Below are 57,671 nucleotides of genomic sequence, written 5' to 3' on the forward strand. Positions count from 1 at the left end.
CGTAGGTCGAGTCATGCACACCGACCTTCACCACACGAGTGCTGAGTGGTGCGTATTAGTCGGAGATGTGGTTATAGAACAGCCGTCCCGGTTCGTTGCCTCACTTAGTGTTAATGTGCCTGTGCTCTGGCCCCGACCTTCTGCACGGAAGCGCCGGCCATCGGAGGATGAGGTGCTACCGTCTCCCCAGTTTGCGGCAAAGGCACAGTTGAACTGACTGTTACCCGCTGCAGGGCCGGTGAAACAATGCCTGACGCAGCGGGTGAACTCGCAGGAGAATAGGCTGCACCTATTCGACCTCCCGCAAGAAATTACCATTGATGTCAAAGTCCGCTACCCGGGTATTTTTAACAGTACCTCCAAAGGCGTTTTTACCTCTAAACGTGCAGTAGACCCGGATAAATTTTCCTTTATCTACGTAGCGGGTATCCACGTGGTCATAGCTGTCGGGATCGTTCATAGCCTGTTTGATCAGCCTCTCAAATGTTCGGTGCGAACCATCCCATTGGCTGAACTGGCTTTCGATCTGTTTGGTGCGTGAAGAACGTGCCGCTGCGGCCTGTTGGTCCGCGTCGATTTTCGCCTGACGTGACGCTTCAGCTTTCTTGAAGCGTTCAAGATTTTGCTGGTAGGCCTTATTGGCTGGTTCAAGCTGAAGAAGTGAGGTGTAAAGTGAAATCGCTTTGGTGTAATCGGCGGCGTCCAAAGTTTTGAGATCTTTAAGCAGCCCCGCAATAGTGTCCTTACGCTCTTGCTCACGCTTAGCCAGAGCTATCTCATCAACGAGCGTCGCCAGCTTCTGCTGCAGTGCCAGGTACTCTGGATCCGTGATAACCGAGGCATATCTGGCGTTGATGGTGGTAGCTTTATTAACGTCTCTCGAGTTCAGCGCAGTAGCAATTTCTTGCAATATCGAAGATTTGTTGGTTACGTAGAACTGCCGGGTGCTCTCGATCTTTGCTTGAGCAGCTGCTGCGCTGGCTTCACGTTCAAGTTGATCCGTACGATCCTGTTCTGCTTTGGCTGCAGCGACGCGCTGATCCTCTGTATGCGAGGTGTGAATGTTCAGCACATACGTAGACGCAGTCAGCCCTATCAGGACGATCAGTACCCGTAAGTGGAGCGGATCCCCGACTTTGAGGGCGACCAGCAAGCGGTCGTAGGCTGGGGGGCTGATCAAAATGGCAAGACATATCAGCATCAAACCGGAGATCCAGCTTGCCGCAAAAACGTTCACTCCTAACGCAGTTACTACGGCTGTAACAATCCACCACCGTGGGCTTATTCCGTGCGGGAGCCCGCTGAACATAATAGATAACACCACTTACTCCTTATTATTCTGCGTAGCAATACCGCAGTTAAGCTCGTAGCCTTTCCCTGTTCCCCATAAGGTTCTATCTAGGTAAACTCTATAGCCGTGAAAAGGCTGCCTGAAAGGCTTGCCCTGAGCAATTTTCTGTTCAAGACCGGAAGCCGGATTCCCCGTGACGTTGGTAATCATCTGCGTGCAGAGGCTCGCCAAAAGCTTGGCGTCTTGGGCTCCATGTGAGGACGCATTGACGTTAAGCATCAATTTTACACGGGTGACTTCTCTTGCATTCCCTCTGCCATACAGAGCAATGTTGTTAGGCAGTGCCTGGTTTCCCAGTTCCTTGTAAGGTGTAGCGCAAGAGAAAATGCCGTCGTAAAGCTCAACATAGCCGCTTTTGTTTGGCTGAAAACCGTCGATATCGGCAAGCGCGCTGCAGGCCGATAGAGGAGAAAAGGCTTCTCCGCTGGCTGCATTAGAAGGTGAGGTCCCTCCCATAAGTCCGACTGCTAATACAGCAACCGCCAAGCGGGTCAATACCTCTTTCTGCGGCTTGCATTTTGGAGTTCCGGATAAAAATGCAAACGGGTCCTCGGGCTCCTCAATCGAGGCGATAGCTTCGGTGAGGTTATAGGTAGCAGGCATGCTCTGATGCGCGACCAATGTGAGCACTAAGTTGACGGTCAACGTAGAGAAATCCTTGCTGGCACTCGGTGAAGCCTTCAAAGACCCTCTGATTCTGGGGCTCAGCTCAGAAACGACTCGATGCGAGATGAAAGTATGAAGCGCCTCTTGCCAAGCTTCGTCATTTTTAACCCCAAAGCCTTTGTCGATAACGAGGCTTGAGCTTTTTGATTTCAACTCGGGGAAATGCGCTTGCACTGCAGTGAACGTGGCACGTGCAAACTCGGCATACGCGGCATGACGAACATGCCTGTGATAGAGCCCTCGGTAAAACAGAAAGGAAAACCCAGCCCACGTAATACAGATGGCTACCATTAAAGCATTCATCAAACTTCCTCAATCCTTAGAAAAGCCTGACGGCTTATTGGCGGCAAGATGCCGTTATTCCACAAAAATCAATCAGGAGAGCCCGCAGAATTCGTAGAAAATCGTACGGTAAGCACTACTGACGGAAGACAGACTCCCGTGCCGCGTGGGCGGCGGGAATGCCGAGATAAGGCAAAAATTAGGACATTTTCTCTTTAAATCCATGCTTTAAAAATATTAAATCAACGCTAATTTGCGGGTCATGCGATGCTTGACTAGCCATGTATGTTGAAGCTTTGCCTTGCTTGAAGATGTGTTCAATGGCCTCGGTAGAAAGAATACCCTACCCGATATTGCCCTGTCAGTTGCCAACCAAAGAGCTTTATCGAAGCTACTCTCTGCCTGTGAAGCTATCCGGAGCGCCGCTAGTGGGCAAAGATAACTCACATTGCACATGAAGCACTTGGTTAAGGTATGAAAAACCGCTCAAGATAGCGGTTTTTTGTCATTCTGTATTGTCGGGGCAGTGATTTACCCGGATCGTCTGGGGATGGCCAATGAAAAAATCGTAAAGACATTGGGCGTTACCGACGATGCACGTACGGCGCAGTTGATAGCCGACTTCGTCAAGCGGGGCCTGCGTGCACAGCCTCGCAGCGAGAGTCTGCTGACCGGACAACTGTATATTTCGCTGGGTTTTATCGCCAACGCTACGCCGGTACCGTTCGATGTCAGTGCGCAGCCGCTGATAATCCCGACCGTGCCGGGGGAGCTTGAAAAGATGCAGGAGCAGGTACAGCAGATCATCGACAAGGTCGGCAAAGTGCCGGTGCAGGAGATCGCCGGCAACCTGAATGGCAGCCTTGGCGAGGCGCAGAAGACTTTCAGGCTTTTCGACGCACAAGTGATCCCTGAACTGCACGGCGTTCTGCTGCAATCCCGAAGCACGATGGACATTGCCGGCGCAGCGCTCGCCGAGGACTCGCCTGTGCGTCAACAGATCGACCGGACAATGGATGAGGTTCAGCGCATGGCCCGCTCGGTAAGGGTCCTCACCGATTACTTGGGCAGCAACCCCGAAGCCTTGGTCCGTGGCCGCACCCGGCAGGATCCACCGGGTGTCTACCAGAAGACCGCGCCTGCTCAGCAGGCCTATTAAGCCGGGCCGGACGGCTTCAGTACCTCGGTTTGACCGCCTTCCAGTCCGGCTTGTACTTTTGCATCTGCTTCACGTCATCGCGCTGCCGGATTCCACAGCTGTGGTACTGGTCGTTGAGCTTGCCGAGCTGGTCATGGTCCAGTTCCAGCCCAAGACCGGGTGCGCGGGTGATGCTGACACAGCCGTCGACAATCGGCAGTTTGCCGCCCTTGATGACTTCCTCGTCCGGCTCCTGCCACGGGTAGTGCGTGTCGCAGGCGTAGTCCAGATTGGGCACCGACGCTGCGACGTGGGCCATGGCCATGAGGCTGATACCCAGATGCGAGTTGGAGTGCATCGACACGCCCAGGCCAAAGGTGTCGCACATCTTCGCCAGCGCCTGAGTGTCGCGCAGGCCGCCCCAGTAATGGTGGTCGGCGAGCACGATCTGCACGCTGTCGAGGGCCACGCTGCGGCGGAACTCGTCGAAATCGGTCACCACCATGTTGGTCGCCAGCGGCAGGCCGGTGCGTTTGTGCAATTCGGACATGCCGTCGAGGCCCGGCGTCGGGTCTTCGTAATATTGCAGGTCATCGCCCAGCAGTTCGGCCATGCGAATCGAGGTCTCCAGCGACCAGTTGCCGTTGGGATCGATGCGCAGCGGATAACCGGGGAAGGCTTTTTTCAGCGCCTTGATGCACGACACCTCGTGTTCCGGCTGCAGCGCACCGGCCTTGAGCTTGATGCTTTTGAAGCCATAGGCTTCGATCATGCGCCGAGCCTGGGCGACGATCTGCTCTTCGCTGAGCGCTTCACCCCAGCTGTCGGGCGCGTAAGGGGCATCGGCATGCTGCGCGTATTTGAAGAACAGGTAAGCGCTGAAGGGTATCTGGTCACGAATGGCACCGCCGAGCAGGTCCACCAGTGGCAGGTTCATGGAACGTGCCTGCAGGTCCAGAAACGCCACTTCGAACGCAGAATAAGCATTGCTGACCGCCTTGCTGGCGTGTGAGCCCGGCGCCAGTTCGGCACCGGCCAGGCTGGCAGGCTTATGCGCCGCCACGGTCGCCTGCACGATGCTGCGCAGCTGATTGAGGTTGAACGGGTCGAGCCCGATCAGTTGGTTCTGCACCTGTTGCTGAATCGCCAGTGCGGGGGCATCACCATAGCTTTCACCGAGGCCGATGTAGCCGTTGTCGCTTTCCACCTCGATGATCGAGCGCAGGGCAAAGGGTTCGTGAATACCACTGGCGTTGAGCAGCGGCGGGTCGCGAAAGGCGATAGGGGTCACGGTTACACGGATGATTTTCAAAGGGCGGTCTCCCGGAAGTCAGGGTTTGAGGCTGGAAGGGGTGCCGGTGACGGCAGGGCTGAGCGCTGCGGGCCGCTCAGCCCTGGACGGGCGGCCGCGGTCACCTCGTGGCGTAGTGCGGGCGAAGAAGATCACCACCGCAGCCAGCAGCGATGTCGCTGCCAGTCCATACAGACCGCCTTGAATCGAACCGGTGGTCTGTTCCAGAAAGCCGAACGTGGTGGGCGCGACGAAGCCGCCCAGGTTGCCGATGGAGTTGATCAGCGCAATGACCGCAGCGGCAATGCGTGCATCCAGATAGCCCTGAGGGATTGGCCAGAACAGCGCAGAGGCGGCCTTGAAACCGATTGCCGCGAAGCAGATGGCGACAAAGGCGAACACCGGACCGCCCACGGTGGACATGAACATGCCGGCTGCGGCGATGACCAGCGTGACCGCCACCCAGGCCTGTTGGTGCTTGAAGCGTGCCGCCAGTGCTGCAAAGCCGTACATGGCCACGATGGAGATGATCCACGGGATCGAATTGAACAACCCGACCTCGAGATCGCTGAAGCTGCCCATCTTGCGGATCATGCTCGGCAGCCAGAAGGTGGCGCCGTAGATGGTCAGTGCCACGGAAAAGTAGATGAAGCAGAACAGCAGGATCTGCCGGTCCGCCAACAGTCGGAAGACCGAGGGTCTGACGGTTTGTGAAGCTTCGCGCAGCCGTTGCTCTTCGGCGATGGCGGTGCTGAGCGCGGTTTTTTCTTCGTCACTGAGCCAGCGGGCTTCATGAGGATGTGATTGCAGCCAGAACCAGACGAAACCGCAGAGCACGATCGACGCGAAGCCTTCGATCAGAAACATCCATTGCCAGCCATGCAGGTTCAGGCCCTCGATGCCGAGCAGGGCGCCGGACACCGGTCCGGAAATAACCGACGCTATCGCCGAACCGCTGAGAAACAGCGCCATGGCCTTGCCGCGATCACTGGAGGGTAGCCACTGGGTGAAGTAATAGATGATGCCGGGGAAGAAACCGGCTTCGGCAGCGCCCAGAATGAAGCGCAGCACGTAGAAACTTGTTTCGCCTTGCACGAACGCCATGGCCATCGCGGCCGCGCCCCAGGTGAACATGATGCGGGTCAGCCAGGCGCGGGCGCCGTAGCGCTGCAAGAGCATGTTGGAGGGGACTTCGAACAGTGCGTAACCGACAAAGAACAATCCGGCACCCAGCCCGTAAGCTGCTGCGCCGATGCCCAGATCGGTTTCCAGATGGCTGCGTACAAAACCGATATTGACCCGGTCGATGTAATTGACGATGAACATCACCACGAACAGCGGCAGCACGTGGCGTTTCACCTTGGCGGCCGCACGGGCAAGCACCGTGACGTCCGTAGTACCAGGGACGGTATTCAAGAGGCGACTCCCATTCATTGTTTTTTTGGGGATGAGTCGATCATGAGTGGGTGTATTATTCCTGTCCAATCCAGTTTGTGACTTGATTGATACCGGGAGTGGATCAATGTTCGAGCTTTCCCAACTGCGTTGCTTCACCACGGTGGCCACGGAGCTGAATTTCCGCCGTGCCGCCGAACGGCTCAACATGACGCAGCCGCCGTTGAGTCGGCAGATTCAGATACTGGAGCACAATCTGGGCGTCGAGCTATTCACCCGCAGTACCCGCAGTGTGGCCCTGACTGCCGCGGGCAGGGCTTTTTTCATCGAGGCGCAGACCCTGCTGGAGCGCGCGCAGCAGGCGGCGATTTCCGCGCGGCGCTTTGCCGAGGGTGACATTGGCTCGGTGACCATCAGTTTTGTCGGCAGCGCGGTGTATGAGTTTCTGCCCAGGGTGATCGCCGAGGCGCGCCTCAAGCAGCCGCAGGTGAAGATTTCCCTGACTGAAATGAACACCTATCAGCAGCACGAAGCACTCAGGGCGCGGCGCATTGACCTCGGTATCGTGCGAGCGCCACTGTTTCAGCCGGGTTACGAGAGCGAATGCCTGGTTCGCGAGCCTTTTGTGCTGGCCGTCCCGAGCAATCATCGGTTGGCGCATGCCGATTCGGTGGCGGTTGCCGATCTGGATGGCGCGCCGTTCCTGATGTATTCGCATTCGGCGTATCCACCGTTCAACGAACTGCTGACCGGTATGTTTCGTTCCGCACAAGTTGCACCGGAGTATGTCCAATGGCTTGGATCGTCACTGACTATTCTGGCGCTGGTCAACGCCGGCATGGGGCTGGCATTGGTACCGCGTTGCGCAACCAATGTGGTGTTCAAGGACGTCGTGTTTCGTGACATTGACCTGGGCGAGGGCGTGCAGAGCGAGTTGCACTTGGTCTGGCGCACCGACAATGACAACCCGGCGTGCCGGATGCTGCTCAAAGCCATTCGTGCGGCCGTCAGGGCGGATGAAAATTGAAGCGAAAAACCTTGCAACGCAGTGACATCAACTATCATTCATTCAGTCGATAGTCATCATCAAGCAAGGCAAGTTCTGTTTTTCCGGCAAAGGAGGAGGATGGCGCCATAGCCACCTGCTCCAAAGGGAGACGACGCGATGAGAATGTTCAATCTGTTGACGTTTGCTGCCGTGTTCAGCACCAGCATTGTGTTCACTGCCCCCGTCAATGCTGCCGTCTCCCCGGTCTCCGAACAGTCCTGCCATTTCATGCCCGTCGTCGACAGCGCCGCGAGCCTGCAACACACTCAGTCGGTGGGCGTGCTGTACAGCGAAAATACTCTCAGCAACCTTCAGTATTTGAACAACTACCATTCGGTTGCACTCAGGAGCGGCAGCAATGGCGCACTCGATGCGCGTATCCGCAATGCATTCATCAACAGCTCGGACCCTCAACTTGCGACCGACTGGCTGGTGGGTTCATCAAAGAAAGAGTTCGCCTCGGTAACCGTTTACGACAATCTCGATGCGCTGATGCAGGCGCGGCCGGACGTGGTGGTCATGCTCGACACTTACAATCGTCTGGTGAGCAAGCGCAACAGTCAGGTCGAAGCGCGGTTCATGGCACGCTTCTATGACAACGACCTGCAATACATCGGCAAGGCTGAAGGTGAGGTGGTTCGGGAAATGACCTCGGTCTGGGTGCAAGGCAAGGCCGCTCCGGAGATCGCTGCACAAATCGATCAGCAGCGTGATTTGCAGGTGAATGCCTTGAAACAGTTCGACGCTTCGCTAAAAGCATTGGTCATGCAGGCCGACCGGGCGCAGGTGGCGGCGAACTGATGGAGTGACTGCGTCAAGCCTGAGAGGCTGCTGGCCGACAGAAACTGCTCATCGACTTTCGCTGCTTCAATACCGCCAGCCATCAGCATGGTCGCCTGCAAATGGAAGATCGGCACGTTAATGCCCTTTATCCGTAGCGGACGCTTGAAAGGTGTACAAGCGTCATTAATCCAGGCGCGCGCAGGGGGAAAGTGACCGGCGGATTTTTTCAATTAAACCGATGCACGGCTCGGTTTTACCGTAAAGAATTAATCACATCCGCCGAGAGCCTGACAAGCGAACCGACAATTAGCTGTCCGGTTCGCATGATGAGCAGCAAGCCACGTGTGCTTTGACTGTGGTAACAGAGAAGCCTTGCGATGCTGAAAAAACTACCGGGTGCCTTGCGTGCCCTGATGTCTGTGCCCGCTGATAACCCCAGGTTGTTGCAGGCCCAATACGTTGCGTTGTCCCGACAACTGCCGTTGATGTACTTCGTGCTGCTGGTCAATACCTGGGCGTTGGCGTTCACCCATTGGCGAACAGCCCCGATGTGGTTGACGCTGCTGGTTCCGTCGCTGCTCACGATTATCTGTGCTGTCCGTGCACGCAAATGGTTGCGCACGGTAAACCGGCCGCCACCCGCTCCGGCGATCATTCTGGCCACGCTGCGTGGAACCCATGGCCTGGCGGGCGTGATAGCGGCCGGGTTTGCCGCCTGGTCCCTGTCGCTTTACCCCTATGGCGATGCCTATTCCCAGGCACATGTCGCGTTTTTTATGGGCATTACGGTAATTGTCTGCATCTTCTGCATGATGCACTTGCGGCCCGCAGCGCTGACCACCGCGCTGGTCGTCAACACCGCCTTCGTCATCTTCTTCGCCTCGACCTACAACATTACCTTTATCGCCACAGCGGTGAATATCGTGCTGGTGTCGATCGGCATGCTGATCATTCTTCATTACCAGTACCGCGATTTCACCAGCCTGGTGAATGTGCAGGTAAAGACCGAGCAACTGAGTAACGAGAACCTGCTGCTGGCCAATCAGGACAGCCTGACGGGCCTGCCCAATCGTCGGCAGTTCTTTCAGACCCTGGATGCTGCGATGACCGAGGCAATGGCGCAGCGTAGCGGGCTGGCAGTGGGCGTGTTGGACCTGGACGGGTTCAAGCCGGTCAATGACCTGTATGGTCATCGAATCGGCGACCGTCTGTTGATGCTGGTTGCTGAACGCCTGACCAGCGCCTCTAGTGACAAGGTGCATGTATCGCGACTGGGCGGTGACGAGTTTGCGCTGGTGATCAAGGGTGACATGGACAGCGCCGCGTTGCTGGCGTTTGGCAAGCAACTGTGTGACCTCATGCACGAGAGTTTCGAGCTGTCGGACATGCCGATCCAGATTGGCGCGACACTGGGCCTGGCGACGTACCCGGCCACGGCGGATAACGCGACCCAGCTGTTCGAGTTTGCCGACTACGCGCTGTATCAGGGCAAGAACCATAACCCCGGCACCACCTGCCTGTTCTCCGCCAGCCATCGTGAGCAATTGCATGCCGACGGCGTTACCGAACAGGCCTTGCGGCGCGCCAATCTGGAAACCGAGTTTCACGTATTGTTTCAGCCGATCATTGAAAGCTGCACGCGCGAAACGGTGGCTTTCGAGGCACTGGCGCGCTGGAACAGCCCTGAACTGGGGGCAGTATCGCCGGCGCATTTCATCCCGATCGCCGAGCGCATCGGCATGATCAACAAGCTGACTGCGCCCTTGCTGACCCGCTCGCTGCACATGGCCCTGTCCTGGCCTGCGCCCGTCAGGCTGTCGTTCAATCTGTCCGCGCACGACTGTGCGTCTCTGGAAAGTGTCAGCCGAATTGTCGAGATCATCAAAAACAGCGGCTTCGATGCGTCGCGGCTCGATCTGGAGATCACCGAAACGGCGGTGATGCAGGATATTGCTCAGGTGCAGCAGGCCATTACCCAGTTCCGCAAGCTGGGTTGCGGTATCTCGCTGGATGACTTTGGGACCGGTTTCTCCAGCCTCAGTCAGTTGCACGCGCTGGCGCTGACCAAGCTGAAGATCGACCGCAGCTTTGTCACCGGGGTGCACAACAACCCGGCCAGCTACAAGATCGTCAAATCACTGGTTGCCTTGAGTCTGGACATGTCCCTGGGCTGCGTGATCGAAGGCGTAGAAACGCAGGATGAGTTGAATGCTTTGACCACCCTGGGTTGTACGATGGTGCAGGGCTACTTTTACAGCCCGCCGATCAGTTTTGCAGAGACGCTGGCGTGGATTGAAATACCCGATGAAGAGCGCACCTTCGGTTACGCCATCTCGTGCCCCCTCTGATCGATTGCATGTGGGCAATTCACTCGGGCGCGCGTGGGGTAAGATGCCTTCTTTGATCCCCACGGAAGCCTTTTGATGAGCAAACCCGGGCAGACCGTCCTTGTTGCGTTGCGCAAGATGATTGCATCTGGCGAGCTGGCTGCCGGCGAGCGCCTGATGGAGGTGCCGACCGCCGAGCTGTTCGGTGTTTCGCGCATGCCGGTGCGCATGGCGTTCCGCACGCTGGAGCAGGAGGGGCTGCTGGTGCCGTTTGGCGGGCGTGGATTTCAGGTGCGCTCGATCAGCCCGATGGAAATCGCCGGCGCGGTGGATGTACGCGGCGTCCTTGAGGGGCTTGCGGCGCGGCAAATGGCTGAGCGCGGCGTGACCCAAGAGGCGCGCGACGAGCTTGAGGCCTGTCTGGTGCAGGGTGATGCGCTGTTCGAAAAAGGCCATGTCACTGAAGATGACCTGGAGGTCTATCACGACATGAACATGCGTCTGCATCGCGTGATCGTCGAGGGCAGCGGCAATCGCGCCATTGCCGATGCGCTGTCACGCAACGACCATCTGCCTTTTGCCTCGGTAACCGCGCTGGCCGTGGATCGCGACAACCTGATTCGCGAATACCGGCGGTTCAATTTCGCCCATATGCAGCATCACGCCGTGGTGGATGCGCTGGTCAACGGGCAGGGCGCTCGCGCCGAGGCGATCATGCGCGAGCATGCCAATGCCACCTTGCGTTATGCGGAAATCTTCGGCGCCGGGCAGAACGAACGCATGAAGGTCATTCAGCGCCCGGACTGATCAGATGTCGAGCACCAGCACGGGCGTCTTCGAACGTGAGCAGCAGGGCGTGAACTGATCGTTGAGCGCCTGCTCGTCTTCGGTCAGAAACAGATCGCGATGATCCGGAATGCCTTTCAACACCCGCGTCAGGCAGGTGCCACAGACACCTTGCTCGCACGACAGCGGAATATCGATACCGTGGCTTTCGAGTACCTGAGCGACCGTCTTGTTGGCCGGAATGGCGATGACCTGGCCGGTGCTGGCGATCTCGATTGAAAAACTGCCGTCGTTGCTGGTGTCTACCGGCTCTGCGGAAAAGTACTCGCGGTGCAGAGTGTCCTCGGACCAGCCAGCGGCCCGCGCGCTGTCGAGGATGTATTGCATGAAACCGCCTGGCCCGCACACGTACAGATGGGTATCGGGCTGTGGGTTGGCGAGCACTTTGGCAGCCTCCAGCGCGGTGTCCGGCTGCTCATCGAAGTGCAGTGTGATGCGCTCTGCAAATGCGGAATGCTTCAGGCGCTCGATAAAGGCGCCGCGCTCGGCGGAACGCACGCAGTAATGCAGCTCGAAATCGGCAGCCTCCAGCGTAAGCTGTTCGGCCATGCACAGGATCGGCGTGATGCCGATACCGCCGGCGAACAGCAGCGTGCGCCGGCTGTTTTCAGCCAGCGGGAACAGGTTGCGCGGTTCGCTGATGCGCAACGGTGCGCCAGTCTGAATCTGTTGATGCAGGCTGCGCGAGCCACCACGCGAAGCCGGGTCGTTGAGGACGCCGATCAGGTAGCGGTGACGCTCGTTCGGGGCATTGCACAGCGAGTACTGGCGGATCAGCCCGTCCGGCAGGTGCACGTCAATGTGCGCGCCTGCGGTAAACGGCGGCAACAGCGCTCCGTCCGCTCGCACCAGTTCAAAGCTGCAGATATCCAGTGCTTCATCGTTACGTGATAACACCGTCACGTCGATCATGGTAGGTCCTCGGGTGACCGCGGCATGGGTCACTTCTGATTGTTGTCTTGGTGTTTCGACGGGCAATGGCCGGTCATTTTGTTGCCATCACGGGAATCTGCTCGCCGGGACCGGCCTGCTCGGCAGCGATCAGCCGCTCCAGAATCTTGCGTGACTGCACGCCACCGGCGTCGATATTGAGCTTGAGCAGGTTGCGATGCGGGTGTTTGAGCAGGTTCTGTTGCTGGCGCTCAAGCATTTCCAGGTCTTCGGTGAAGATCTTGCCCTGGCCTTCACGGATGCTGGCGGTCAGCGCTTCGTCGGCCGGATTGAAGTTGCGCGCCATGCCCCAGAAGTACCAGATGGACGTGTCGGTCTCGGGGGTGATGAAGTCGACGACGATGCTCGACGCCTTGAACTCTTTGGGCGCGTCATAGCCGCCTTTGCCCGCATGGGCGACGCCGACTTCGATCAGCACATGGCTGGGCGGCGTGAAGCGGCAGATCTGCCAGCGATCGACCGGCACGTCATCGGCCAGGTTGTTGCCACGCAGTGCCATCTGCCAGAACGGCGGCGGCATGATGTTTTCCATGTGCCGGGCGGTGACCACTTCTTCGCCTTCGACCGTCGTGACAGGCGCGGCCTCGTCGATTTCCTTCTGGCCGATGCTGGAAGCATGCACGTAGGTTTCGTGGGTGAGGTCCATCAGGTTGTCGATCATCAGGCGGTAGTCGCACTGGATATGAAACAGCCCGCCGCCGTAGGCCCATTCGTCGCTTACGGCCCACTCCAGATGATGAATGAGCGCCGGGTCGGCTTTTTCCCGGTCACCTGGCCAGACCCAGATGAAGCCGTAGCGCTCGACCGCCGCGAAGGTCTTGTTGCAAGGGAAGCCTCGAACACGCTGGCCGGGCATCGAAACAGTCTTGCCGTCGCCGCCCATGACCAGCCCGTGGTAACCACACACCAGCTGGCCGTTCTCGACATAGCCCAGCGAGAGCGGGGCGCCGCGATGCGGGCAGAAGTCTTCGACGGCAACGACCTGCTGGTTCTGGTCGCGATAGAACACCATCTTTTCGTTGCAGATCTGCCGGCCCAGAGGCTTGTCGGCGACTTCATCCGCTGTGCAAGCGACGTACCACGCATTTTTCGGGTGCATGATGGTTCTCCACGGTTCGATTATTGGTCTTATGGATCCACAGAATGAATCAAGTTGTTTCCTCACGATTATTAATGCCACAGGATCGCGATTAATCCAATGATTAATTTAGTTAACTATTATTTAATGGATCCACAGAGGCCGATCAGCCGGGGCTGGATACCTGCAACGCTGCGCGCAGGCGCGGCGCGAGTGCTTCCAGCAGGGTCTGCACGGAACGCAATGCGCGACAGTCGGGGCGGGTCAGCAGCCACAGGTCGGTGCGGCATCCTTCCAGCGGGCCACTCAGGCGTTCGACCGCTCCAAGGCCCTCAACCGTGAAGCCGGTCAGCGCCGCCACGCCCAGGCCGGCAGCGACCAACTGCGAGACAGCCGACATGTTGCTGCAGCGGTAGCTCGGTAATACCCCTGGAAACGCCTGTTTGCGCCAGATCACCGAGGTATGGTCGGGCATCGAGTCGTCGGGGCTGATCCAGGGGATCGAGGCCGGGTTTTGCGTCAAGGCCTCGCGGTATTCGGGGCGGCCGCAGACAAAGTAGTCGGCACTGCCCAGGCAGCGCCCGATCAGGTGCTCGGGTGGCGTATTGGTCAGGCGCAGGGCGATGTCGGCATCGCGACGGCTGAGGTTGGCAAAAGCATTGGAGGTGGCCAGCTCCAGCGTAAGGGCCGGGTACTGCGGCATGAAGTCCGCCAGCGCTGGCAGCAGCAGACTGTGCAGTACCGCATCGGTACAGGTCAGGCGTACCGTACCGCTGACCACTTGTTCGCCCTGTTGCAAAGCGATGCGCGCAGCGGCAAGTGCCTGTTCGGCGCGCTCGGCCTGCTCGGCCATGGCCTGCGCGGTATCGGTCGGTATGTACCCGCGCCGGTTCTTTTCAAACAGCGCTGCACCAAGGGCTGTTTCCAGGCGACGGATCGAGCGGAATACGGTCGATACATCAACCTGCAACAGATCGGCGGCACGGGCCAATGTGCGGCCGCGAACCAGGGCGAGCACCAGTGACAGGTCGGCGTGGCTGATTTCATATTGCATCGGTGCATTGTTCCTTTGCCGGAATGCCTATGTTTGTTGCGCAGATGACTATCCTAGACTGGTTTCATTCTCGCTGGATAGCGCCCGATCGGCGCTGGCCACTCAGATTTCAAACAGGATTCAACCTATGTCGCGACATCCCTTGATTGGTGTCACCGCCTGCCGTCAGCAACTTGGCAAGTATTCTTCTCACACCGCAGGCGACAAGTACGTCGAGGCTGCAGCCTTCGCGGGCATGCCGGTGATTCTGCCTGCACTCGAGGTGCCCACCGAGCCTGCGCAATTGCTCGCGTCGCTGGATGGCCTGCTGTTTACCGGCTCGCCGTCCAACGTCGAGCCACGTCACTACAATGGGCCGGCGAGCGTGGAGGGCACCGCTCATGATGTATTCCGGGATCGCACCACACTGCCGCTGCTCAGGGCTGCCATCGCCCAGGGCGTGCCGGTGTTGTGCATTTGCCGCGGTTTTCAGGAGCTGAATGTCGCGCTGGGCGGCAGCCTGCATCAGCGGGTCCAGGAGTTGCCTGGCTATCTGGATCACCGTGAGCCGCAGAGCGAGGTGCTGGCGGTGCAGTACGCGCCAAAGCATCCCGTGCAGGTGCAGATGGGCGGTTTGCTCGACTCGCTCGGGCTGGCGCCGGGGTTCGAGGTCAACAGCCTGCACAGCCAGGGTATCGATCGCCTGGCGTCGGACCTGCGCGCAGAAGCATTGGCGCCCGATGGCCTTGTGGAAGCGGTTTCCATGCCCGGCGCGCCAGGCTTTGTGCTGGGCGTGCAGTGGCACCCGGAATGGGAGTTCATGGACAACCCTGTGTCGCTCAGCCTGTTCAAGGCCTTTCGTGAGGCCTGCCAGAGCTATGCGCGCAGCAGCCGCTAGAGCGATGAGCTGCTGAGTGTTGTGGGCAAACGTGATTTAATATCCGGCTTGACGGGCTTCGGGTAATGGACGATCCATTGCGCCGGGGCGCTGCCTCATTCACCGGATATCTTTCACATAAGGCCACTATGGATACGGGAGCACGACTCAAACTGGTGCGTGAAAGCTACAAGCTGTCACAGCGTGAGCTCGCCAGACGCAGTGGTGTGACCAATGCCACGATTTCCCTCATCGAACAAAATCGTGTCAGTCCTTCCATCAGCTCGCTGAAAAAGCTGCTTGAAGGGATTCCCATGACACTGGCGGATTTCTTCACGTTCGATCAGCCTCCTGGGCAGGATCAGTACGTGTTTCGAGCCGGTGATCAACCCGACCTGGGGCGCAACGGTGCTCGCCTGCTGCTGGTCGGGGCGACCCTGCCGAGCCGGCAGATGCGTTTTCTGCGTGAGCAGTACGCGCCGGGCGCCGACTCGGGCGATGAGCCGATCGTTCACAGCGAAGGCGAGGAGTGCGGTCTGGTGACGCGCGGCACCGTGGAGCTGACCATCGATGGGCAGGTCAACATCCTCGGTCCGGGGGACGGCTATTACTTCCCGACCACCTTGCCGCATCGTTTCCGCAATATCGGCCAGGACGAAGCCGAGATCATCAGCGCCAACACGCCGGCCAACTTCTAGGCGCTGACAGCCAACAATGCCTTGCGCCTAACGAAGGCTCCAGGAAATGCCCGCATAAATCCCCATCCCGTCGCCGGGTGTCGAGCGCGCTATGTCTTTGCCGTTGTCGTCATAACCGGGTGTCACGGTGCTGGCGTAACGCTGGTTAGTCAGGTTGCGCAGGTCCAGCCAGGTCTGCCAGTCCTCGCCGGGTGACGCGTAGCCCAGTGTGGCGCCCAGCAACGTGTACTGATCGGCGTAAAACGAGTTGGCGTAATCGACCGCGATCCTCGACGCGTGCTCGGTATTCAGCGCCACATAAACACCGACAGGATGGCTGTAGCGCAGCTCGGCCTGATAGTAATGCCGGGGGATGCCCGGCAGCGTGTTGTCGCCGAAGCGGTCGTCGTTACGGTAGTGGAAGTCGCTGAACGTGTAGGCCTGGCGCAAATCGACCTTGCCCGCAGTGCCTCCCTGCCACAGCGGGCTGTCCAGGCTGAGTTCGATACCGGTGTGGATGGTCGGGCTGGCGTTGGACTCGGCAATGACTTGCGAGCCTGTCGCGCTGGCTGTCTGGGTTTCGACACTGAGCAGTTCATGCCTGACCTGCGAGTAATACCACCCTGCGGTCCAGTCGCCTGCTGCGCTGTTACCCTTGCCGCCGAGCTCCAGCGTAGTCGCGGTCTGATTTTCAAGTTTGACGCCGACACTCTGCAGACCGGTGGCCGCACCGCTGCCTGCAGGGAAGAAACGGTTGGAGCCCCAGATCATTGACCACGCGTGGGGCGGCTCGACCGAACGACTCAGATTGCCGTAAAGCTGCAACTGCGGTGTGAAGTCGTAGCGCAGGCCCAGCCGGGTGGCATAGTCCCAGGCATGAGTGCTGACGGCTTGTTGGGTGGCGGGGTAGGTGACCTCGGTTTCGCGACGGGTATAGAGGGCGGCAACACCCGTTGTCAGCCACAGGTCCGGTAACAGCTCCAGATCATTGCTCAGGTGCAGCACGCTGTCCGAGCCCAGATAGCTGTAATCCCGGGTTCTGGTCCCCGGCGCATAGCCTGCGGTGTTGCCGGCAGGCACGCGGACGAATTCCGATGCGCCGTTGTTGGGCAGCCCCTTGGTGGTTCGCAGTCCCAGCGTGGTAATGCTCTGACGGCCGAATACGGTGTCCTGACGTATGTAATTGAGCGTGCCGCTGATATCGGTGTAAGCGACTTTCAGGCGATTGGTGCCCTCGCGCAGGTCCATGGGGTAATCGTGATAGACCAGCCCCGTTTCCAGGCGTGAGCTGTCATCCAGGTAGACAGTGGTCTTGTTGCCGAGCCAGGTGCTGCCGGGTTGCAGTCGTTTTGAGTCGCGCGCACGGTTGAGCGCATTGGCCGCCTGCGGATCATGGCGGATCTGCTCGCGGGTCAGCCTGCCCGGCGAGTCGTTGTCGGTTTCCCGGTAACGAAAGAAGAAGCGGGTTTCCAGGTTCGGGTTGAAACGGTAACCGACGTTGGCTGCGATGCCCTGGCTGCCGCCTGCACTCTGGTCCTGGAAGCCGTTGTAGCCTGAATCGGTCAGACTGACGTAATAGTCCAGATCGCCCAGTACCTGGCCCGAGCTGATCTGCCGTTTTGAGTAGCCGTGGCTTCCTGCTTCATAGCGCAACTGCAGCCTGGGTGCGTCATAACCGGAGTGGGTGACATAGTTGACCGCGCCACCCAGCGCCAGCGAACCCAGCTCAAAGCCATTGGCACCGCGTCGCACTTCCACATGGCTCAGCCATAACGGTTCCTTGAGCTCGTAGGGCGTGCCGCCGGGGCCGGTCAGCGGCAAGCCATCGAGCATTTCGAACAGCCCGGAGGCGTGCGCGCCGGGCGCCCGATTCAGGCCCGAGCCGCGAATCGAGATTTTTGCCCCCTCACTGTTGGCGGCCTTGGCGTATATACCGGGCTGGTACTTGAATACGTCTTCATTATTGGCGACCCGTCCTTGCTCGACGGTGCTCATATCGACGACGTTGGTGCCGCCCGGAACTTCCCGTAACGCGTCGCGAGCGATTTGCGCCGGGCTGTCGGTACTCGAGCCGTCAACTTCGATGTTGGACAGACTGACAACATCAGCCTCGGCGACGCAGGCAAAAGCAAGAGCTGTACTGAAACCGAACAGTTGCAGCGTCAGCGTCAGGGGGGAAAGCAGAAACGGTGGGTGGTACTGCAAGTGCATACGCCTTGTGGTTCACGGCCGGCGTCAACAGCCGGCCCTGCGTGCTCTGAAAAAAGGGACAGGTGTTCGATGCCTGATGTGTGACAGGCGTCACTAATCGGGTGAGTGAACAGGCGACGCCGGGGGATAATTCGAGCCTGTTCAATGCCCTAAGTGAATATAATTTGATTTTCGTCTGCTCAGTGAGAACCCTTTGAGGCTTCACCAGTCCTAGCCATTAGAGAGCAGGCGCAATAGCCCAATAAACAGTCGTGGAGTTTCTGGAGTGTCGGAAAATAAAGCCCGGGTCGACAATGCGGCGACGGGAGATATCAAGCATCAGGGGAAAGATATCTTTTTCGCGGCCGTAGAAACGACTCGGATGCCGATGATCGTGACGGACCCCAATCGCCCGGACAACCCCATCATTTTTGCCAACCAGGCATTTCTGGAAATGACCGGCTATTCGTCTGATGAAATCATCGGTAGCAACTGCCGGTTTCTTCAAGGGCCGGACACTGACCGGGCGGCGGTGCAGTCGATTCGCGATGCAATCGAAGAGCGCGTCGATATCTCCACTGAAATTCTCAACTATCGCAAGGACGGTTCATCGTTCTGGAATGCGCTGTTTATTTCCCCGGTCTATAACGACGCGGGCGACCTGATTTATTTTTTTGCCTCGCAACTGGACATCAGTCGCCGTCGAGATGCCGAAGAAGCATTGCGTCAGGCTCAAAAGATGGAGGCCTTGGGTCAGCTTACCGGTGGCATCGCGCACGACTTCAATAACCTGCTGCAAGTGATGGGCGGTTATATCGATCTGATCGGCAGTGCGGCAGAGAAACCCACCATTGATGTACAGCGTGTCCAGCGCAGTGTTCATCATGCCAAGTCTGCCGTTGAACGCGCCAGCACACTGACCAAGCAACTGCTGGCGTTTGCCCGCAAACAGAAACTGCAGGGGCGAGTGCTCAATCTCAATGGCTTGGTTTCCACGACAGAACCGCTGATCGAGCGTACGTTCGGTCCGGAAGTGGTTATCGAAACCGATCTGGATCCGGCACTGAAGAACTGCCGTATCGATCCGACCCAGGCAGAAGTTGCCCTTCTTAATATTTTCATCAATTCGCGCGATGCACTGATTGGCAGGCCCGACCCGAAGATATTCATTGAAACCCGCAATCTGGTCGTCGACGAGTTGGCCAATATGTCTTACGACGGCCTGTTACCCGGCCGTTATGTCTCTATTGCAGTCACGGACAACGGCATTGGCATGCCTGCGAGTATCCGTGATCGGGTAATGGACCCGTTCTTTACTACCAAGGAAGAAGGCAAGGGCTCCGGGCTCGGTCTCTCCATGGTCTATGGCTTTGCCAAACAGTCGGGTGGTGCTGCGCGTATTTATACCGAAGAAGGTGTCGGCACCACGCTGCGCCTGTATTTTCCTGTAGACGAAGCGGTGCTGAGCAAAAACGATCCGCCGAAAGCCTCGGAAAAGCGCGTTGGCAGCTCCGAGCGGATTCTGATCGTGGAAGACCGTCCTGACGTGGCCGAGCTGGCGAAGATGGTGCTGGATGATTACGGCTATGTGTCGGAAATCGTCCTCAATGCCCGTGAGGCACTCAAGCGCTTCGAGGCTGGCAGCATGTATGATTTGCTGTTCACTGATCTGATCATGCCGGGCGGCATGAATGGCGTGATGCTCGCGCGTGAAGTGAGGCGCAGGTACCCGAAGGTCAAGGTGCTGTTGACCACCGGCTACGCTGAGAGCTCCATCGAGCGAACCGACATTGGCGGCTCCGAGTTTGAAGTGGTGTCCAAGCCCTGTATGCCGCAGGACCTCGCCCGGAAGGTCAGGCAGGTCCTCGACGGGCCGAACGGTATCGCCTGACGATACTGACAATGAACACATGAAGGCCTGCCTGTTCTCAGTCGGGCCTTCATGCTGTTTGGTGCTGTCTTTATTACGATACCTGCGCACCCCCTTGTAAGGTTGGGTATATCCAGTGAGTGTCGGTATTCAAAAAAGCGGACAGCCGGTTAATGCCCGTCTGTTATTAACGGACACCAGACAACTCCTAATAGTTAGAGCAAACAACCTAATAAAACGAAACGTTTGTAACTCGCTTGGAGCATGGCGCGCAGGTAACGTTCCTTTGATGTGCGTCACTATCAATACAGTTCTATTGTGCTTTTCAAGCCTGAAAAAAAGTCTATAAAAATTTTAAACTTCTTGAACGTCGCTCGGGTCATTGATGGGTACGCCACACATGTGTGCGTTTACTGCCAATGACTCAAAGGACTATGACTATGATTCGCGACGACCGTATCGCCCCAGGTGCCCCCGTGTACCACGAAACTCATGCTGCGGCTCCGCTGCTTAAACGAATCTCCTGGAGTGCGATTCTGGCCGGTGTTGTTCTGGCCATGGTTGTTTCGCTGTTGCTGAACCTGTTGGGTACGGCAATCGGAAGTGCCAGTATCGATCCCATGCAGGAAGCCAATCCGTTGTCCGGCATTGGTACGGGTGCAGGTATCTGGGTGGTGATCAGCTCGGTGATTTCCCTATTCGTCGGAGGCTGGGCCGCTGGACGTCTGGCGCAGCGTGAAGGTGCATTTCATGGCTTGCTGGTATGGGCGAGCGTCTCGCTGATCACGGTTTATCTGGTCTCCAGCGCAGTGACTGGCGTGGTGCGCGGCGGCCTTAACCTGGCGGGCAGCGGCATGTCGGCACTGGGCAGCGGTATCGCACAGGTGGCTCCGGCCGTTGGCAGCAAGATTCAGGATCAATTGCGCGCCCAAGGCATTGATTTCAATCTGGACGATATTCAGGGCGAGATCGAAACAGCCATGCGTCAGACCGGCAAGCCCGAACTGAACCCGGATAACGTCAAGCAGGAAGCTCAGGCGACTCAGCAAGACGCGCAGAACACTGCCAAGCAGAGCGCACAGAATCCTCAGCAAGCCGACCAGCAATTGAGCGGCCTGATGGATCGCATCAAAGCCAAAGGCGACCAGGCATGGGATGCGGCTGACCGTCAGGCGCTGGTCAATCTGATCAAGGCGCGTGGCAACAAGACTGATGCCGAAGCCAACCAGATCGTCGATCAGGCTCAGGCCAGCTATCGTCAGGCTTATGCCAAGTATCAGGAACTGAAAGCTCAGGCCGAACAGAAAGCCCGCGAAGCGGCTGAAGTGACCGCCAAGCGTGTTTCGCAAGGTGCCTGGATTCTGCTGATCACGCTGGTGATCTCGGGTCTGGTAGCTGCGGGTGCAGGTGTACTTGGTCGTCGTACTCAGCCGCCAGCCAAGGTTGTTGCTGCGGTCTGATTCACTTCAATAAGACTTGAACTGAAGCACCAGACGGGGAGCGTTGATCGCTCCCCGTTTTTATTCATGATGCAGGTGATTGATGGCGTGCAGTTGATACTGATGCAGTCGACATTTTTTGATTGAGGTTACCTTTCGGCACATTCTCAATCTTCCACCACCTCATCATCCTGTCCCGCAGTCTGCTCAATAAAAGAGCGTTCAAAGAGCAAGCGTTCTGCCAAAGAGCTACCAGGAATATCGTTGATTTCAACGGTAGCCCCTGTGTCATCGGCATGGGTCACTCTGATTCGCTTCCCGGATAACACATCGTCTGCCGACCCACCTTGCCGCAACGGAGCGTCATTCATGCCATGTATGCCTGATGGCGTTGTGTCTACGAGCGTGTTGGAGACGGAGTTGCCATTAAAACGAGCGATTCTCACAATCACACCATTGACAAACGGATCGTCAGTTGGCCAGTTTTCAAAGCCGGGTGAAGGCTTGCGGAATTCCAGCGTGAGATAACTGCCATCGCTACGAAACAGGCGTAAGCCTTTGACCACTTCGGGATCTGCCGCTCTGAACAAGGGTGCAATGTTATAGGTGCCATTTTTCATCACTTCAGGAAATTGGTCATCAGTGAGCCATCCCGTGTAGTACAAATAAGGAATGGGGTAAAGACGTGACCCTCCACCATTCAGGGTATCCGAAGGGTCAGCGCTATTAGTGACTGCGCACCCACTGCCGCCGATTTGCACAACTTCCCGATTATTGTAAGGGCAGCGCTCCAGCGAGGTCGCATGAGGTCCGCCGAAGCTATGACCGAATTCGTGTTGCCACATCCATGGCTTGTGGCCCGAATTATTTCCCATGGCCCACCAGCCCGGCATTTCAGCAAGCCCACCCCAGGAGCACGAAGTAGAAGGAATCTCAACGGCGACATAATCGTAATTATCCCTGTCAGTTCCCTTGTCGCGTGCGAGTTCTATCGCTTTGTTCCTCAGTTCAGTGGACGGGCAACCTGAAGGTCTTGGGCCCAGGTCTAGACCGGTCACCGCATCCCCGATGAACTTCAGATGATCGCCGGAGGAAAAAGAGACCGCGTTGACAAATGATTCGTTATCACCAGGCGCTCCGAAGAAGGCCTTCCTGGTGGCCTCGAAGTCGGTTTCTGGCTTGTCACTGTATCGGGTGTGCAGCAGGAGAACTTTTCTATCGCCTACGATGGGGCGTCTGGGGATTTTAGGTACTGCCAATTCAAAGTTCCATGTCACTGCCTTCGACCGTGATTCCGGCACCATCTGGATGGTGTGACCTGCAAAGCCCAGAACTTCGTTGGGACCGACAAGATCGTTGCGATATTTATTGGCCAATACAAACCCTTCTATGAGGGGGATGAAGTTCCTGTTGTAACTCCAGGAACGCTCCGAGGTATACCCGGTACCCTGGCAGTTGATCATTTTGCTATTTGACCCAAAGCACTTTTCCGTGTCCCTGTCCAGCAGCGCGCGATTGGTCAATTTGTCATACCCCGGTGCGATGACGGACATTCGCCAGTCTTGTCCGGGCACACTTTTACAGGGAGAAAACTCGACGCTGACTTCATCTGCAGACAAAGCGAGGCACGTTTCCTGCCCTTTTTCAACGTTCCTGATGTAACCGTAACGCTTGGCGATACTCCAGCTCGCCGAGCCTTGTTCTTTGCCACCAAATATCAACTGTTCGCTGGCATTGATTTGTAGGTAGTTAGCCATTCCCAGGTCACTGATATATTTGTTTGACAGCTGACTGGGGGTGTTGCCGTCCCGGTTCCACAGTCGCTTGGACTGATAGTCATGACTGCCGGCGCTGGCACACGCGGCCATTCTTACGCTGTTTGCATTTGCCGCAAACAAACACATTTCTTGCGCTGATGTGGACAGCAGTTTGTTTTTTACATAAAGCCTTTTTTCCTTGGGCGTAAAAGTCCATTGCTGACTGTCCCTCCCCAGGCACTTTTGCAGTACCACACTGGTCATGTCACCCGCCAGCGTTAAACAGGCGTCCGAGCCATTCACTGTACTGATGATTTCTTCGTAAAGAGGTTGGGTGATTGTCCATTGTGATGAAGCTCCCTCTGCAGGGCCAAATACCAGCTGCTCGTTTCCATTACTAAGCAGGTAGTTATCAAACCCTAAATCCTTGATGTATTTATTTGATAACACGCTGGTGTGGTCACCGTCTCTGCTCCAGAGTCGCAAGGATTGATAATCGTTGCTGTCGGCGCTGGCACAGGTTTTCATGCTGGCGTGACTTGGATTCGACGCCGACAAACACATTGCCTGCGTTGATCCGCCTAACGCCTTGTTTTTTAGGTACAGCATGGGCCCTGATGACACAAAGATCCATTGTTGATAATCGGTGTTGACACACTTCTGCAGTGAGACAGAACTTAAATCACTGTCGAGGGTTAAACAGACCTGCTCACCTTGCGCAATGCTGATGATCTGCTCATAAGGATTCATCTCTGTAGAGAAGGCGTTTGAATGGAAAAAACCCAGGAAAAACACGTACGTGAAAGCCGGCATTGTTTTCATAACTCTCCCTGTTGCTTGTGTCGGCGCATCCCTTGCGCCGTCTGTATTTTGCTTGCCCGATAACTATTTCTGAACTAAGTGTTCGCGGTTAACAGAGGATTGACCAACACGGCCAGGTCACGCTTAGGCATGACCTGCATCAGGCTGGCTTATCTGTAAGATTAGTAGACCTGCGAAGAGATTTATTGGGCCCGATCACCGGTCGCATCCTGCATGTCGAATGCGTTCTGGGCCACGGGGGATCTGCGCCAGGTCAGGCGTTCACGGCCGACTTTTTGCCGAGCTTTTGAACAAGCGTTGAGTGGCTGCCTGGTGTGCCGCCGGTTAACAATTCTTCAACAATTGGCGACTTATACTTCGCCAGACCGATTCGCTTGTTTGCTTGCCCCCCGTCAACCCGGTACCTACCTTGATGACTTCTCGTGTGCTTTCACCGTTGCTGTTGTTGCTGGGTGCAATGCTGTTTTTCCTCGCGTTGGGCAATCACCAATTACAAAACTCGACAGAACCCCGCGTGGCCGGCATCGCCATGGAAATGCACCTGAGCGGCAACTGGGTTACCCCGAAACTGAACGATCAACCGTTTCTGGAAAAGCCGCCGATGAGTGTCTGGCTCGACGCCGCGTCCATCGGGGTGTTCGGCGCGACTCCCTGGGCGGTAAGGCTCGCATCCGCCTGTGCAGGGTTGTTCAGCGTGTTGCTGCTTTACAGCATGCTGCGGCGTTTCGGGCGACCTGCCTCCGTAGCGTGGGTGGCTGCATTCATGCTGGCGACCCAGGCCAGTTTCTGGAGCAATTCGCGACAGGTGGGCGAGGACGCGTTGCTGGCGCTGGGTGTGAGCATGGCGCTACTGGGGTTCTTTCACGCCAGTCAGCGTCTGCGCAGCGACGGATCTTCTGCAGGGGCCTGGTTGCTCTTCGTATTGGGGATTGCGCTGGCAACCCTGAGCAAGGGCGTGCTGGGCCTCGCGATGCCGGGTGTGGTCATTTTCGCCTGGCTGGTGTGCGAGTCGGTGCAGAGCAAACGCATTGTTCTCTCCCACTGGCTACGCCCGGCGATGTTCACCGTCCTGGCTTTGGTGCCTTTATTGGTATGGCTGTGCTTTCTATACGGGCAGGGCGGTACGCAGTCGTTGAAGGACGTGCTCTGGACCAACAGTGTCGGACGCTTCAGTGGTTCGTTCGAAGAGGCGGGGCATTACGAGCCCGTGCATTACTATCTGACCAAACTGCCTGAAGCGTTTTTGCCGTGGAATGTGCTCGTCTATCTGGGGCTGTGGCATTTCCGCAAACAGCTGCTGGCCAACCGTTACCTGCTGTTTTTCAGTTTGTGGCTGATCGCGCAGTTCCTGCTGTTGTCGCTGGCCTCGAGTAAACGCATGGTTTATCTGATGTCACTGGCCCCTGCGGCTGCGGTCATTGCGGCGGAATATACCTTTGTGTTGGGCGAGCGACTCAAGGCGCGCTCGCAGCGCTCTCCGTATGCGGCGTTGGTTGTACGAAACGCTAGGGCGATGACGGTTGCCGGTGCCGTTTTGATCGTGACGGGGTATCTCGGCGCAGCCCTATGGCTGGAACCGCGAGCGGACCGGCAGTTGTCGTTCCTGCCGCTGACCGACAAGGTTCATGCTCTGCAGGTCCAGGGACGGCATGTTGTCTTGTTTCAGCCCAGTGAACGGCTGGCAGGCGCCAGCGTGTTCTACAGCCAGAGCTTGCTGGACACGTTCACGTCCAGTGCTGAATTGAGCACCTTTTTGACCCGTGCCGACGGCAATGTGGCGATCATGGAAAGCCTGCAGCCTCCCGAACCACCCCTGCGAGTGATCGACAGCGTCAAGGTCGGCGAGCGTATCTACTATTTCGTCAGCCAGGCTCCGGCGACTGTCGACAACTGACGGTCACCGGAGCAGGGCCGTTACACAGCCTGGCTGCTGACAAGCGGGTTACAGGCCGTCCACTGTTTTTGCGGGATTGGCAGGTCGCACGATTCGCCACGTCCGATGGGGAAGTAGTGGAAGCCGCGTTTTGCCAGTCGTTCAGTGTCGTACAGATTGCGCCCGTCGAAGATGACCGGGGCGTTCAGTCTCTGCTGGATCAACTCGAAATCCGGAGCTTTGAACTGTTGCCATTCGGTGCAGACGATCAATGCATCGGCCTCGTTGAGCGCGGACTCCGGCGTACCCATGAGAATCAGGTCCTTGCGATGGCCATAGAGGCGCTGGGTTTCCTGCATGGCCTCGGGGTCGAACGCACGCACGCTGGCGCCAGCCTCCCATAACGCTTCCATGAGTACGCGGCTGGGGGCATCGCGCATGTCGTCGGTGTTGGGCTTGAACGCCAGGCCCCACAGGGCAAAGGTCTTGCCACGCAAGTCGCCCTGGTAGAACGCGTTGACCCGCTCGAACAGTTTGTTCTTCTGCCGTTCGTTGATCGCCTCGACCACCGACAGCAGATCGTTGGAGCAATTGGCCTCCCGGGCGCTGTGAATCAACGCGCGGATGTCCTTGCCGAAGCATGAACCACCGTAACCGCAACCGGGGTAAATGAAGTCGTAACCGATCCGTGAGTCGGCACCGATGCCCAGACGCACCGACTCGACATCCGCGCCCAGGTGCTCGGCCAGTTCGGCGATCTGGTTGATGAAGCTGATCTTGGTCGCCAGCATGCAGTTGGCGGCGTACTTGGTCAGTTCGGCGCTGCGCAGGTCCATGAACATGATCCGCTCATGATTGCGGTTGAACGGCGCATACAGCTCGCGCATGACGTTGCGCACGGCTTCATTTTCGCAGCCGATGACAATACGGTCCGGGCGCCGGCAATCGTTGACCGCCGAGCCCTCCTTGAGAAATTCCGGATTGGAGACGATATCGAACTGCAACAGCCGGCCCGCCTGACGCAGCGCCTTGTCGATGTGTCTGCGCAAGGCGTCGCCACTGCCGACCGGCACGGTGGATTTCTCGACGATGATCAGCGGTTCGCGTCGATGCCGGGCGATGGCTTCGCCCACTGCGAAAAAGCCGCTCAGGTCGGCCGAGCCATCGGCACGAGAGGGCGTGCCGACCGCGATGAACAGGACCTCGGCATGTTCCACTGCCATCTGCTCGTCGGTGGTGAAGCACAGACGCTGCTGGTCCAGGTTTTCACGCACCAGGTTGGCCAGGCCAGGCTCGTAGATATGCACCTGGCCCTGACGCAATTGGTCTATCTTGGCCTGATCAATGTCCATGCAGACCACATCGTGGCCGACTTCGGCAAGCACTGTCGCTTGCACCAGGCCGACATACCCGCTACCGAAAACGCTGATTTTCATGGGAAAGATCCTGAAGTGATGGCCGGGGGATGCGCCGGAGATTGATGGTCAAGACACCTGCCACGATCAGGGTGACACCCACAGTTTTCGATACCGTGAACGTCTCGTGGAAAAACGGCAGCGCTGCGGCGAGCGTATAAACCAGCGCGTAGCTGATACTGAGCAGCGAATAGGCACGGCTCAGGGGCAAGACCCGAAGAGCCAGCAACCAGAAAAGCATGGAGAGCGCATAAGCGGTGATCGAGGCGCAGACGACCATCAGGGCACTGAGATCGAGCTGCGTCGGATTGTGCAGTTCGAGCCATTGTGCGGGCGAGGGCAGGCGGCTCATGCTCCAGCGCATGCCCAGCTGTGCCGCGCTGACCAGCGCCACACTGGCCATGGCACACAGGGTTGCCCGGCAGCGGGTCACGCCTGACGCCCCAACTGAAATACCCCGACAAGAATCAGCGCGATACCCAGCCAGTGCTGTGCGTCAACCGGCTCGTTGAACAGATAGCGACCTGCCAGCGTGATCAGTACGAAGTTAACACCCAGCATCGGATAGGCGATGCCGACGTCCAGGCGTTGCAACACCAGCAGCCAGACCAGCAGGCCCGACCCAAGGCAGGCCAGCGCCAGCCACAGCCATATCGAGCTCAGCGCTGCAAACGCGCCGGGAAATGCTCCGCGCCAGTCTTGTACCGCGTACTTCTGTGCGATCTGGCCCAGGCAGGTCAGCAGGCATGCGCTTGCCAGCATCAGCCAGGTCACGATTCGGATTTCTCGTAAACGAGGATGGCCAGGTTGCCTTCGTCATAGCGCTGACCATCCTTGGGGAGACTTTCGAGCTCTTTGAGCTCCTCATCGCTCTTGCCGCGCATGATGACGCCGACCCGGCCTTGGCTGCGGGCGTTCTTCATCCAGGCATCGATGTCCTGCAGGCGGACTTCGCGACCCTGCACATCCGGGTAGCCCAGGCCGTATTCCAGCTCGCCCCAGGTGTTGAACAGTGCAACATCAGGCCGTTTCAGGCGCCACGCCAATGCTGAGGCAGCGCCCAGGTCGTTGCTCAGCAGGTGCGTGCAGTCCGCCAGTTCGGCCTGGTGTCTGACCACGAAAGGGTCGGGAGTCTTGTTGTTGATCACATCGTTCGGCAGTGCTGCGGGCAGCAATGCAATCAGCAGCCAACTGCCCAGCGCCGGCGTGGCCCAAAAGGTCAGGGGGCGCAAGCCTTGCAGGGCGTTGGCGAGAGTCCATCCGAGAAGCACGATGACCGCCAGTGACAGATGCATCGTTTCGTTTTCGTAGACGGGCTGCTTGAGTTGCAGGTAGATCAACGCCACAAGCCCAAGAAAAGTGACGGTCGCGTTGAATATTCCGTTCGCGCGCAACGCTGTGCTGTGGCCTCGATCGAGGCGCTCGACCAGAGTGTGGGCCATCAGCAGCGCCAACGGCAGCAGGCACGGCAGTATGTAGGTCGGCAATTTGCCTTTGCTCAGGCTCAGAAACGCCAGTGGCAGCAGCAGCCACAGCAGCAAAAAGGCAATGTCAGGGCGGCTTTTTTCTTGCCATGCCTGTTTCAGTGTTACCGGCAGCAGCAGCGCCCACGGCACACAGGCCGCCACCAGCAGCGGTATATAGAACCACCAGGGCTGGGCATGCTGGGCATTGTCCCCGGCAAAGCGGCGAATATGCTCGTGCCAGAAGAAGTAACGCCAGTAGTCGGGCTCTTGCTGGTGGATCGCCAGCGCCCACGGCAGGCAGACGGCGACGGCAATCAGTACCGCGAGCGGGCCGAATCTGAGCAGCTCGGCCAGGCGTCGCTGGCACAGCATATAGGGCAGGGCGATGATGACGGGCAGTGCCCAGGCGAGAAAGCCCTTGGTCATGAACCCCATCCCGCAGGCCACGCCGACTAACGCCCATGCCACCAGACGCGCTCGACCGACGCTGTGCACGGCGTACCAGAATGCCAGCAGTGTCACGTTGGTCCAGAGGGTGAATTGCGGATCAAGATTGGCGTAACCGGCCTGGCCGGCGACAAAGCCGAAGCTCATGAACAGCAAGGCGCTGGCGAACTGCTTGCGCGGGTCGTTCCAGATCTTGCCGGCCAGCAGATAGGCCAGCAGCACGCTCAAGCCGCTGGCCAGCGCCGATACAATGCGCACGCCGAACAGGTTCTCGCCAAAGACCTGCTGCCCCAGTGCAATCAGCCAGTAACCGGCAGCCGGTTTTTCGAAGTAACGCAGCCCCATGAAGTGTGGCGCGATCCAGTTACCGCTGTGGAGCATTTCCTGGCTGATCTGCGCGTAGCGGGTTTCATCGGGAATCCACAGGCCGTGAAAGCCCAGCGGCAGCAGATAAGCCAGCACGAACGCCAATAACAGCAGTGCAAGATGACGATGCCTGACGTGCATCACTGCTGCACCCCCAGCCAGCCTTCGCGGCCAGGCAGGTGGCCGCGAACGATATGCCCGGAAGGCAACCGTTCGATAGCATCGGGCAGCAGATGGCCCAACGGCGCGAAGTGGATGCCCTGGGTATTGGCCCGCTTTAACAGTTGCCTGAAACCGTCGGCCATGATGATCCCTTCCACTTCGGCGTGAAGGGTGTAGACATTGAGCCGTCGTGCGGCGAAGCGGCCGAGAATGTAGTCGTTGAACGCATTCGGCTGCAGGTGCGGGCCGATTACTTCATCGAAGGTCGGCAAGTCCACCGGAACCTGAGCGGTACCAAGGCTATCGTCGGCCAGCAACGGGCGAAACAGACTGGCGCCACGGCAGTCACTGTTGTAGCGAAAGCCAAACGCCTCTTTGGCCTGCACAATGCGCTGGTCGGCGCGCCAGCCTGCCGCTGCGGAGCACACCACCGGGTGGCCGAGGATGTCGCTCAGGCAGTCGACCCCGCGGTGTATCTGGGCGGTCAACTGTCTGTCGCTCCAGTGTCCGGCATTGGCTTGCCAGCCATGGTGATCCCAGGCATGCAGGCCGATTTCGTGACCTGCATCCAGCGCGCGACGCATCAGTGGGCCAAGGTCACGGCCGATCGGTTTGCCCGGCCATGCAGTACCGGCCAGCAGAATATCCCAGCCATACAGGCTCGCCGCCCTGGAACGAAGCATCTTCCAGAAGAACGTGGGCCTTACCAGGCGCCATAGATGGCGCCCCATATTGTCGGGGCCGACACTGAAAAAGAAGGTCGCCTTGACCTGCGCTTCGTCGAGTATGTCCAGCAGCCGGGGCACGCCCTCACGCGTGCCCCGGTAAGTGTCGACATCGATTCTCAAGCCTGCCTGCATCAGCACTGATCCGCTTTTTCAGCCATGGCTTCGCGCAGGAAGAAATCCAGGGTTTTGCCGATGGTTTCGCTCAGCTCGATACCCGGCGTCCAGCCAATCAGCTTTTTGGCGTTGTCGATGCTCGGCGTGCGATGGCTGACATCCTGGTAGCCCTTGCCATAGAAGGACTGGCTTTCGACTTCACGAAAGCCCGCGAAAGGCGGGAAATGGCCGCGCAACGGATGGGCTTCAAACTGGCGAAGCAGCTCTTCACCCAATTGACGGATGCTGGCTTCGTTGTCGGGGTTGCCGATGTTGATGATCTGTCCGTTACAGCGCCCATCGCGGTTTTCGATGATCCGCGCCAGCGCCTCGATGCCGTCGACGACATCGGTGAAACAGCGCTTCTGGGCGCCGCCGTCCACCAGGCGAATGGGCGTGCCTTCGACCAGGTGCAGGATCAGTTGGGTGATGGCCCGCGAACTGCCAATGCGCGCCGAATCCAGGCGGTCCAGACGCGGCCCCATCCAGTTGAATGGGCGAAACAGGGTGAATTGCAGGCCTTTCTGGCCATAGGCCCAGATCACCCGGTCCAGCAGCTGCTTGGACACCGAGTAGATCCAGCGCTGCTTGTTGATCGGGCCAACGACCAGGTTGGACGTGTCTTCGTTGAAGTTTGCGTCCTGGCACATGCCATAGACTTCGGACGTGGAGGGGAAAATCACGCGCTTGTTGTACTTCACGCAGTAGCGGACGATCTTCAGGTTCTCTTCGAAATCCAGCTCGAAAACCCGCAGTGGATTGCGCGTGTATTCAATCGGCGTGGCGATGGCCACCAGCGGCAGCACGACATCGCATTTCTTGATGTGGTATTCGATCCATTCGGTATGGATGCTGATGTCACCTTCGATGAAATGAAAGTTCGGCTTGGCACGCAGGCGCTCGATGGCGTCCGAGCCGATATCCATGCCGTAGATTTCGTAACGGTCATCCTGCAGTAGACGCTCGGACAGGTGGTTGCCGATGAAACCGTTGACGCCGAGGATCAACACTCGGGTACGACGAACCGACCGGCGCTTTGCCTTGTCGAGCAGTTGTGAGCCTGCTACCAACCCGAATTCGCGCGCCAGTTGCGCACCACTGAGGTACAAGCCGCTGTCACCGCGTTGCCCTGCGGTGATGACCAGCGAACCCTCGCCACAGGCGATACGCAATGGCTCGTGACTGATGACCGTGCCGGGCGCCTCGCCATTGCTGCTCGTGTCCACGCTGGCAGCCCAGACGATCAGCTTGTTGTCACCGACCGGGCAAAACGCGCCAGGGTAGGGCTGTGTTACCGCGCGGATGAGGTTATAGAGCTGAGTGGCTGGCAGCGACCAGTCAATCAAACCGTCGGCCGGGGTGCGCCGACCGAAATACGTCGCACGGGATTCATCCTGGGGCGTAGCTGGCAGTTGCCCTTGCGCGGCCAGCAGGGGCAGTGTTTCGCAAAGCAGGTCAGCGGCGGCGTCACGCAATTTGCCATGCAGCGTCAAGGCAGTATCGGTGGCACTGATCGACACCCGCTGCTGAGCGACTATCGGCCCGGCATCCGCGCGTTTGACTATCTGATGCAGGGTAACGCCGGTTTCACTTTCGCCGTTGACCAGCACCCAGTTGGCCGGCGCGCGTCCGCGATAACGCGGAAGCAGCGAGCCATGCAGGTTCAGCGCAGCTTTTTTCGCGCAGGCCAGCAGCGAATCGCCGAGCAGTTGGCGGTAGTAGAAGGAGAAAATGAAGTCCGGCGCCAGTTTGCCGATGCGCTCTACCCATAGCGGGTGATTCGGGTCCTCGGGGGCATGCACTGCAATGCCGTGCCGGGCGCACATCTGCGCCACAGAGCCGAAAAAGGTTTTTTCTTTGGGGTCGTCGGCATGGGTGAACACCGCCGCAATCTCATAGCCCGCGTCCAGCAACGCCTGCAGGCCGACACAGCCAATATCGTGATAAGCGAAAACGACAGCTTTAGTGCTCATGGCGCGACCTTGTTCATATAGGGAGTTACAGAGGAATCAATGCTGTCGGTGGCAACCGGTGACGAGCTGCGCACGACCTTTTCGATAAAGAACCGCGGACGCGCACGCACATCGCTGTACATCCGGCCCAGGTATTCACCCAGCAGTCCCATGCCGATGAACTGCCCTCCGGTGAATACGAACAGCACGGCAAACAGTACGAACATGCCGTCCCCGGCCCATGACGCGCCGAAGATCAGGCGCAGAACGATCAGCAGGGCCGCGAACGAGACACCGAGCAACGCCATGCTGAAGCCGATGATGCTGAGCAGGCGCAGGGGCGTGGTGGTCATGCAGGTGATCAGGTCGAACATGAGGTTGATCAGGCGCATCGGGCTGTATTTGGAGTCGCCGTGCTCGCGTTCGGCGTGATCGACCAGCACCTCGGTGGTGTGTCGCGCAAAACTGTTCGCCAGAATCGGAATGAATGTGCTGCGCTCCCGGCAGGCGAGCATGGCGTCGACAATCGTGCGCCGGTATGCGCGCAGCATGCAGCCGTAATCGTTCATGGCCACGCCGGTGGAGCGCTGCACCGCCAGGTTGATGAGTTTCGATGGCCAGCGTCGCCAGGCGGAGTCCTGACGATTGCTGCGCACCGTGCCGACTACGTCGTATCCCTGTTCAGCGAGCTTTACCAAGCGAGGGATTTCCTCGGGCGGATTCTGCAGGTCGGCATCGAGGGTGATGACCACGTCGCCCTGGCACTGCTCGAATCCGGCCATGATGGCGGCGTGCTGACCGTAGTTTCTATTCAGGATCACTGCGACAAAGGGGCTGTCGGCGCGCTCGGCAGCCCGCTGGAGGATGTCTGCCGAGTCGTCGCGGCTGCCATCGTCGACCAGCACGATTTCGAAGCGGTGGTCGAGCTGTTTGCAGGCCGCTTCAGTACGGCGCAACAATTCTGGCAGGCTTTGTCGTTCGTTGTAGACGGGTATGACGATCGACACGAACTTGATGGGATACGGTTTCAATGGCTGGATTCCACGGTCGATTCAATGGCACCGACAACCCGCTCGACATCATCGAGGGTCATGTCGGGAAACAGGGGTATGGAGCACAGCCTTGATGAATTCCATTCCGTGTCGGGCAGGCGGACGTCGGGGAAACGCTTGCGGTAATAGCTGTGCAGGTGAGTGGCGATGAAGTGAATGCCGGTGCCGATGTTTCGCGCTTGCAAGGCCTTCATGAAGGCGTCGCGATCCAGCCCGCAGCGCTCGGGATCGATGCGCAGAATGAACAGGTGCCAGGCGTGTTGCTGGGCATGCCGGGGCAGGGCGAGAGGCAGAACGGGGCTGCTGGCCAGTCGTTCGAGGTAATGGCTGGCGAGCGCCTGGCGCTGTGCATTGATGGCATCAAGGCGTTGCAACTGCACCCGCGCAATGCTCGCATTGATGTCGGCCAGGTTGTATTTGAAACCAGGCTCCATAACCTCGGCCTGGGGCTTGCGACCCAGGGTCAGGCGGTCGTAGGCATCGACACCCAGGCCATGAAATTTGAGCTGACGCACCCGATCAGCCAGTCGCGCATTGTCGGTGACCAGCATCGCGCCTTCGGCACAGGTCATGTTCTTGATCGCGTGAAACGAAAAGATCGCAGTGCCCTGCTGGCCGACCGGACGTCCCTGGTAAGCAGTGCCGGCGGCATGCGCAGCGTCTTCGATCACGGTAATGCCGTGCCGGTCGGCCAGCGCATACAGCGGGTCGAGATCGAATGCAGCGCCTGCGTAATGCACTGGCACGATCGCCTTGGTTCGCGGGGTGATGGCTTGCTCTATCAGCGCAGCGCTGGTCATCAGGGTGTCACGGTCGACATCGACGAACACCGGAGTGGCCCCCAGCAGGCAGATCATGTTGGCTGTCGACACCCAGGTTTGCGACGGCGTAATCACTTCATCGCCAGGCCCTACGCCCAGCGCCAGCAGCGCAACGTGCATTGCCCCGGTGGCCGAAGACAGTGCCACTGCATGCTGCGCGCCGGTCCGCGCGGCGAACTCTTCCTCCAGCTTTTGACATTCCGGGCCAGTGGTGATCCATCCGGAACGCAGCACACGCGTTACCGCAGCAATTTCTTCATCGCCAATGGACGGCCGTGAAAAGGCAAGAAAAGTTTGACTCATCTACAGAGACTCTCCGATTGACGCAGCAGGGCCGAACATAAAAAAGTCACACCACGAGTGCGCGTGAGTGCGGTGAACTTAGGCGTTCAACTATGAAAATAATGTCCAGACGCCGTTGCTTTTTTGTATCGCCTGGCAGGCTTTCGAAGCATAGAGTAGGGTGAAACTCAAACGGCCGACAATGTCGTTATGCGTCCATGTAGAATTATTAATCTGGCGTTCAGGTTTCATCGAACTCGTCATGAACAGACAGCTTTAGTTCAGCTTGCTCATGATAATCATAGAAAGTTAAAGCGGATGAAGTGTGTTGCAGTTGCAGGATTTTTTAATGAAGGTTTCATGACCGCGAAATGGGTTTCGCGTTTTTTAACAGGGTCGAACATGAATCGAACAGGTTGCTATTGGCCCGGTTTCATTGGGGGGGGAGGCAGCTTTTTTCTCGGTTTTTTGAAAAGCAGACTGCGCGTCCGGATAAACCCGGGGCGAGAGGAATTCGCTCGGGTGTAGAAAACAGTGTCGCTATCAAGTGATATATATAACCAAGCGATAGAGTCGGGCAGTGTGGTATGGAAAAAGTACGTGTATAAGGGCCAGGTTGGTACGGGTCATCATCGAGGTGTGATTGGGGGTGTTATAAGTTCGAGTCGGTTCAGTGCACGCGTGCTGGTTGTTGCAAGTTGTTCAAGGTTTACTTCATGTTCTCTTATGTCCATTGGCACGATCCTGTAGGTAGCGGGTACAGGCGAAGTATTTAACGACGGATTTAAAAACGACTGTCTGCTCGACTGCAATTGCCAGGTTCATTCGATGCAGCGAAGCAAGGAGCCACGCGGTGCGCCCTGGCGTCCACCAGCACATGGCGGGCTCGTGTAACCCGCTTCACCGCGATTATCGCCCCTGCGAAGGCTGCCGATCTGTATACCCCGTTCTGTCTAGTTCCGGCTGGAGATGTTAAATTAGCCGCCATGAACTTCTTCCGAACCCATTGCTCGCCCATTGCCTGGATACTGTACGCAGTTGTCCTGTTCAATGGTCTTGCGTGCAGCATCGGTCATGGCCAGATGATGGCCGCCTTTGCAGGCACTGCAGTGGCGTCGGTCTCCCATGCAGACCATGGGATGTCGGATATGCACGGTGGGCATCACACGATGCACATGTCCATGGACGGCTCGTCCAAAAAGACGGACATGTCAGGCAGCATGAAGGCGCAGTCGGGAGACTGTTCGTTTGCCGGCACGCTGACGCTGGCGATGATTTTCTTCGTGGCGCTGGGCTGGCTGACCCGTATCCGCCGTTCTCGTTTCGTGTTGCCCGACCTCTGGCTCGGCAACCTGCCAAGGTACTCCCTCCCGCGACTCAATCCACAGGCCCCATAGCGCCCATCGTGGACGTGTGAGTATCGCTCGCACGAACAACCGATATTGTCTTTACAGCCTGCCGGAAGGTCATTCCGGCGGGGCGCGTTTATACGTTGGTGAGTCCTTATGTCTGTATCCTGTTCAAGCCCGGAGCTACGGCCTTCCGGGGCGTTTGTCGCCTTTCTGAAAAGGCTCCATTTTTACATCGGCGTATTCGTTGGTCCGTTCATGCTGGTCGCGGCCTTGAGTGGCATCGTCTATGCGCTGACCCCGCAGATCGAAGATTCGCTCTATGCGCGTGCGCTGCACACAGACAGCCGTGGTCCTGCCATGAGCTTGCAGGCGCAGATCCAGCGCGCGCAGGCATCGGCAGGTCCAGGCCTGAGCGTTGCCGCAGTGCGCCCGGCACCCCGGGAAGGGGATACCACTCGGGTCATGTTCAGCGATCCGGGCTTTGGCCCATCAGAGCATCGAGCGCTGTTCGTGGACCCGGTGAGTGGCGAAATTCGCGGCGACATGAAGGTCTACGGTACCAGTGGCGTACTACCCCTACGCACCTGGATCGATCAGTTTCATCGGGGCCTTCTGCTGGGCGATGTGGGCAGGGTCTACAGCGAGCTGGCCGCCTCATGGCTGTGGGTGGCTGCGCTCGGCGGTCTGGTGCTGTGGACGGTTCGCCGTCGTCGGCAGAGTCATGAACGCGGCAACGTGCGCCGCTGGCATGCAACCACTGGCGTATGGCTGTTGCTGGGGCTGCTGTTCTTCTCGGCCACCGGTTTGACGTGGTCACAGTACGCTGGCGATAACATTGGCGTACTGCGTGCCTACTATGGCTGGTCAACGCCAAGTGTGGCCACCGCACTGGGCAAGTCGGCGGCGATGCCAATGTCTATGCCCATGGACGAGCACGCCGAGCACCATATGCACATGGCGCCGACGACACAGGCATCCGTGTTGGACCCTGCCTTGTTTGACAGCGTTCTGGCCAGCGCGCGTGCCGAGCATATCGATGCAGCCAAAGTTGAGATCAGGCCATCCGCGAGCAGCGACAAGGCGTGGGTGGTCAGCGAGATAGATCGCAGTTGGCCGACGCAAGTGGATGCCGTGTCGATCAACCCGCAAACACTGGAAGTGGTCGATCACGTCAGGTTTGCAGACTATTCGCTGCCCGCCAAGCTCACCCGCTGGGGCATTGATGCGCACATGGGCGTGTTGTTCGGTCTGGCCAATCAATTGGTGCTGGTGGTGTTCGCCAGTGGCCTGGCGGCCATGGTCGTCATGGGTTATGTGATGTGGTGGCGACGTCGTCCAACGCTTTCTCAACCACGCAATCAGCAGGCAACGCTCTTGAGTCTCTGGCGCTCATTGAATTCGGGCGCGCAATGGGCGTTGATCCTGGTCGCAGTGTTGACTGGCTTTGCCCTGCCCGTATTGGGCGTGAGTCTGCTGGGCTTTATCGTTCTGGACGTGCTACTGGGCTATCGGCGAGCCGCAAGACCCTTGGTCGACGGCAAGGTGTAACCCTTAGTTGTGCGGATTACCAAGCGCATCGAGCAACTGATTCCCGACCAGGGCCGTCTGCTCGATGGCTTGTCAGTAGCGGATATCGCGGTCGCTCAATACGCTGCGACCGTTCCGTCCTTCCTCGGATCGGTCCCGCCCACGTATCCATGCGCGGTGCGCTGGATAATCTGCGCACCGCCGAAGGCAAACACGCCGCTTGGCTCTTCGACATCGATGTCGTGACCTTTGGCGCGTAGTGCTTTCACCACTTCGGGGTCAAACGCACGCTCCACGGCGACTTTCAGGCCGGCTTCGATTCTCCAGCGCGGTGCGTCGGCAGCGGCTTGCGGGTTCTGTTTGTAGCGCAGGATGCGAATCATCATCTGCAAATGACCCTGCGCCTGCATCGGGCCGCCCATCAAACCGAAGGACATCAGCGGCGTGCCGTCGGCATTCATGACAAAACCGGGGATGATGGTGTGGAAAGGGCGTTTGCGCGGCGCGACGTAATTGACGTGTTGCGGATCCAGCGAGAAGCCCGCGCCGCGGTTCTGCATGCTGATGCCCGTACCGGGTACAACCACACCCGAACCGAAGCCCATGTAGTTGGACTGGATGAACGAGATCATCATGCCGCTTTCATCCGCTGCCGACAGGTACACCGTGCCACCCGGTTTTGGCGAGCCGTGCCCGGGATTGGCGGCCTGATCGGTGATCAGCCCTGCGCGTTCCGTCAGGTAAGCCTGGCCCAGCAAATCGGCTGAGGGCACGCGCATGTGCTCGCTGTCGGCGACATGTTCGTCGAGGTCGGCCAGGGCCAGTTTCATTGCTTCCAGCACCGGGTGAACCGTCTCGAGGCTGTCCACCGGGTGCTCGCCGACGCCCAGTGCCTCGAGCATGGTCAGGCCGGCAAGGGTGGCAATGCCCTGGCCATTTGGCGGGAGTTCATGCACGACAGCGCCTGCGTATGGCACCGACAGGGTGTCGATCCAGTCCACGGTGTGCGTCGCCAGGTCGTCGAGACTCATCACGCTGCCATTGGCGTTGGCATGGGCAATGATTGTTTGCGCCAGTTCGCCGCGATAGAACGCCTCGCCTTTGGTCTGCGCGATCAGTTCCAGCGTACGGGCGTGGTCCTTGAGCCGGATTTTTTCTCCGGCCATGGGGGCCTTGCCATCCGGCATGAAGCACTCGGCAAAGCCCGGTTGGTCCTTGAGCAGATGCGCGCCGCGTTTCCACAATTCGGCGATAATCGGCGTGACCTGATAGCCGTCGCGGGCATAGCCAATCGCCGGTTCGGCCAGGGTCGCGAAGGGCAGTTTGCCGTAGCGCGCTGACAGCTCCACCCAGGCCGAAACTGCACCCGGCACACTGACCGCAGGCCAGCCGCGTTGCGGCATCTGGCTCTGGCCTGCGAAGTATTCCGGTGTCCAGGCTTGTGGCGCGCGGCCGGAAGCGTTCAAGCCTTGCAGCTTGCTGCCGTCCCAGACGATGGCAAAGGCATCGCTGCCGATTCCGCAGCCGGTGGGCTCGACCACGGTCAGCACCATGGCCGCGGCGATGGCGGCGTCGACCGCATTGCCGCCAAGGCGCAGCATGTCCAGCCCGGCCTGAGCGGCCAATGGCTGAGAGCAGGCGACCATGTTGTTGCCCATCACCGGCGAGCGGGCCGACGCATACGGTTGGTTGTAATCCAGATCATCGAACATAAGCGTTTCTCTTTGGCAGAAGACGAAAGGTTTAGCCCTTGGGGTCCAGCGCATCGCGCAGGCCGTCACCCAGCAGGTTGAAACACAGGACCGTGATGTAGATCGCCACACCTGGCGCAATCGACATCCACGGAGCCTGCTCCATGAAATTCTTCGCAGTATTGAGCATCGAGCCCCAGGACGGCGACGGCGGTTGCTGGCCCAGGCCGAGAAACGACAGGCTGGCTTCGGCCAGAATCGCCGAGGCGATGGTCAGCGTTGCCTGCACGACCAGTGGCGACATCACGTTGGGCAGTACGTAACGCAGGATGATCCAGCGATCCGGCAGACCGATGGCGCGCGCACCTTCGAGGTAATCCTCGTGCTTGATCGACAGCACCTGGCCGCGGGTCAGTCGGGCAAAGATCGGCATCGCGGACAGGCCGATGGCGATCATCGCGTTGGTCAGGCTGGGGCCGAGAAAGGCACCCAAAGCGATGGCCAGCACCAGAAATGGGCAGGACAGCAGCGCTTCCATGACTTGCAAAATGATCATGTCCAGCTTGCCGCCAAAGTACCCGGCCAGCAGACCCAGCGGCACGCCGATAAACATGGCGATGGCCACCGAAACACCACCGGCCAGCAGCGAGCTGCGGGCGCCATACAGCAAGCGCGAGAACAGATCGCGCCCCAGTTCGTCGGTGCCCATCCAGTAGATCAATGAGGGCGCCTTGCGTACCGCGAGGAAGTTGGCTTTGAGCGGATCATGGGGCGCAATCCAGGGCGCCAGAACCGCCGCCAGGACAAACAGCAACAACACCGCCGCGCCAAGTACCGCGCCTTTGTTGGCCAGGAATTTCTTCAGAAAAGGCGAGCGACTGCGGGGCAGTATCGCGCTGTGCGAGAGGCTGGCAATAGCGGTCATCAGGCAGTCCTCAGACGTGGGTTGATCAGGCGATAAAGCACGTCGGCCAGCAGGTTCAACATCAGGAAGCCAATTGCGACGCACAACACCACGCCTTGCACCACGGCGTAGTCACGGTTGAACACGGCGTCGACGATCATCTTGCCGAATCCCGGAATGCTGAACACCTGCTCGGTCAACACCGCACCGCCGAGCAACTCGCCGAACAGCAATGTCGTGAGGGTGATGATCGGCATCAACGCGTTGCGCAGCGCATGCTTGAGAATCACCGTGCGCGGGAATAGGCCCTTGGCCCGGGCGGTGCGGACGTAGTCAGCGCGCAGTACTTCCAGCATGGCGCTGCGGGTGTGGCGCATGAGAATCCCTGAAAGCCCTGCACCCAATACGAACGCTGGCAGGATCAGGGTCTTCAGGTTTTGCCCGAAATCCTCGCCCATCGGCACGAAGCCGGAGGCGGGCAGCCACTGCAGTTTCACCGCAAAAACCATGATCAGCAGAATGCCCAGCCAGAAGTGCGGAATGGAAATCCCCGACAGCGCCACCACGTTGGCCCCGTAATCCACGGCGGAGCCTTTGCGCACCGCCGAAATGATCCCGGTGGGAATGCCGATCAACAGCGCAATCAGCAGGGCCAGCACGGCCAGTTCGATAGTCACCGGCAGTTTCGACGCCAGCAGCGTGGTTACCGGTTGCTCGGTGCGCAGCGATGTGCCCAGGTCGCCGGTCAGCACGTTGCCGACCCAGTTCAGGTACTGCAACGGGATCGGGTCATCGAGCCGGTACTTGTCGCGCAGGTATTCCATGACCGCCGGATCGCGCTCTTCCCCGGCCATGGCCAGCACCGGGTCACCCGGCAGCAGCTTCTGCAGGGTGAAGACGAACAGCGAAACCAGAATCAGCGTCGGGATCGAGCTGAGCAGGCGTCGCAGGATGAACATCAGCATACCGGAACCTCGCAGGTGCGCCCGTCAGTCATGGTTTGAACGCGACATTGTTCAGACGAATCAGACCATCCGGGTTAGGGACGAAACCGGTCACGTTGTTACGCATGGCAATGATTCGCGGGTCGAAATACAGGTAGGCGGTCGGTACTTCATCGGCCAGCAAGCGCAGCGCGTCGTTGTAGAGTGCCTGGCGTTGTGCAACGTCGTTCACGGTGCGCGCCTTGTTGAGCAGTTCGTCCAGCCTGGCGTTGCAGTACTTGCCGTCGTTCTGGCCGCCTTTGCAGGTCACGAACTGATGGATATCGCCATCCGGATCAGGACGGCCCGACCAGGCGCTCATGCCGATCTGGAAGTTGCCGCTCGCCTGTTCGCTGAGCATCGTCGCGTATTCAGTGGCAATCAGGTTGACCTTGAAGCCCGCTTCTTCAGCCATGGCCTGAATGATCTGCCCGACCTGTTGCGCGATGGGGTTGTTGGCCACTTTCAGGTCCACCGCCAACGGTAGTTTCACGCCGGCCTGCGCCAGCAGCGCCTTGCTTTTCTCGATATCGCGAGCCGGGATCGGCAGTTCCTTGTCGTAATACGGGCTGTTTTTCGGGAACGGCTGAGCGCTTGGCGCGTACAGACCCTCGAACACCACCTGATTAATCGCGTCGCGGTCGATGGACAGCTCAAAGGCCTTGCGTACGCGCTTGTCCTTGCCCATCGGCGAGTTGGCTTTTTCGCCGTTGCCGATGTTGAACATCAGCTGCATGTAGCCCAGGCCCGGTGTGTTGTAGATCGCCAGCTTGCTGTCGGACTTGACGGTTTTCACATCGGTTGGCGCAACACGCTCGATGATGTCCAGGTCGCCGGAGCGCAGGTTGGCCAGGCGCACCGAGGTGTCCGGAATCGGCAGGAACACCACTTTGTCGAAGTGATACGCCTGTTTATTCCAGTAGTTGTCAAAACGCTCCAGCACGATTCGATCCTGCTGCACGCGCTGGACGAATTTGTAAGGGCCGGAGCAGACCGGGTTGGAGGCGAACTCGCCTTGCGCGGCTTTCGGCGCGAGCATCATCCCGGCACGGTCCGACAGCTGTGAAACCAGCGTGGCATCGGCTTGCTTGAGCTTGATGGCGACGGTTTTTGCGTCTATCACCTCGACGCTGTCCACCGAGGCCAGCTCGCTTTTGCGCAGGGAGTCGGGGAGGGTGCGGGCGCGGTCGAGGTTGAACTTCACCGAGGCGGCATCAAAAGGTTCGCCATCGTGGTACGTCACGCCTTCGCGCAACGTCATGGTCAGGGTTTTACCGTCTTCGCTCCAGTTCCAGGCAGTGGCCAGTTGCGGCGAGTAGGTCAGGTCCGGGTTGACGTCCACCAGTTTGTCGCACAGCGCGGTGTACACCAGACGGCCGGAGTAGGTGCGCGAACGATGCGGATCCAGCACATCGGGATCGTCCTGAATGCCGATGCGCAACGTCGATTCGGCGAAGGCAGCGTTGGCGGCCAGCAATAACAATGTTCCTGTCACGACGTGTGCGATTTTCATGGCTGGCTCTCCACTGCAAGGGATTGATGGTGCTTGAACAGATTCAGGCGCTGCGTATAGGCAGCGCTGGGTGTCAGAAGGATCAGCGTGGCGCTGCCTGCGTTGGCGATTTCGCGCCAGAAGTGGCAGGCGACCTGGCGGTCGGCCTCGACGGTTTCCATGACCGGCGCAGCCTCCTTGCACAGCGCACGGGCGTGCGGGCAACGGGTATGAAAGCGGCAGCCTGAAGGCGGGCGGCTGGGGCTGGGCATATCGCCGCCGAGTAACGGACGTGGCTGGCGCAGGTCAGGGTGGCTGACCGGCACGGCGGCCATCAGCGCTTGGGTATAAGGGTGCAACGGGTTTTCGAACAGCGCGTCGACCGGCGCCAGTTCGACGATTTCACCCAGGTACATCACTGCTACGCGGTCGCTCATATGGCGAATCACGGCCAGGCCATGGGCAACAATCACCAGGGTCAGGCCGAATTGATGCTTGAGGTCTTCGAGCAGGTTGACCACTTGTGCCTGCACCGAAACGTCCAGCGCCGAGACCGGTTCGTCACCGAGGATCAAGCGCGGCTCGGAAGCCAGCGCGCGGGCGATGCCGATGCGCTGGCGCTGACCACCAGAGAATTCATGGGGATGCCGACCGCCGTGTTCCGGAGCAAGGCCTACCGTGCGCAGCAACTCGGCGACCCTCGCCTGACGGTCGCTGCGGCTGGCCTGGCTGTGCAGCCAGATCGGTTCGCCAACGATGGATTCCACGGTCATGCGTGGATTCAGCGAGGCGAACGGGTCCTGAAAGATGATCTGCAGGTCACGGCGTACCTGACGCAGCTTTTCCGGTGTCAGGTTGGCGAGGTTGCGGCCCTCGTAGATCACGTCACCCGCAGTCGGTTGCAGCAGGTTGAGCAGCAAGCGGCCAAGCGTGGATTTGCCCGAGCCGGACTCGCCTACCAGTGCCAGCGTCTCGCCTTTGCGGACCGACAGGTTGACCTCATTGACGGCCTGTACCGGTGGCTTCTTCGGCTGCAAAAGACCGCTTTCCACGGCAAAGTGCTTGCTCAGGCCGATGCCCTCCAGAATGGGTTTCTGCGCGTTGCTGTCGGGGCTGACGCGCCCGGTGATGTCTGGTTCGGAAAGGTTCACGCACTGACTCCCACATGCTGTTCCAAAGGCGCACGGATGCACGCGGCGAAGTGTCCGGGAGACAACTCAAGCAGCGGCGGGCGTTCGTCTCTGCATTGCTGGATCACGAACGGGCAGCGTCCGGCGAAGCGGCAACCACTTGGCATTTCTGCCGGCGTCGGTACTCGCCCATTGATTGTTGCCAGGCGGCCTTCACGAGGACCGATCGAGGGCATCGAGCCCATCAGGCCGATGGTGTACGGATGCTGCGGATCGTCGAACAGGGTTTTCACCGGGCCGCTTTCCACGACGCGTCCGGCGTACATGACCATGACCTCATCGGCGACTTCGGCAACCACGCCCAGATCGTGGGTGATCAGAATCATCGCAGTGCCGGTCTCGGTCTGCAGGTTGGCGATCAGCGAGAGAATTTGCGCCTGAATGGTCACGTCCAGCGCAGTCGTCGGTTCGTCCGCTATGATCAGCGCCGGGTCATTGGCCAGCGCCATGGCAATCATGGCCCGTTGCCGCATGCCTCCCGAGAGTTCATGCGGGTAGGCGTCCAGCCGCTGGCGAGCGTCCGGCACGCGGACTTTTTCCAGCATGTCCAGAGCCCGCTGGCGGGCAGCCTTGTCTGAAAGGCCCTGATGACGCATCACACTTTCAGCGATCTGCTCGCCAATGGTGAAGACCGGATTGAGGGAGGTCATCGGCTCTTGGAAGATCATCGCCATGCGGTTACCGCGCACGTCCAGCAGCCGCTCTTCGGACATGCCCAGCAAGGCTTCATCGATCAGCAGCGAGTCGCTGGCGCCTACCTTGGCCGTGGTCGGCAACAGGCCCATCAGGCCCATTGAGGTCACGCTCTTGCCGCAGCCGGACTCGCCGACGATGGCCAGGGTCTTGCCGCGCTTGACGGAAAACGATACGCCGTCGACAACATTGGCGGGCGCACCGGCAAAGCGGACGGTCAGGTCGCTGATGCTGAGCACCGTGCCGTCGCCGTTTTCTGTGAGGTGGGCAGTGGCGCTCATAGGCTGGCCTCCAGGTCTTGGTTGATGACGGTGTTCAGTGCCTGTTGCAGCGCACGTAAATGGCCGCGCATGGCGGTGGCAGCCTTGATCGGATCGCGGCTTTCAATGGCGCTGACGATGTCGTCGTGATCATGACTGTAAGTGTCGAGGCGATCGGCATTGCGCGCCCGGTGACGCAAGTCGCGCCAGGCCGGGTCCAGACGGATCGCATCGAGCATTTCGAAGATGTCCAGCATGAGCCGGTTACCCGCCGCTTCGGCAATGGCGCGGTGCAGGGCGCTGTCCCACAGCTCGATGCCCTCGGCATCGGTCTGCTCGGCGACCTGCTGGCGAGTGGTGCGCTCGGCGAGGCGGCGCAGAATCGCCATCTGTTCACCATTGGCCCGTACCGCTGCCAGTGAGGCAAGTGCCGGTTCCAGGTGCAGACGCGCTTCCATGACCTCGGTGAAATTGGTCCGGCCGGAAAGCCGCGCGAAGCTCATGGCGGCGCTGGGTGGCGTCGGTCCGACAAAAGTCCCTTTACCCTGTCGGCGCCAGACCTGGCCTTCGGCCTCCAGCACCGATAGGGCGCGACGAACTGCGCGGCGGCTAACCCCGAAATCGGCTGCCAGATCGCGCTCGGTAGGCAATGCCCGCTGGGGGAAGGCTGCATGCTGGGCAACGATCTGGCGCAACGCATCCAGCGCCAGTTTCGAAGAGTTGTCGATGGGAATGTCAGGGTCGAACCTTTGCATCGTGGTACTCGCGCCAGACCGAAAAAAGAGGCCCTGAGCTGCCCGCAGGCAGGGGTTCCAGGCAAAAGGGCTGGTGCAAGAGCGATGCCAATGAAAATTGGTTCGGTAGATTTTGAGCTACAAGATGACCAGCGACTGGCGACGATCAAGCCTGGCGGGCCAATGTTCAAAGGTCCGCCTGACTGGTACGCGACGTGCTGAGAGGATTGGTTCGCCGGTGGGTGAACCAATTTTTCAACGGGTACGGATTTGTTGCATGAATGCGTGCAGGGTGCGCCAAAGTGCGCCGCTAGGGGGGCGACCGAAGTGTTGCATTGGCCGGCGCGGCTTGCCACTCCAAGGCCAGATCGAGCAGTGCGGCCCCCAGCGCCTTGCCGTGGGCATCGAGCGCCAGTGACCGTGTGACTCCGCCACGCAGGACGCCGGGCAGGACGAAGTTGAGCGCACCTACACGCGGCAGTTCGTAGCGCCTTACGGGGTGGCCATTCAGGTCCAGCAGTTCGGCAAAGTGTTCAGTGACCCGCTCCACCGTCAGCAGCTCAGCCAGACGTGGATAATCGTCGATGTGAAAGGCAACGATGGAGATATTCGAGACGTCACCCTTGTCACCGGTACGTGTGTGCGCGATGTCCCGCAGTTTGGTGGTGTTCATGTCAGGTCCTCCAGGTGTACGTGCAGGTTGACGTGGTCTCTCGGCACAAACAGTGACGCCACCGCGACCACCTGGCGGACTGACTTGCTCGCACCGCCGCCGCCGTACGGGCCGTTGGTGTAGAGGGTTTCTACTTCATTGCCAACGCGTACCGCATCGTTTTTATCCACGCAACGCGCGGCCACCCGAAGGCGTACCTCCCAGGGCTCGCCCTCGGCTCGCGCTCCTAGGTGACTTCCATGCAAGGCGTTAACGCCGATCAGCTCGGCTCGAATGTCCTCACATTCCACGCCTGTCAGGGCCAGACGTTTGAGCACGATGTCCTTCGCCAACTGTCCGCGAGCCAGCGCGCCGGGGCCGCCGTAGGACATTTGTCCTTCGCCGATCCAGCCATCGAGAAAACCCACTGACACCTTCAGCGTCTCGGGACGTGCGCGTCCGTCCGCCCCCTGAACGCGTACTTCGTCTCTCGCGATGGAATCGAAGGCCGCATGAGTGAAATCTGCGCTGACATCGGGCGTCAGGTAGGAGGCAGGGTCATGCACTTCGTACAGCATCTGCTCGGTGCAGGTGGCGGTATCAATGCGGCCACCGGAACCCGCCACTTTGCTGATAACGGCGTTGCCTGCCGCATCTATCTCGGCCAGCGGGAAGCCCAGGCGGTCGAGGTCCGGGACGTCTTTAAAACCGGGATCCGCGAAATAGCCGCCGCTGACCTGGCCGGCGCATTCGAGCAAATGCCCGACCAGGGTCCCGCGGCCCAGCAATGCCCAATCGTCCTCGGCCCAGCCGAACTCGAACATTTGCGGTGCGAGAAACAGTGACGGATCGGCGACCCTACCGGTAACGATCACGTCAGCATCGGCGCACAAGGCCTGGATGATTCCTTCCGCGCCCAGATAGGCATTGGCCGAGATGAGTCTGTCGCCGATGGATCGCAGAGACTTGCCGTTGTCGAGGGTTTGATCGGGCTGTTGCAGCAGGGCTGCGAGCACGTCATCGCCTGTCAGCGCTGCGACTTTCAAGCCGGTCAGACCAAGCTCTTTCGCTATCCGGCGTATTTCGCTTGCGGCGCCAAGCGGATTTGCAGCCCCCATGTTGGTGATGATTCGCAAGCGGCGGCGTGTACCGTCAACGCCTTTGCCCACAAAAGGCAAGACCCGGCGCATGCGCTCGCTCAGCAATGGATCGTAGCCTGCTGATGGGTTTGCCAGACGCGACTGTTGTGCGAGCGCAATGGTACGTTCTGCGAGGCATTCAAATACCAGGTAATCCAGTTCTCCATGCTCGGCCAGCTCGATCGCTGGCTCGATGCGGTCGCCGGAATAACCGGCCCCTGAACCAATCCGTATGGTTTTCATTCAGAAAACTCCTATGACCATAGCGGTCAGGGTCATGATGACCGAGGCCGCAAACAGGAAAGGGATAGTGAAGCGCTGATGGTCGGCCAGTTCGATCTTGCACAGCCCGACCAGCAGAAAGGTTGCGGGCGTCAACGGGCTGACCGGGAACCCGGTGGTATGCACGCCAAGCAGCGACGCTTGCGCGACCTGCATCGGGTCGACGCCGAGCGCTTTGCCGACCTCGGCGACCACCGGCATGATGCCGAAGTAGAAGGAGTCCGGATCGAAAAGCAGGCTCAGGGGCATGGATATAAAGCCTACGACGACCGGGATCAGCTTGCCGTGCCCGGCCGGGATCTGGCCCACGGCCACTTCGGCCATGGCCTTCAGCATCCCGGTGCCTTGCATGATTCCAGTGAACACCCCGGCAGCCAGCAGAATACTGGCCATTGTCAGGGCTGTTTTGGCGTGTGCGTCGATACGCGCCCGTTGTGCGTCCACTGCAGGGTAGTTGATGCACAAGGCAATCACGGTGCCGAGCATGAACATCACCACCGGATCGACAACCCCCGCGATCATCACGCCCATCACCACCAGCGTCAGCAGCAGGTTGACCCAGAACAACCGAGGCTTGCGCAGTTCACGCTCGGCATCGCTGAGCACGCGTTGGTGGGGTTTTACATCAAGATTCTCGGGGCCCAGACCCAGGCGTCGCTCTTCGCGCCGTCCCAGGAAAAACGCGCAGGTGAAGACGAAGATCAGTCCGACGATCTGCACCGGAATGAGCGGCTGAAACAGATCCGAAACCGGCACGTGAAGGGCGGCGGAAGAGCGCAACACCGGGCCCGTCCAGGGCAGGAAGTTGACCCCCGCAGCCATCGCCGTCACGCACGCCAGTATGCGTTTATCCATGCCAAGACGCGTGTACAACGGCAGCATTGCGGGAATGGTCACGAGAAAGGTTACCGCGCCGGAGCCGTCCAGATGCACCAACAGCGCCAGCAGTGCGGTGCCCATGACGATGCGCGTTGGCCGCGTACCGACCCGTTTGAGGATGCGATCGATGATCGGATCGAGCATGCCGGCATCCGTCATGATGCCGAAGAAGAGGATGGCGAATACAAACATCCCGACTACGGGCGCAACGTTCTTGATGCCTGTGATGATGAAGCCACTGGTTTGCAGACCAAAACCAGCGAGGAGGGCGGCAATGATCGGCAGGGCGATCAAGGCAACCAGGGGTGATATGCGTTTGCTCATAATGCTGACGAGCATGGCAAGGATGGTTATCACACCAACTGTGGCGAGCATAGGCTGATCCTCTTTGGCATCCCTGTGCGCGGCAGCGACGAGACACCCTATTGTTGTTTTGCAAGAGTAATAGCAACGACGCTATGCTCTGTGAATTGAAATATTCAGTGGATCATGTTCGGAAAAACAAAATGAAGAATTCGATCCAGCACATTCGCGCCTTCCTGTCAGTCGCTCAGACCGGCAGTTTTTCCAAGGCTGCAGCCGCTCTCAACTTGTCGCCGTCTGCACTGACCGTGCAAATCCAGCAGCTGGAGGATTGGCTGGGCGTTGCCTTGCTGGAACGAAGCCCACGCCATGTCTGCCTGACCGGCGCCGGGCAAAATGCGCTGTTGCCCATGGAGAAACTGCTGCTGGATCTGGACAACATCGTTAACGCCGCGCGGGACATCGCAGCCTCACGACGCGGCTTGATCAGCATCGCCGCCTTGCCATCGCTGTGTTCCGGCGTACTGCCTGCAGTGTTGAAGACGTTTCGCGAACGGTTTCCCGGTGTCGAGGTCAGGCTGCGAGATGTCGTCGCGCAGCGAATCGACGCGCTTGTACTAGAGCGCGAAGTGGATTTCGGATTAGGCGTGCAGGCTCGGCCCACCCACGGGCTGGAGTTCAACGCCATCCTGGAAGACCGGTTGTGCCTGTTCGCTCCAAAAGACCATCCCTTGGCGAATCGCCGCGCAGTGAGACTGAACGAGATAGCTGGTTTCCCGATCGTTCTTACCGGCAGGGAAAGCAGCGTTCGCGATCTGGTCGAGCGAGTGTTTGCTGACGAGCAACTGCCTTTATCTGCGGGCTTGGAAGCCAATTACATGTCTACCGTGCTTGCTTTGGTCAGACAGGGGCAGGGCATTACGCTTCTTCCCGAGTCAGCGGACGATGGGCGGGGAGACCTGAGTAAAGTGCCAGTCGATCATCCGGGTGTTGTTCGGCAGATTGGGCTTATTACCCGTACGGAGCAAACAATGGCTCCAGCCGTTGTCGAATTTGTTCGGTTGCTGGAGGATCTGCGTACGCTCGGCCGACACAGCTGTTGACTTGCTATGGGTACAATCACGCAGACAACTGCTTCGAATTCTCCAGCTCACTTGAAATGAAGACCCCATGCAACTCATTACCGAAATCATTCATCCCGAACTGAAGTCCACACAGGGCAGAATATTCCGACGCCATGCGGCACGCGGCATCGTATTGCGGGATGAAAAAATACTTTTACTGTTCACTGAGCGCTATAACGACTTCAGTTTCCCCGGAGGCGGCCTGGATGCCGACGAGGACGTTGTTACTGGTCTGAAGCGTGAACTTGAAGAAGAGACGGGTGCTCGTGAAATTCAGGTGCTCCAGCATTATGGTTACATCGAAGAATACCGGCCCTATTGGAAGCCCCAGTATGATCTGATGCACATGACTTCGCATTTTTACCTGTGCGAAGTCGCGCACCAGTTAGAGCCTGTGAGGATGGAAAGCCATGAAATAGCCAATGGCATGCGGCCCGTCTGGATCAGCGTAACTGAAGCCATTGCCCACAATGAGGCTGTTATGCAGCGCCAGGAATCTTCGATGGGGCAGTCCATACAGCGTGAGACCTTTATGCTGAGAAAAGTCGCCTCAGAGTTGATCGTCAACCGGTGAGCGTTTTATGTCTGGGTAAAGTGCAAGAGGGGCGCTTGTTGGTGTTGATGGATAACTCAACTAAATGACTGTTTAGTTGAGTTATCCATCTCAGGGGTTTTAAGGCTGGGCGAGGGCGGTTGTTCGGCAGCTCGACCTGATGTTTAATCATCTGCTAAAAAGAGACCCGACCGGCAATGCATTTTTGAACCTCCCCACCAACCCAGATGCGCTCGCCAATGTGTTCCACCTGAATTCGTCCGTGACGCCCCAAAGCCGTACCTTGGCTGACGGTATATCGTTTTTGCATTAGTCCGGCTGGTATTAGCCATTGGGCAAGGCTGGCATTAAGGCTACCAGTAACAGGGTCTTCGGCAGACCTGTCACTAATGAAGGCTCGAACTTCAATATCAGCTCCTGCATCTCGCCCGATCCAAGGCGCAAAGGCGCCTACGTTTAACCCGTTCAGTGCTGCATAGTCTGGATGTATTGCCAACAATTCTTCACGCGAGCGCAGCATTACCACAACCCAACCCGGACCGTTGTCTGCCCATTGGCTCGCAATAATACGGTCAGGTGCAACACCCAATCCATCGATGATGCGGTGCAAAACATCGTCTTCAACCGCACCTCCACGCAGCAATGGTGGTGCCGCGAAAGCCAGGCGAGTGCCGTCGCGGCGGATGTTAACTAAGCCTGCACCACACTCCTGAACGACTTCTTTACTTTGCGAAAAACCATTATCCCCCAGCCACACGTAACAGCTGCCTAAGGTAGGGTGGCCAGCGAAGGGAAGTTCACGCATTGGAGTAAAGATACGTACACGATAATCCGCATCAGGATGGGTAGGACGCATGAGAAATGTAGTCTCGCTGAGGTTTGTCCAACGTGCGAACGCGGCCATTTGCTCGGTGGTCAGATCATCAGCGTCGCATACGACTGCCAGGGCATTGCCTTCCAATGGCTTACTGGCGAATACATCAACCTGGTGAAAACTCAGTGTGTTGGGCATAAAGCTCTCGTCGGTTGGTTTGCGTGGGAACGATAACCCTAAATACATCGCAGGATACTGTCCACATAGACGCGAGTTTGCCGCCTTGCGAAGACTCGGCGAAGAGCCGGTTCTTGCGTTCAGGAGCCCATGGTTGGATCTGGTTTTCGACCCCAGCGCGCTCTTGAGTGTTTTCAGGCTCGTGATAGATCAACGTGCAGTACGTTCGAGCTTCTGCTTTTTCGCGGTCGCCACTGGGATTGTTTGCAAGGACCGGAAGCTGCGAATCAATCGCCGCGATGAAGTGTTTGCATGGCTTCTGAAATGCGGTGGGACTGGGCCAGGCTGCGTAGCATCTTGTTACGCATAATGTATATTATGTTAAATGACAGGTCATGTCATAGATGTTCATGAGCTGCCCAAGCCACTGATTCGACAAACCCGCTTCTGGCGTCCACTCTCTCAACGGGCCATGTACCTCGTGTTCATGGCAAGTCATTGAATGAGGTGGCTGCCGATGAAGCTGATTCAGTGCCTTTTCTCTTCAGGTCAATGCAGCGCCGTTGCCCATACTCGTTCCGTTCATCTACGTCCAACTCAAACTCAAGCACCGCGCTTACAATACTGCTGCGGCGCATCTGCGCGCGATCCAGGCTTTCTACACCTATGCCAAAACCCGAGATCTGGATATCGATGAGGCCATCTTGGCCTGCCACTTTGAGGCGATTCTGGCTTTGCTGGATGGTTACGCCATCTGGCTACAAAGCGGCCGTCAGGCCGATAATTTGGTCGCCCGAATCGGCACAGCTGCGACAGCGCCTTTTCCGCAGATCGACCTGCGTACGCGTGGCCAGTACCTGCGGCTGTTGAAGTAATACCTCTCCTGGTGCGTTACCCGTTACATCCCGCGAGCTCGGCAAAACTCTTCCACCCTGGCAAACATCGAGTTGGTATTTTTCGCGCACTTCCACGTGCTGCTCGACGGTGAGTAGATCACCGTTACGCACGAGGAATACTAAAAAAGGTTAGGCTTGGGAGAGGCATGAAAATCTCCTTTTTAATATGATACGATTGGATCTACAGGCTGAGCAATGTTGGTCGCTCGGAGCACTTGTAAAGCGTCAACATGATTAACACAGCACAGGATGTAAGATGCGTACTGCGTTCAAACTACTGGTTCACGAATCAGATGGTCAGAGATACGAAGATTTGTTCGTCAAAATAATGTCCTATAGTGATCCGGATTTTCAACCGATCAAGGCGTACGGCAATATTGGAGATCGAGGCAATGACGGCTGGGTGGCCAAGAAAGGTCGTTACTATCAGTCCTACGCGCCTGAGTCATTGGCAAAAAATACGAAAAGCGCACTTAGTAAGCTGTCTGAAGATTTTGAAAAGTTGAAGAGGTTTTGGAATTATCTATCACCTGTTCGAGAGTTTTACTTCGTCGTTAATGATAAGTTCAAGGGCGTCTCCCCTCACATCTACGAAGCCGTTGATAAACTGAAACATCTACACGACTTAGATCGCTCAGAAGTGTTTCTGGCAAGCCAATTGGAAAACAAGCTCTTCTCGCTTGAGCACGACCAGATCAAGCAGGTGCTGAACTCATTTGAGCCTTCACCGCCCGCTCACAGCCTCAAGGTTGTCGACTTCTACGAGGTGATTGATGAGGACGAGGACAATCAAAAAGACCGGGATGATCTCGCTACCGAAGTCGAACTGAAGCTGAGAAATTCGGGCTCTGAAGTCGCTTTCGTTAAGGAAATTTCAATCCACACGGTTAAGCATTGGAACCTCGTGACAGACCGGAATCACCGGATTGTAGATGTTTCAGCTACCTATGACATCTCTCTCTCCGAGAAGGCTGGAAGCGTAGCCAAGAAAAAGATTCACCACGAATTAAAGCCTCAAGAAACGGATAGAATCAGGTTTAAGCTGCACTCGAAATTTTGGGCAGACCCGGACGGATTGTCGCTCTATCTCATTGAGATCAACGTTCATTTTAATGAGGAGACGGCGCCAGCGACCTCCCGTCAGACGATTGTGAACGTGCGTCCATCGCACATTAGCCAAGGCTCGTATTTTGGAGGCTACTCCCCCGAAACGGTAACGAATAACAAGGCCTTGGCGCGCGAGGTTCTTGAGCTGCATGCAGGAGGTGTTGGCGTTGAGGACTACGTGGTCGGAGCGTTGGAGTCATGGATGCTAGCGCCCGACACACCGTAGGCTACAGGTAGCGTTGTTGATGCTGCTGGCGTGTTGCCGCTGACCGAAAACTGACCCAGGTGTTCAACTGCTTCTGCTCGCTTTCCGAGCAGGAGAACACAGGGTGATCAGCATGGAAATGTTGGGGAAAATTCGGCGGATGTACTTTCGCGACAAGCTGGCGCTGCATCAGCTAACCAAGCGTACCGGGATGAACCGGCCGCTGCGCTGCTCGGCTTTCATGTCTTGCGCGGTCATGGCGAAGCCCCAGTGCAAGGCGCCGACGAAGCTCCTGCCCGGCTGAGGCTTTCCGAAAGCGCGCGGCCTGGTGTTTGTCGGAACTCGATAGCTACCACCCGCTTGATGGTGAAGAACCAAGTGCTGCCGGGACCCGACCCACACCCACAAGGCCACTCTTGACAATTTCTCATCGCCCGACAAATACTTCGCCTTGATTCATATAAATGACTATATAACAAGGTGAATCACTCAATGAATGCTGTGCACAACGATAACCGTCTGCCCCTTTACCAGTGCTTTGATGACCCCTTGGCTCAGCAGATTGCAAACATCCAAGGGCGCTCCGGCGAAGCTATTCCTACGGAGACGTCACGTTCAGCTGAACACCTGCTATCGACCTGCATCGTACCCAAGGCGGTAGATGCGCGGGTCAACGCAGGTTTGCTGGAGCGTCAACAAGGGCGCCGCACATTCGTCCGTCGACCTCTTCGCTTGCCGGACATCAAAGGCCTCAACCTTGGTGCTGCATGTGCCCGCGCCCATATTCGCCCCACACCTAAACTACCTGACAGCATTGGCATAGCAGCAGAATACGGCGTGTTCGCCTTTCCTAATGCGGCCTTTGCACGCGGATGCTCCCAAGCTTGATTTTTAGCGTGCTTCGGCAGCGTTACGACTTTTTTCCAAGGCTGAGTACAGCCTCAGCGCTCCCATTACTGAGACCTCTTCATGACTACCCTAGATATACAACTTCTAATGACAGCGCTTGTCAGCGTCTTGGTGCTGGTGGCACTGATCGTGTCACGACTCAAGATGCACCCGCTTTTGGCCCTGTTGATCGTTTCCGTTGGAGTGGGCTTTGCCACCCAAATGCAGCCCGAAAGTATCGTCGCTCATTTGATCACTGGTGCCGGAAAGACACTGGGGGCAGTTGGGATCGTAATTGCGCTTGGCGCGATGCTCGGCAAAATCCTGGCTGATGCTGGCGTCACGGAGCAAATAGCCGAGGTCATCCTTAAGCGCACCTCGGATCGCATGATTCCTTGGGCAATGATGATGGTTGCGTTTGTAATTGGCATACCCATGTTTTTCGAAGTGGGTCTGGTGATCATGCTACCGCTGATATTCAGTGTGGCGCGAAAGCTGGAAAGCCAGGCTCGCTTCAAAGGCTCGGCATATGTTTATGTCGGTGTTCCTGTGATTTCCGCGCTCGCCGCTATGCATGGCATGGTACCTCCGCACCCTGGCCCGTTGACGGCCATCGCCGCGCTAAAAGCCTCAGTAGGCCCGACAATGCTCTACGGCTTTATCGCGGCTATTCCAGCAATGATTCTGGGCGGACCACTTTACGGTGCGTTCATTTCGAAGCGCATGAGCACCAGGCCTGACCAGGCATTACTTGATCAGTTTACTCTGGCTGAAAAAGCCGACAATCAACACCGTCCCAGCGTTTGGCTCGGCGCACTGGCAGCCCTGCTACCGGCGATCCTGATGCTGATAAATGCCGTCGCCGAGATGCTGCTACCCAAGGGCAATGCGATCCTGCAGATGGCCAGTTTCGTGGGCAACCCTCTGATATCCATGCTCTTAGGCGTGCTTTTCGCTGGCGCAAGCTTGGTACTGGCGCGTGGTGGCAACGCTGAAAAGCTGCGCGATTCGCTGGGTAAAAGCCTCAAACCTATTGCCTCCATCATCATGATCATTGCTGGAGGCGGGGCATTTCAGGAGCTGCTGACGAGTGCCAAGGTAGGCGATGCCATTGTGCACTTGACCCAGCAGTCTGCCTTCCCTCCGTTGATCCTGGGTTGGCTGATAGCGATGTTGCTCTCGGTCTCTACAGGTTCCGCAACTGTGGGTATCGTAGGCGCTGCGGGCTTGCTGGCGCCGCTTGCGGGGGCCGATCCCAGCCTTAACCTGCCCTTGCTGGCATTGTCCATCGGCTGCGGTTCGCTGTTTTTCAATTATGCAAATCACGCAGGCTTCTGGATGGTAAAGGAGTCCTTTGGCATGACAATGGGAGAAGCGACGAAGACGATCTCGGTGGTTCAATCCATTGTGGCTGTGGTCGGATTGATTGTGGTGTTGATCCTGAATGCGGCTATTACAGTTTAAGCGCCCCGCCCCGCCCCGCCCATGCGGCTACGCCCTCAAGCGCATGGGTGACCGGTGATGCATCGGTTGCATGCTTCGATAGTCGCCCAGCGTGATGTTGTGCTCGAAGGTTTAGACCACTACAGCTCTCTGATTTGGTGATGAGCACGGTAAGCTTTTCATATCTAAACTCATAACCGAGTCAGCTGCAAAGCATTAAAAATGCAGGCGTCGACCACCTGGCTGTAGAGTTTGTAAAGCACTCCGATGGCGCGGCATTCAGAGAAGCATTGAACGATGGAAAAAGCGCTGTCAAACACTTTCTGGAAGCATCATGGGGGCGACACGGAGACGCTTGGCTAGACAAGGTTTCTGAGGCGCTGTGCAGTGCTCATCGTGCAGGGATTTATGTTTCAGGAATTGATAGAAGAATGGCGATAGATCAGCCTAAAACGCCGATGCAAAAATTTTGTACATGAAAAAGAGGCTAGCTTTAAATGTAGCGTGGGATGCGGCGGCTTCAAGAGAGGCTTCCGCTGTCTGCGCGAACAAAAGTATCGTATGGGGCGGTGCCGGCCATTTCAGCAACAGCAAGACTGACGGACCAAAAGACATGCGGCCAGGCTTGGTAATCTCGTTTGATCTGACTGGAAGAGGCTCTAGCAGAATCAATGATGCTGATGAACATAGCCATATCGTGATCGCTGGCGAGGATAACTAAAGAAAACTATTACTGGTTAATTTTCCTTAGCCATTGCATTTGACGTCCTGGCGAAATCCCGAGCAAGGTCATTGCTTCCGGTCAAACCGTTTGAGGTTTTCAGCTGCGTTTCCATCGCTTCGACTGGGCTGACTGGGCTTCTGGCCCAGTCAATCCTCTTACGGGCGCAACTCACTCACCCCCCTCCACCGCTCCCTCGCTAACGCGCGAACTCGCTTTTTTTCAAGCCTGTTCTTCAAAATAAAGCTGCGCCAAGGTGTTAAGTAATGTTATATAAAAATTAACTTAACATTATCTGATCGTTGGACGATGATCCTTTCGACATCCATGACGCCCTGAAAAAAATACAAAACGGGACGGGAACCAAGATCCCATGTATCGACACCGGGGACATTGCGCCGCGGTGGCACCATCCCAAGGGCCAGCGAAACGCGCGCCAAGTAATCAATCTCCTGCAAGCATCGGAGCGCAGGACCTCCTAAAACAAAAATAATAGGACACAATCATGCATAGATTCATTTCACGTCCCGCGATCGGGTTGTTGTTTTCTGTAGCGTTACTGGCCTCCGCCGTCAGTGCCGCGCCGTTACCTGCCGCGACCGAGGGCGACTGGGTTGCACCGCAGTTCACCTTCCATACCGGTGAGAAACTCGCCAACCTCAAACTGCACTACATCACCCTTGGCAATCCCAAAAATCCCGCCATCCTCTTTCTGCACGGCACCTATCGGCCAGGCAGCGATATGCTGAGCAAGGATTTTGGCGGGGAGCTGTTCGGCCCTGGTCAGCCGCTGGATGCAAGCAAGTACTACATCATTTCCACCGATGGCATTGGCGTAGGCCAGTCAAGCAAACCATCGGACGGCTTGCGCACTCGGTTTCCGGCGTACAACTACGACGACATGGTTCAAGCCCAGTATCGCTTGGTCACCGAAGGCCTGGGTATCAAGCACCTGAGGCTGATCATCGGCAACTCCATGGGCGGCATGCAAACCTGGATGTGGGGCCAGAACTGGCCGCAGATGATGGATGCGCTGGTGCCCATGGCGTCCCAACCCACCGAAATGTCATCCCGCAACTGGATGATGCGCCGCTTGCTGGTCGAGTCAATCAAGCAAGACCCGG

The 57,671-nt window shown here is 58.1% G+C and carries 49 protein-coding genes and 3 pseudogenes (1 of these 52 running past the window's edge); 22 read left to right on the forward strand and 30 right to left on the reverse strand.

Annotation, left to right across the window (positions count from 1 at the left end):
- Positions 1-58 precede the first annotated feature (58 nt).
- The 3 genes and pseudogenes from LIX91_RS21805 to LIX91_RS21815 form a co-directional block, all read right to left on the reverse strand.
- Positions 59-222 (reverse strand): annotated as a pseudogene (locus tag LIX91_RS21805) (Tn3 family transposase); the annotation flags it as partial.
- A gap of 67 nt (positions 223-289) precedes the next feature.
- A complete protein-coding gene (locus LIX91_RS21810; RefSeq protein WP_024664368.1) occupies positions 290-1,321 on the reverse strand; it encodes a hypothetical protein in 1,032 nt (343 codons plus the stop codon).
- A gap of 3 nt (positions 1,322-1,324) precedes the next feature.
- The gene (locus tag LIX91_RS21815) at positions 1,325-2,320 is read right to left on the reverse strand and encodes a hypothetical protein (protein WP_226489125.1); all 996 of its coding nucleotides are present in this window, start codon (positions 2,318-2,320) and stop codon (positions 1,325-1,327) included.
- A gap of 493 nt (positions 2,321-2,813) precedes the next feature.
- On the opposite strand from LIX91_RS21815, the pseudogene LIX91_RS21820 reads away from it, so the two are divergent.
- Positions 2,814-3,458, forward strand: a pseudogene (locus LIX91_RS21820) (mammalian cell entry protein); the annotation flags it as partial.
- Between the two features lie 16 nt (positions 3,459-3,474).
- Here LIX91_RS21820 and LIX91_RS21825 read toward each other — a convergent pair.
- Both LIX91_RS21825 and LIX91_RS21830 read right to left on the reverse strand, forming a co-directional pair.
- Positions 3,475-4,749 (reverse strand): glucarate dehydratase family protein, encoded by a 1,275-nt coding sequence (locus LIX91_RS21825; RefSeq protein ID WP_226489127.1) that lies wholly within the window; start codon positions 4,747-4,749, stop codon positions 3,475-3,477.
- Positions 4,750-4,767: 18 nt separating this feature from the next.
- Positions 4,768-6,111, reverse strand: a complete 1,344-nt coding sequence (locus tag LIX91_RS21830; RefSeq protein WP_024960947.1) for an MFS transporter — start codon at positions 6,109-6,111, stop codon at positions 4,768-4,770.
- 139 nt (positions 6,112-6,250) lie between these two features.
- Here LIX91_RS21830 and LIX91_RS21835 point away from each other — a divergent pair, with 139 nt between their 5' ends.
- Positions 6,251-7,150, forward strand: a complete 900-nt coding sequence (locus LIX91_RS21835; protein WP_100071803.1) for a LysR substrate-binding domain-containing protein — start codon at positions 6,251-6,253, stop codon at positions 7,148-7,150.
- A 138-nt stretch (positions 7,151-7,288) separates the two neighbouring features.
- The gene (locus LIX91_RS21840; RefSeq protein WP_226489128.1) at positions 7,289-7,972 is read left to right on the forward strand and encodes an ATPase; all 684 of its coding nucleotides are present in this window, start codon (positions 7,289-7,291) and stop codon (positions 7,970-7,972) included.
- Between the two features lie 26 nt (positions 7,973-7,998).
- Here the strand turns inward: LIX91_RS21840 and LIX91_RS25655 are convergent.
- A pseudogene (locus LIX91_RS25655) lies at positions 7,999-8,100 on the reverse strand (nucleoside hydrolase); the annotation flags it as partial.
- 231 nt (positions 8,101-8,331) lie between these two features.
- Here LIX91_RS25655 and LIX91_RS21845 point away from each other — a divergent pair.
- Both LIX91_RS21845 and LIX91_RS21850 read left to right on the forward strand, forming a co-directional pair.
- Positions 8,332-10,302 carry a putative bifunctional diguanylate cyclase/phosphodiesterase gene (locus tag LIX91_RS21845; protein ID WP_226489129.1) on the forward strand — a complete coding sequence of 657 codons (1,971 nt, stop codon included), beginning with the start codon at positions 8,332-8,334 and terminating at the stop codon, positions 10,300-10,302.
- A gap of 75 nt (positions 10,303-10,377) precedes the next feature.
- Positions 10,378-11,088, forward strand: a complete 711-nt coding sequence (locus tag LIX91_RS21850; RefSeq protein WP_003416800.1) for a GntR family transcriptional regulator — start codon at positions 10,378-10,380, stop codon at positions 11,086-11,088.
- On the opposite strand, the gene LIX91_RS21855 is transcribed toward LIX91_RS21850, so the two are convergent.
- The 3 genes from LIX91_RS21855 to LIX91_RS21865 all read right to left on the reverse strand — a co-directional run bounded on the left by LIX91_RS21855 (position 11,089) and on the right by LIX91_RS21865 (position 14,210).
- On the reverse strand, positions 11,089-12,039 hold the full coding sequence (locus tag LIX91_RS21855) for a PDR/VanB family oxidoreductase (protein WP_103696900.1): 951 nt from the start codon (positions 12,037-12,039) through the stop codon (positions 11,089-11,091).
- Between the two features lie 73 nt (positions 12,040-12,112).
- Complete coding sequence (locus LIX91_RS21860) at positions 12,113-13,177, reverse strand: aromatic ring-hydroxylating oxygenase subunit alpha (RefSeq protein ID WP_003344931.1); 1,065 nt, start codon at positions 13,175-13,177, stop codon at positions 12,113-12,115.
- 145 nt (positions 13,178-13,322) lie between these two features.
- Positions 13,323-14,210, reverse strand: a complete 888-nt coding sequence (locus LIX91_RS21865) for a LysR family transcriptional regulator (RefSeq protein WP_226489130.1) — start codon at positions 14,208-14,210, stop codon at positions 13,323-13,325.
- Positions 14,211-14,337: 127 nt separating this feature from the next.
- Between LIX91_RS21865 and LIX91_RS21870 the strand changes: the two genes are divergently transcribed.
- Together LIX91_RS21870 and LIX91_RS21875 are read left to right on the forward strand one after the other, a co-directional pair.
- A complete protein-coding gene (locus LIX91_RS21870; RefSeq protein ID WP_226489131.1) occupies positions 14,338-15,087 on the forward strand; it encodes a gamma-glutamyl-gamma-aminobutyrate hydrolase family protein in 750 nt (249 codons plus the stop codon).
- 128 nt (positions 15,088-15,215) lie between these two features.
- Entirely contained in the window at positions 15,216-15,764 is a 549-nt protein-coding gene (locus tag LIX91_RS21875; RefSeq protein ID WP_003344936.1) for a cupin domain-containing protein, read from the forward strand.
- Between the two features lie 27 nt (positions 15,765-15,791).
- On the opposite strand, the gene LIX91_RS21880 is transcribed toward LIX91_RS21875, so the two are convergent.
- Positions 15,792-17,954, reverse strand: a complete 2,163-nt coding sequence (locus LIX91_RS21880) for a TonB-dependent receptor family protein (RefSeq protein WP_226489132.1) — start codon at positions 17,952-17,954, stop codon at positions 15,792-15,794.
- 265 nt (positions 17,955-18,219) lie between these two features.
- Here LIX91_RS21880 and LIX91_RS21885 point away from each other — a divergent pair, with 265 nt between their 5' ends.
- Positions 18,220-19,824, forward strand: coding sequence for a hybrid sensor histidine kinase/response regulator (locus tag LIX91_RS21885; protein WP_226489133.1), 1,605 nt, complete (start codon positions 18,220-18,222; stop codon positions 19,822-19,824).
- Between the two features lie 419 nt (positions 19,825-20,243).
- Entirely contained in the window at positions 20,244-21,263 is a 1,020-nt protein-coding gene (locus LIX91_RS21890) for a hypothetical protein (RefSeq protein ID WP_003416781.1), read from the forward strand.
- A 146-nt stretch (positions 21,264-21,409) separates the two neighbouring features.
- Here LIX91_RS21890 and LIX91_RS21895 read toward each other — a convergent pair whose 3' ends face one another.
- A complete protein-coding gene (locus LIX91_RS21895; protein WP_226489134.1) occupies positions 21,410-23,821 on the reverse strand; it encodes a ricin-type beta-trefoil lectin domain protein in 2,412 nt (803 codons plus the stop codon).
- Between the two features lie 412 nt (positions 23,822-24,233).
- On the opposite strand from LIX91_RS21895, the gene LIX91_RS21900 reads away from it, so the two are divergent.
- A complete protein-coding gene (locus LIX91_RS21900) occupies positions 24,234-25,715 on the forward strand; it encodes an ArnT family glycosyltransferase (RefSeq protein WP_100071810.1) in 1,482 nt (493 codons plus the stop codon).
- Positions 25,716-25,735: 20 nt separating this feature from the next.
- Here LIX91_RS21900 and LIX91_RS21905 read toward each other — a convergent pair whose 3' ends face one another.
- The 8 genes from LIX91_RS21905 to arnB are packed head-to-tail and all read right to left on the reverse strand — an operon-like array spanning position 25,736 to position 34,559.
- Positions 25,736-27,130: a UDP-glucose dehydrogenase family protein gene (locus tag LIX91_RS21905; protein WP_226489135.1), complete on the reverse strand. Its 1,395-nt coding sequence runs from the start codon at positions 27,128-27,130 to the stop codon at positions 25,736-25,738.
- Complete coding sequence (gene arnF, locus LIX91_RS21910; RefSeq protein ID WP_230412628.1) at positions 27,108-27,512, reverse strand: 4-amino-4-deoxy-L-arabinose-phosphoundecaprenol flippase subunit ArnF; 405 nt, start codon at positions 27,510-27,512, stop codon at positions 27,108-27,110. Before arnF ends, LIX91_RS21905 begins: the two co-directional genes overlap by 23 nt.
- 26 nt (positions 27,513-27,538) lie before the next feature.
- A complete protein-coding gene (gene arnE / locus LIX91_RS21915; protein WP_226489137.1) occupies positions 27,539-27,883 on the reverse strand; it encodes a 4-amino-4-deoxy-L-arabinose-phosphoundecaprenol flippase subunit ArnE in 345 nt (114 codons plus the stop codon).
- Positions 27,880-29,529, reverse strand: a complete 1,650-nt coding sequence (gene arnT, locus LIX91_RS21920) for a lipid IV(A) 4-amino-4-deoxy-L-arabinosyltransferase (protein ID WP_226489138.1) — start codon at positions 29,527-29,529, stop codon at positions 27,880-27,882. The genes arnE and arnT overlap by 4 nt, the downstream gene beginning before the upstream one ends.
- Positions 29,529-30,410 (reverse strand): 4-deoxy-4-formamido-L-arabinose-phosphoundecaprenol deformylase, encoded by an 882-nt coding sequence (arnD, locus tag LIX91_RS21925; RefSeq protein WP_226489139.1) that lies wholly within the window; start codon positions 30,408-30,410, stop codon positions 29,529-29,531. The genes arnT and arnD overlap by 1 nt, the downstream gene beginning before the upstream one ends.
- The gene (gene arnA / locus LIX91_RS21930; RefSeq protein ID WP_003416762.1) at positions 30,410-32,404 is read right to left on the reverse strand and encodes a bifunctional UDP-4-amino-4-deoxy-L-arabinose formyltransferase/UDP-glucuronic acid oxidase ArnA; all 1,995 of its coding nucleotides are present in this window, start codon (positions 32,402-32,404) and stop codon (positions 30,410-30,412) included. The genes arnD and arnA overlap by 1 nt, the downstream gene beginning before the upstream one ends.
- The gene (arnC, locus tag LIX91_RS21935; protein WP_024662437.1) at positions 32,401-33,414 is read right to left on the reverse strand and encodes an undecaprenyl-phosphate 4-deoxy-4-formamido-L-arabinose transferase; all 1,014 of its coding nucleotides are present in this window, start codon (positions 33,412-33,414) and stop codon (positions 32,401-32,403) included. Before arnC ends, arnA begins: the two co-directional genes overlap by 4 nt.
- Positions 33,411-34,559 carry a UDP-4-amino-4-deoxy-L-arabinose aminotransferase gene (arnB, locus tag LIX91_RS21940; RefSeq protein ID WP_100071816.1) on the reverse strand — a complete coding sequence of 383 codons (1,149 nt, stop codon included), beginning with the start codon at positions 34,557-34,559 and terminating at the stop codon, positions 33,411-33,413. The genes arnC and arnB overlap by 4 nt, the downstream gene beginning before the upstream one ends.
- Before the next feature lie 965 nt (positions 34,560-35,524).
- Here arnB and LIX91_RS21945 point away from each other — a divergent pair.
- Both LIX91_RS21945 and LIX91_RS21950 read left to right on the forward strand, forming a co-directional pair.
- Positions 35,525-35,935: a DUF2946 family protein gene (locus tag LIX91_RS21945; protein WP_003435296.1), complete on the forward strand. Its 411-nt coding sequence runs from the start codon at positions 35,525-35,527 to the stop codon at positions 35,933-35,935.
- A 108-nt stretch (positions 35,936-36,043) separates the two neighbouring features.
- Positions 36,044-37,438, forward strand: coding sequence for a PepSY-associated TM helix domain-containing protein (locus LIX91_RS21950; protein WP_226489140.1), 1,395 nt, complete (start codon positions 36,044-36,046; stop codon positions 37,436-37,438).
- Between the two features lie 95 nt (positions 37,439-37,533).
- Here the strand turns inward: LIX91_RS21950 and LIX91_RS21955 are convergent, their stop codons facing one another.
- From LIX91_RS21955 to LIX91_RS22000, 10 genes are all read right to left on the reverse strand, one after another.
- Positions 37,534-39,129: a gamma-glutamyltransferase family protein gene (locus LIX91_RS21955; protein WP_226489141.1), complete on the reverse strand. Its 1,596-nt coding sequence runs from the start codon at positions 39,127-39,129 to the stop codon at positions 37,534-37,536.
- 31 nt (positions 39,130-39,160) lie between these two features.
- On the reverse strand, positions 39,161-40,033 hold the full coding sequence (locus LIX91_RS21960; RefSeq protein WP_226489142.1) for an ABC transporter permease: 873 nt from the start codon (positions 40,031-40,033) through the stop codon (positions 39,161-39,163).
- The gene (locus tag LIX91_RS21965; RefSeq protein ID WP_003410573.1) at positions 40,033-40,977 is read right to left on the reverse strand and encodes an ABC transporter permease; all 945 of its coding nucleotides are present in this window, start codon (positions 40,975-40,977) and stop codon (positions 40,033-40,035) included. The genes LIX91_RS21960 and LIX91_RS21965 overlap by 1 nt, the downstream gene beginning before the upstream one ends.
- A gap of 28 nt (positions 40,978-41,005) precedes the next feature.
- Positions 41,006-42,508 (reverse strand): ABC transporter substrate-binding protein, encoded by a 1,503-nt coding sequence (locus LIX91_RS21970; RefSeq protein WP_226489143.1) that lies wholly within the window; start codon positions 42,506-42,508, stop codon positions 41,006-41,008.
- On the reverse strand, positions 42,505-43,638 hold the full coding sequence (locus LIX91_RS21975; protein ID WP_226489144.1) for an ABC transporter ATP-binding protein: 1,134 nt from the start codon (positions 43,636-43,638) through the stop codon (positions 42,505-42,507). The genes LIX91_RS21970 and LIX91_RS21975 overlap by 4 nt, the downstream gene beginning before the upstream one ends.
- Positions 43,635-44,651 carry an ABC transporter ATP-binding protein gene (locus LIX91_RS21980; RefSeq protein WP_050511487.1) on the reverse strand — a complete coding sequence of 339 codons (1,017 nt, stop codon included), beginning with the start codon at positions 44,649-44,651 and terminating at the stop codon, positions 43,635-43,637. Before LIX91_RS21980 ends, LIX91_RS21975 begins: the two co-directional genes overlap by 4 nt.
- On the reverse strand, positions 44,648-45,385 hold the full coding sequence (locus LIX91_RS21985) for a FadR/GntR family transcriptional regulator (protein ID WP_003401136.1): 738 nt from the start codon (positions 45,383-45,385) through the stop codon (positions 44,648-44,650). Before LIX91_RS21985 ends, LIX91_RS21980 begins: the two co-directional genes overlap by 4 nt.
- 289 nt (positions 45,386-45,674) lie before the next feature.
- Positions 45,675-46,037, reverse strand: a complete 363-nt coding sequence (locus LIX91_RS21990; protein ID WP_226489145.1) for a hypothetical protein — start codon at positions 46,035-46,037, stop codon at positions 45,675-45,677.
- Positions 46,034-47,398 carry an acyclic terpene utilization AtuA family protein gene (locus LIX91_RS21995; protein WP_226489146.1) on the reverse strand — a complete coding sequence of 455 codons (1,365 nt, stop codon included), beginning with the start codon at positions 47,396-47,398 and terminating at the stop codon, positions 46,034-46,036. Before LIX91_RS21995 ends, LIX91_RS21990 begins: the two co-directional genes overlap by 4 nt.
- The gene (locus tag LIX91_RS22000) at positions 47,399-48,691 is read right to left on the reverse strand and encodes a CitMHS family transporter (protein WP_003416743.1); all 1,293 of its coding nucleotides are present in this window, start codon (positions 48,689-48,691) and stop codon (positions 47,399-47,401) included.
- Positions 48,692-48,822: 131 nt separating this feature from the next.
- On the opposite strand from LIX91_RS22000, the gene LIX91_RS22005 reads away from it, so the two are divergent.
- Both LIX91_RS22005 and LIX91_RS22010 read left to right on the forward strand, forming a co-directional pair.
- Positions 48,823-49,722: a LysR family transcriptional regulator gene (locus tag LIX91_RS22005; RefSeq protein ID WP_046237778.1), complete on the forward strand. Its 900-nt coding sequence runs from the start codon at positions 48,823-48,825 to the stop codon at positions 49,720-49,722.
- A gap of 67 nt (positions 49,723-49,789) precedes the next feature.
- A complete protein-coding gene (locus tag LIX91_RS22010; protein ID WP_226489147.1) occupies positions 49,790-50,317 on the forward strand; it encodes an NUDIX hydrolase in 528 nt (175 codons plus the stop codon).
- Positions 50,318-50,471: 154 nt separating this feature from the next.
- On the opposite strand, the gene LIX91_RS22015 is transcribed toward LIX91_RS22010, so the two are convergent.
- On the reverse strand, positions 50,472-51,308 hold the full coding sequence (locus LIX91_RS22015) for a PhzF family phenazine biosynthesis protein (protein ID WP_074954959.1): 837 nt from the start codon (positions 51,306-51,308) through the stop codon (positions 50,472-50,474).
- A 542-nt stretch (positions 51,309-51,850) separates the two neighbouring features.
- Between LIX91_RS22015 and LIX91_RS22020 the strand changes: the two genes are divergently transcribed.
- The 8 genes from LIX91_RS22020 to LIX91_RS22045 form a co-directional block, all read left to right on the forward strand.
- Positions 51,851-52,162 carry a hypothetical protein gene (locus LIX91_RS22020; RefSeq protein ID WP_226489148.1) on the forward strand — a complete coding sequence of 104 codons (312 nt, stop codon included), beginning with the start codon at positions 51,851-51,853 and terminating at the stop codon, positions 52,160-52,162.
- A 277-nt stretch (positions 52,163-52,439) separates the two neighbouring features.
- Positions 52,440-53,516, forward strand: a complete 1,077-nt coding sequence (locus LIX91_RS22025) for a hypothetical protein (protein WP_103695835.1) — start codon at positions 52,440-52,442, stop codon at positions 53,514-53,516.
- Between the two features lie 103 nt (positions 53,517-53,619).
- On the forward strand, positions 53,620-53,799 hold the full coding sequence (locus LIX91_RS22030; protein ID WP_226489161.1) for a hypothetical protein: 180 nt from the start codon (positions 53,620-53,622) through the stop codon (positions 53,797-53,799).
- A gap of 188 nt (positions 53,800-53,987) precedes the next feature.
- Positions 53,988-54,383, forward strand: a complete 396-nt coding sequence (locus LIX91_RS22035; RefSeq protein ID WP_226489149.1) for a hypothetical protein — start codon at positions 53,988-53,990, stop codon at positions 54,381-54,383.
- A gap of 81 nt (positions 54,384-54,464) precedes the next feature.
- The gene (locus LIX91_RS22040) at positions 54,465-55,847 is read left to right on the forward strand and encodes a GntP family permease (protein ID WP_032698529.1); all 1,383 of its coding nucleotides are present in this window, start codon (positions 54,465-54,467) and stop codon (positions 55,845-55,847) included.
- Between the two features lie 218 nt (positions 55,848-56,065).
- Positions 56,066-56,305, forward strand: a complete 240-nt coding sequence (locus tag LIX91_RS25945) for a hypothetical protein (protein WP_371675494.1) — start codon at positions 56,066-56,068, stop codon at positions 56,303-56,305.
- A complete protein-coding gene (locus tag LIX91_RS25950; RefSeq protein ID WP_371675331.1) occupies positions 56,302-56,547 on the forward strand; it encodes a hypothetical protein in 246 nt (81 codons plus the stop codon). Before LIX91_RS25945 ends, LIX91_RS25950 begins: the two co-directional genes overlap by 4 nt.
- Positions 56,548-57,052: 505 nt before the next feature.
- On the forward strand, positions 57,053-57,671 hold the 5' portion of the coding sequence (locus LIX91_RS22045) for an alpha/beta fold hydrolase (protein ID WP_100071827.1). Its footprint extends 452 nt past the window's final position; 619 of the gene's 1,071 nt are visible here — the first part of the coding sequence; its start codon is at positions 57,053-57,055; the stop codon falls past the right edge of the window.

This window comes from Pseudomonas sp. B20 (assembly GCF_020515755.1).
In the GTDB taxonomy this organism is placed as follows: domain Bacteria; phylum Pseudomonadota; class Gammaproteobacteria; order Pseudomonadales; family Pseudomonadaceae; genus Aquipseudomonas; species Aquipseudomonas syringae.

Coding starts and splice junctions, on each gene's coding strand:
- LIX91_RS21815 (WP_226489125.1), bottom strand. CDS start 2,320: ATGAATGCTTTAATGGTAGCCATCTGTATTACGTGGGCTGGGTTTTCC.
- LIX91_RS21835 (WP_100071803.1), top strand. CDS start 6,251: ATGTTCGAGCTTTCCCAACTGCGTTGCTTCACCACGGTGGCCACGGAG.
- LIX91_RS21840 (WP_226489128.1), top strand. CDS start 7,289: ATGAGAATGTTCAATCTGTTGACGTTTGCTGCCGTGTTCAGCACCAGC.
- LIX91_RS21845 (WP_226489129.1), top strand. CDS start 8,332: ATGCTGAAAAAACTACCGGGTGCCTTGCGTGCCCTGATGTCTGTGCCC.
- LIX91_RS21850 (WP_003416800.1), top strand. CDS start 10,378: ATGAGCAAACCCGGGCAGACCGTCCTTGTTGCGTTGCGCAAGATGATT.
- LIX91_RS21855 (WP_103696900.1), bottom strand. CDS start 12,039: ATGATCGACGTGACGGTGTTATCACGTAACGATGAAGCACTGGATATC.
- LIX91_RS21860 (WP_003344931.1), bottom strand. CDS start 13,177: ATGCACCCGAAAAATGCGTGGTACGTCGCTTGCACAGCGGATGAAGTC.
- LIX91_RS21865 (WP_226489130.1), bottom strand. CDS start 14,210: ATGCAATATGAAATCAGCCACGCCGACCTGTCACTGGTGCTCGCCCTG.
- LIX91_RS21870 (WP_226489131.1), top strand. CDS start 14,338: ATGTCGCGACATCCCTTGATTGGTGTCACCGCCTGCCGTCAGCAACTT.
- LIX91_RS21875 (WP_003344936.1), top strand. CDS start 15,216: ATGGATACGGGAGCACGACTCAAACTGGTGCGTGAAAGCTACAAGCTG.
- LIX91_RS21880 (WP_226489132.1), bottom strand. CDS start 17,954: ATGCACTTGCAGTACCACCCACCGTTTCTGCTTTCCCCCCTGACGCTG.
- LIX91_RS21890 (WP_003416781.1), top strand. CDS start 20,244: ATGATTCGCGACGACCGTATCGCCCCAGGTGCCCCCGTGTACCACGAA.
- LIX91_RS21895 (WP_226489134.1), bottom strand. CDS start 23,821: ATGAAAACAATGCCGGCTTTCACGTACGTGTTTTTCCTGGGTTTTTTC.
- LIX91_RS21900 (WP_100071810.1), top strand. CDS start 24,234: ATGACTTCTCGTGTGCTTTCACCGTTGCTGTTGTTGCTGGGTGCAATG.
- LIX91_RS21905 (WP_226489135.1), bottom strand. CDS start 27,130: ATGAAAATCAGCGTTTTCGGTAGCGGGTATGTCGGCCTGGTGCAAGCG.
- arnF (WP_230412628.1), bottom strand. CDS start 27,512: ATGGCCAGTGTGGCGCTGGTCAGCGCGGCACAGCTGGGCATGCGCTGG.
- arnT (WP_226489138.1), bottom strand. CDS start 29,529: ATGCACGTCAGGCATCGTCATCTTGCACTGCTGTTATTGGCGTTCGTG.
- arnD (WP_226489139.1), bottom strand. CDS start 30,410: ATGCAGGCAGGCTTGAGAATCGATGTCGACACTTACCGGGGCACGCGT.
- arnA (WP_003416762.1), bottom strand. CDS start 32,404: ATGAGCACTAAAGCTGTCGTTTTCGCTTATCACGATATTGGCTGTGTC.
- arnB (WP_100071816.1), bottom strand. CDS start 34,559: ATGAGTCAAACTTTTCTTGCCTTTTCACGGCCGTCCATTGGCGATGAA.
- LIX91_RS21945 (WP_003435296.1), top strand. CDS start 35,525: ATGAACTTCTTCCGAACCCATTGCTCGCCCATTGCCTGGATACTGTAC.
- LIX91_RS21950 (WP_226489140.1), top strand. CDS start 36,044: ATGTCTGTATCCTGTTCAAGCCCGGAGCTACGGCCTTCCGGGGCGTTT.
- LIX91_RS21955 (WP_226489141.1), bottom strand. CDS start 39,129: ATGTTCGATGATCTGGATTACAACCAACCGTATGCGTCGGCCCGCTCG.
- LIX91_RS21960 (WP_226489142.1), bottom strand. CDS start 40,033: ATGACCGCTATTGCCAGCCTCTCGCACAGCGCGATACTGCCCCGCAGT.
- LIX91_RS21965 (WP_003410573.1), bottom strand. CDS start 40,977: ATGCTGATGTTCATCCTGCGACGCCTGCTCAGCTCGATCCCGACGCTG.
- LIX91_RS21970 (WP_226489143.1), bottom strand. CDS start 42,508: ATGAAAATCGCACACGTCGTGACAGGAACATTGTTATTGCTGGCCGCC.
- LIX91_RS21980 (WP_050511487.1), bottom strand. CDS start 44,651: ATGAGCGCCACTGCCCACCTCACAGAAAACGGCGACGGCACGGTGCTC.
- LIX91_RS21985 (WP_003401136.1), bottom strand. CDS start 45,385: ATGCAAAGGTTCGACCCTGACATTCCCATCGACAACTCTTCGAAACTG.
- LIX91_RS21990 (WP_226489145.1), bottom strand. CDS start 46,037: ATGAACACCACCAAACTGCGGGACATCGCGCACACACGTACCGGTGAC.
- LIX91_RS21995 (WP_226489146.1), bottom strand. CDS start 47,398: ATGAAAACCATACGGATTGGTTCAGGGGCCGGTTATTCCGGCGACCGC.
- LIX91_RS22000 (WP_003416743.1), bottom strand. CDS start 48,691: ATGCTCGCCACAGTTGGTGTGATAACCATCCTTGCCATGCTCGTCAGC.
- LIX91_RS22005 (WP_046237778.1), top strand. CDS start 48,823: ATGAAGAATTCGATCCAGCACATTCGCGCCTTCCTGTCAGTCGCTCAG.
- LIX91_RS22010 (WP_226489147.1), top strand. CDS start 49,790: ATGCAACTCATTACCGAAATCATTCATCCCGAACTGAAGTCCACACAG.
- LIX91_RS22015 (WP_074954959.1), bottom strand. CDS start 51,308: ATGCCCAACACACTGAGTTTTCACCAGGTTGATGTATTCGCCAGTAAG.
- LIX91_RS22025 (WP_103695835.1), top strand. CDS start 52,440: ATGCGTACTGCGTTCAAACTACTGGTTCACGAATCAGATGGTCAGAGA.
- LIX91_RS22035 (WP_226489149.1), top strand. CDS start 53,988: ATGAATGCTGTGCACAACGATAACCGTCTGCCCCTTTACCAGTGCTTT.
- LIX91_RS22040 (WP_032698529.1), top strand. CDS start 54,465: ATGACTACCCTAGATATACAACTTCTAATGACAGCGCTTGTCAGCGTC.
- LIX91_RS25950 (WP_371675331.1), top strand. CDS start 56,302: ATGAAAAAGAGGCTAGCTTTAAATGTAGCGTGGGATGCGGCGGCTTCA.